The sequence below is a fragment of the Zeaxanthinibacter sp. PT1 genome (assembly GCF_028464225.1).
In the GTDB taxonomy this organism is placed as follows: Bacteria; Bacteroidota; Bacteroidia; order Flavobacteriales; family Flavobacteriaceae; genus Zeaxanthinibacter.
This window is the reverse complement of the sequence record NZ_JAQPCN010000005.1, coordinates 173,015-230,685: the sequence shown is the minus strand read 5'-3', so window position 1 is coordinate 230,685 and position 57,671 is coordinate 173,015. Positions and strand designations below refer to the sequence as shown.

The window sequence follows — 57,671 nt, the reverse complement described above, 5'->3', positions numbered from 1 at the left end:
TTTAAGAATAAAGAGTTGCGAAACCTCATTGGTAAAACCCTCTTGGAGGTCGCAGAAGATCGCAAGACCACCCCCGAGGAAACTATTGTTGATCTCATTGCTGAAGATGACAGCAGGATACAGGTAGTGTACTTCTCCATGAATGAAAATAATATCGAAAAAAAACTGGCACTGCCTTATATGTCTATCTGTTCGGATGCCGGATCTTATACCAATGAAGGAATATTTTTAGAACAAAGTACCCATCCCAGGGCTTATGGTTCATTTGCCAGGCTATTGGGGCACTATGTCAGGGATCGGCAGGTTATTTCCCTGGAAGAAGCTATCCACAGGCTGACCGGTCTCCCAGCTAATAACCTGAAGCTTCGAAAAAGAGGCCTATTAAAAGAAGGCTACTATGCAGACCTGGTTTTGTTTGACCCAGAGGAGATAAAGGACAATGCAACCTTTGAGAAACCGCATCAATATGCCACCGGCGTTCAGTACGTCTTTGTCAATGGTACGGCGGTCCTGGATAAAGGAGAACATACGGGCGCGACCCCGGGCAAAGTGGTACGCGGACCCGGGTATAATAAGGAAGATTAAGAATGAAATGCAAAAAACGCCTTGCCGGCGCCCTACTCATAGTACTGTCGGCCTGCCAACCTTCAGGTCCTGGGCTGATCGCTAACGACGGATCACTGACTTTGGTTTCTGAAGGATATGAATTCACTGAAGGCCCGGCTTCGGACAGCCTGGGAAATGTCTATTTCACAGACCAACCCAACAACCGGATTCTGAAATGGGATTCAGGTACGGGAGAAGTTTCAGTATATATGGAACCTGCCGGAAGAGCGAATGGCTTATATGTGGATCGACAGGGGCACCTGGTCGCCGCTGCGGACGAAGTGTTTCAACTGTGGAAAATTGACAGGAACAAACAGTACGAAGTACTTGCCGGGGAATATAATGGTCAAAAATTCAATGGCCCTAATGACTTATGGATCGACCCGGAGGGTGGTATTTATTTTACGGATCCCTACTATCAAAGACCGTATTGGGAACGTACAGAAAAGGAAATAGAACAGGAAAGAGTGTATTATCTAAGTCCGGATAAGAAGGAAATCAGTATTGCTGCAGAAAACCTGGTACAGCCCAATGGTATTATTGGCACAGCGGATGCGACTACCTTATACGTTGCCGATATAGGCGATAACAAGACATACGCCTATGAAATACTGGGCAATGGTATATTAGGCAAAGCGAGCTTATTTGCAGAAATGGGTTCTGATGGGATGACCATTGATGATCAGGGCAACCTGTACCTCACCGGGGATGGGGTAACCGTCCTTGACCCTGCAGGCGAAAAGATTCTTCATATCCCCGTTCCCGAAGAATGGACCGCTAATGTAACCTTTGGAGGCAAAGATCAGAGAACATTATTCATTACCGCTATGGATGCCTTGTATTCGCTGCCTATGAAGGTGAAAGGCACAAGGTTTTAAGTAAGATGGCATTTTTATATCTTTAGAGGGGCCGTACCGACAAATCCAGGAGAGATATGTGTTATGACATAAAAAGCAGCAAGGAAGCACAATTGAAAAGGGCTAAACGCAGTGGGGACGAAAATGCCGTCAAAGAAATTGAACAGACCATCCTCCCCTTAACAGACTTGCCACTTTTCCACGCTTCGGGATTCCAACATCCTAAACTACTGATCTACACGGAAGAATCTCCCTACCTGCCCATAGTAGCACAGTGGGGCTTGGTACCACACTGGGTAAAGGACAGGCAGCAACAACAGAAATTCTGGAATAACACTCTCAATGCACGGGGAGAGACCATCTTTGAAAAACCGGCCTTCCGTGATGCTGCCAAAGAGCACCGCTGTCTCATCTATGTAGACGGATTCTATGAACATCATCATTATAAAGGAAAGACCTACCCGTATTTTATTTCTTTCAAAAACGGGGAGCCCATGGCTTTTGCCGGGCTTTGGAATACTTGGGCAGATCGTGATTCCGGAGAATACCTGACTACCTTTAGTATAGTGACCACAGTAGGAAATCCACTATTGGCACAAATACACAACAATCCTAAACTCGCCGGGCCGAGGATGCCCTTCATTATTCCGGAAGGAATGGAAGATGACTGGTTGAGCCCAATAAACGACCCGGTTGATCAGAAAGGCCTGTCGGAAATGATCAGGAGTTTCCCTGCGGACTCCCTCCAGGCTCATACTGTACGCAGGCTTAGGGGAAAAGACTATGCGGGAAATATACCTGGAATATCAGAACCATATGAATACCCGGAACTACAGGAGGCATCCTGACCCGGCCACAATATCAATACAACCAACCCAGAACCAAAAAAATGAAAAAACTGACTTTATTCCTGATGAGCTGCCTGCCGCTTTTTATAGCCGCACAGGAGGTTATCGACCTGCCGTTTGAAAAAGCATCTGCCATCAGTTGGTCGGGTAGCGAAAAAGAATACTTCTCCCAGATCTGGGATAACCAGGTGACCACGAATGTGTCCATCCCCCGGATGGAAGTTTTCCGACCCGAAAATCCTAACGGCACCGCAGTCATCATTGCACCCGGCGGTGGTTTGTACGCCCTGAGTATTGAGAGCGAAGGAAGAATGGTGGCCGAGTGGCTCAATGAGAGAGGGATAACCGCATTTGTTCTAAAATATCGACTCGTTCCAACGGGTGAAGATGGTGTTAAAGAGATCACCGTCGCTTCACAATCTAATCCTGCAGAGATCATGGAGAATGTCTCCGCGGTGATCCCGTTTTCGGTAAAAGACGGGTTGAATGCCATCTCCTTTGCCAGGAAATACGCAACTACCTATAGCATTAATCCTGACAAAATCGGGTTTATGGGGTTTTCTGCCGGTGGTGCTGTATTGATGGGAGTCGCCTACTCTTACGACGAATCTAACCGCCCGGATTTCCTGGTCCCGGTGTACCCCTGGACCACAGCGATGCCGGTACAGGACCCTCCGGAAAGCGCACCACCAATGCTGGTCATCTGTGCTTCTGACGACCCTTTACTACTTGCACCGGGAAGTGTAGAGCTATACTCCTCCTGGTTGAATAACAGTCTGCCCGCAGGGCTTCATATGTATTCCAAAGGCGGACACGGTTTTGGGATGAAAAGCCAGGGACTACCTTCCGATGACTGGATATCGAGGGTCTATGACTGGATGCTGGCCGAAGAACTGACCAATAGGATAAATCAATAGTATAAGTATGAATAAATCCCTCTTATTTTCGTGCCTGCTAGTCATTCAGTTTAGCTATGCCCAGCAACAGCATCCTTTCCAAGAGGAAGTTAATACTATCGTAAAACGATATGATTCGATTTGGACACCGGATCTCCCTACTGTTGTATTCACCGGAAGTTCCAGTATTCGGCTTTGGGAGGAATTACCGGAATTATTCCCGCAGTACCAGGTCATCAATTCCGGGTTCGGAGGTTCCATGACTGCTGACCTGTGCCACTTTTCCCAAGACCTTATATCCCGGTATCAACCGAAAAAAGTTATTATTTATGAAGGGGACAACGACCTTAATGACAACATCAAACCTATGGTTATCAGGCGACAAATGAAGGGGCTTATAGAAGTGATCAAAAAAGAGCACGACAGTGTCCAGGTTTTGCTGATCGCAGCAAAACCCAGTCCATCCCGATGGCACCTTAAAAATCGATTTAAGCGCCTGAACAGGAAATTTAAAAGGCTTTGTAAAAAAGATAAGCAATTAACGTATGTCAATATCTGGGATCCTATGATTCTAGATGACAAGCAAGTACGTCCCGACATATTTCTCGAGGACGGTCTTCACATGACGGATGAAGGCTACAAAATCTGGTATAACGTATTAAAGAATCATTTAAATTAATTAAACCAAAATTCCATCAATGAAGAATTTCATCCTTTTCCGATCCCTGATCATATTAGTAGGGCTCTCAATTCATCTCTCCTGTAATTCAGAGGAAGAGAGAGGAATTACTTTCCCGCCGACAGATATTGAACAGGCAGCGCTAATACCGAAACCACTGCACATAGAAGCTACCCATGATGCTTTTGGCCTGGATAAGAACACGGTTCTTTTCATCGACAACGATCCCGTGGAATTCCGGGAAGTCGGGCGCTTTCTTGCTGAAAAGATTGCTGCCGTTACATCGCTGGAGATTCCCCTGAAACCCACCGAACCTTTAATTACCAAGCGTGGAATATTCATAGTGAAGTCTGAAGATACGCTCTATGACAGTCCCGAGGCGTACAAATTGAAAATCAGCCGGGATTCTATCCTGCTCGAGGCACATACCCCGGAAGGAGCCTTCAGGGGCGTACAGACCATAAGGCAACTTCTTCCGAATTTCGCGAACGACACCCTGGCCGAACACCCAATCTGGCCTATACCAACCGGGTTGATCAAGGATAAGCCTTCGCTGGTGTACAGGGGTGCTATGTTAGATGTCGCCCGCCACTTCTTTACGGTGGATGAAGTAAAAAAGTACATAGACGCCCTGGCCTATTATAAGTATAACACCTTTCATATTCACCTTACGGATGACCAGGGTTGGAGAATTGAAATAAAATCCTGGCCAAAACTTACCGAGGTGGGCGGTCAAACTGAGGTAGGTGGTGAGTCCGGTGGTTTTTATACACAGGAAGAATATATGGAGCTCGTGGAATATGCAGCAAAGCATTATATCACGGTAGTGCCGGAAATAGATATGCCGGGGCATACCAATGCCGCCTCTGTCGCCTATCCCGAACTCAATGGTAACGGTAAAAAACCTGAATTATACGAGGGCACCAAGGTGGGGTTCAGCACCTGGGATACCCGAAAGGACTATGTATATAAATTTATAGACGAAGTCATTGGAGAGCTGGTTACTATGACCCCTGGGCCTTATATCCATATCGGGGGAGATGAAAGTCATGCCACCAAAAAGAACGACTATGTTTACTTCATAGAAAAAGTGGAGAAGATCGTTGAAAAACACGGTAAGACCATGATAGGATGGGATGAGATTGCCACGGCTAATGTTAGCAAGAACAGCATTGCTCAATTCTGGGCAAGCGAAGAAAATGCCACTGAGGCGGTTAAAAAAGGATTAAAAGTGATTATGTCCCCGGCCAAAAAAGCCTACCTGGACATGCAGTACGATCCTTCCTCTAAACACGGTCTTCATTGGGCTGCTTACATCCCGGTGGACAGCGCCTACACCTGGAGCCCGGTTACCTACTCTGCAAATATCCCCAGGGAACATATCCTCGGAATAGAAGCACCGCTTTGGTCAGAGACCATCAGTAACAGCGAAGAATTGGAGTACCTCGCATTTCCAAGGGCTATCGGGTACGCAGAACTGGGATGGACACCGGACGAAAATCGCAACTGGGAAGATTACAGCAATCGCCTCGCCAGGCAATTGCCGTATTTACAAAGAATGAATATTGCTTACTACCCCTCTGATAAAGTGGACTGGGAATTAGGAGAACTTGAGTTAACCCCTGAAGCGACAGAAGATGAATAATAAATACACCTTTTTAGCCATTTGTCTTGCCCTGTTATCCTTCTCCCTGCCTGCACAGCAGTCTAAGGACACCATTCCGGAAGCTAAAGTAGCCACCACTATTCAGCAGGTCAATGTGGGCGGAAGCACTATCTTTCTTACCGCAAAAGCGGGTACCTTCAAGGTGAGGGATGAAAACAACAAACCCATTGCCCTGATGGGTTTCACCTATTACGCCAGGGACACCAGGCGTGGGGTAGCCACCAGGAGGAGGCCGGTAGTCTTTGCCTTTAACGGAGGACCCGGATCCTCATCTTTCTGGCTACATATGGGCGTACTTGGCCCTAAACGTATCGTGGTAGAAGACCCGCAACCCACACCGGCCGCTCCTTACCGCGTGGTTAATAACAACCATTCTATATTGGATGTTGCAGACCTCGTCATGATAGACCCTGTGGGAACAGGTTTGAGCATCCCTGTGGGGGACGCTAAGTTTGAGGATTTCTGGGGAGTGGACCAGGATATTCGAAGCCTGTCGCTCTTTATAACGCAGTTCCTGATCGAATACGACAGGATGAATAGTCCTAAGTACCTCCTGGGGGAAAGCTATGGAACTTTTAGGAATGCCGGTCTTATGAATAAACTATTGGGCCAGGGTATTGCTATGAACGGTGTAATTATGGTCTCAGCAGTTTTTGACCTGAGAACCCTTATTTTCCCCCCGGGAGATGACTTGCCCTACATTGTTCACCTGCCCACCTATGCCGCAACGGCCTGGTACCATGATAAGATTCCGGATAAGCAGGAAGACGTATTCACCTTCCTGGATGAAATAAGGGATTTTACGGAACAGGAGTACACCACAGCACTGTTTCAAGGGGATCAGCTTAAGCCGGAAAACAAGCGTGATATAGCGGAAAAACTGGGACGGTATACAGGTACCAGTACAGAATTCTGGTTGAAGGCCGACCTCCGTGTTACCGCCAGCGAATTCTTTGCAGAACTATTGAGGGAAGAGGGAGAGCTGGTAGGCCGACTCGATTCCCGTTTCGTCGGTATTAACCAGGATTTGCTTGCACAAGAAGGAGATCATGACCCTCAGAGCCTTGCTATTTCCCCGGCCTATATCGCCGGATTCCTGGATTACTTTTATGGAGACCTTAAGGTAGATAAGGAATTAAACTATTCGATCACTGCAGGAAGAAGGAAAGGTTTTAAATGGGACTGGAATCACGAAGGTAACTCGCGCTGGGGCACACAGGCTGCTATCAATACCGGGATAGATATGGCACAGGCCATGTCCAGGGATCCGAACATGAAAGTGCTGGTGCTCAATGGTATCTATGACCTTGCGACCGTGTTCTACGGTGTAGAACACAGCATAAACCACCTTGGGCTTAAAGAAGAGATCAAAAATAATATAGAAATGAAGTATTACGAGGCCGGACACATGATGTATACCCACCCACCTTCCCTGGCTAAATTCAAGGAAGACGTAGCCGAATTTATCCGAAACACTTCACCTTAAGTGGAGCCACAAAAAAAGCCTTCAAAATGAAGGCTTTTTTTTATTCTTTTTCTTCTGAAGATTTTTCTTCTTCGGGTTCACTAAAATCTGTGATCCCATTATCGTGGAGTAGGTTATACCATTGTATTACTTTTTTAATATCACTGGCATATACCCTGTCCTCATCGTAGTTAGGGAGGACTTCAAAAAAATATTCCTCAAGTTTTATCTTGTCGTCCTTGTGCTTTACACTTGTTTTTTCGCCATTCTCCTTTTCTTTGATCTTTTGGAACACTGCTCTCAATGGCAATTCTTCTTCCAGGGTATAGATAGCGATCTCTGACAACACACTTACATTGTTAGTCATCCCAACCGTGATCTTCTTTCCGTCTTGCAGCGATTCTGCAACAAAACCTGTCCTGGTCTGGGTCAGTAATTTATATAATCCCGGACGTCCTCCGATCGATAATATCTTTTCTAAACTCATAGGCTTTTTAAAATAGGGGGCAAAGATTAAAATTTTGTGTGGATTATTAAATCCATTATCGCGCTTTTTTCAACTCCGGGAATCGCATGCGATAATCTACATTGACCTTCCCTTTGGAAATATTACTGAGCTTTCCTTTGAGGAGGCGTTTTTTAAGCGACGATAATTTATCGGTAAACAGTATCCCTTCAATATGGTCATATTCGTGTTGGATCACCCTCGCCAGCAGACCGTCAAAAGTTTCCTCGAATTGCTTAAAATTCTCATCCATATACCGGATGGTAATCTGCTCATTACGCTGCACATCTTCGCGAATTTCGGGTATACTCAGGCATCCTTCGTTAAAAGCCCAAGGATTTCCATCCTCTTCCAATATCTCCGCATTGATAAATACCTTCTTAAAACCTTCCAATTGTGCTCTTTCCTCCTCGGACAGTTCATCATCTTCAGCGAAAGGAGATGCATCTACTAAGAATAAGCGGATAGGTAAGCCGATCTGGGGAGCCGCAAGACCCACCCCATTGGCATGGTACATAGTTTCCCACATATTCTCTATTAGTTCTTCCAGTTTTGGATAATCCTGGTCTATCTCTTCCCCTACCTTTCTAAGTACAGGGTCTCCGTATGCGATAATCGGTAAAATCATTCTAAACGCTATTTAAATAACTGCGTCCTTCCTGAACCGGAAAGACCTTTAATTTTAAAATTTGATCGGGAAGTATACCTCCTAATATCGATCCATGTAAGCTTGCAGGATTATCGTAGCACTGATCTCGTCAAGTAATTCTTTTTTCCTGCGATGTTTTTTCTTGGCTCCACTGTCTATCATAGACTGTGCTGCCATTTTAGAGGTGAATCGCTCGTCCTGCCGGTCCACCGGTATTTCGGGTAATTGTTCCTTTAACCGTTTAAGGAATGGCTGTATCAGGACCTCGGATTCAGAAGGGGTATTGTCCATCTGCCTGGGCTCTCCAACCACGATCTGGCTAACTTTTTCTTCTTGAACATACTGCTTCAGAAAATCGAGTAACTCTTTGGTCGGAACAGTGGTTAATCCGGAGGCAATTAACTGCATTTCATCCGTTACAGCTATCCCTGTTCTAACCTTTCCGTAATCTATTGCGAGGATTCTTCCCATATTTTTGGCAAAAATAGCGGTTTAATTGTTACAGCTGTAAAATTAGCCCACGAATTAGGGCTACAGCACCTATATTTGCAGAAATTTTAACAAGTATGCAGGAACTACAGCAACGCATTGAGAAGGCATGGGAAGACCGTGAGTTATTAAAGCAACAGGAAACCCAGGACAGTATACGCGAGGTCATTCGGCTTATTGACGAAGGTACTTTAAGATGTGCAGCCCCTACGGAACAAGGATGGCAGATCAATGAATGGGTAAAAAAAGCTGTAGTTCTGTATTTCCCTATCCAGAAAATGGAGACCCTGAAAGCAGGCATATTTGAATATCATGATAAAATCCCGCTGAAGAAAGGGTATGAAGCTAAAGGAATTCGTGTTGTTCCCAATGCCGTTGCCCGGCATGGCGCTTATATTGCACCGGGAACCATCCTTATGCCTAGCTATGTTAATATAGGTGCGTACGTAGATACCGGTACCATGGTGGACACCTGGGCGACAGTGGGTAGTTGTGCGCAGATCGGCAAAAATGTACACCTGAGTGGTGGTGTAGGTATTGGCGGTGTTTTAGAACCTTTGCAAGCTTCGCCGGTCATTATTGAAGACAATGCCTTTATCGGGAGTCGATGTATTGTCGTCGAAGGTGTACGGGTAGAGACAGAAGCTGTACTGGGTGCCAATGTAGTCCTAACCGGTTCTACCAAGATTATTGATGTGACCGGTAAGGAAGCTAAGGAATACAAAGGTGTTGTACCGGCCAGGTCTGTAGTGATCCCGGGAAGCTATACCAAGGAATTCCCCGCCGGGAATTTCCAGGTACCCTGTGCCCTGATCATTGGTCAGAGAAAGGAAAGTACGAACAAAAAAACTTCCTTGAACGATGCACTAAGGGAGTATAATGTCGCGGTCTGATCCCAGAACTTTTTAAACAAAAAATACTATTTTCTCTTTTAATAAGTTATAGTTTTGTACGTCTTTAAGAAGAGACTACCTACTTATGTGAACTTATGAGTAATAACAAAGAGAAAATTTCAGCCCTCATCATTACGTATAACGAGATGGGCTACATAGAAAAATGCATTGATTCTGTGAGCTTTGCAGATGAGATCATTGTTGTAGACTCGTTCAGTACAGATGGCACATTCGAATACCTTAGCGCTCACCCTAAAGTGAAAGTCATTCAACACCCTTTCACCAATTTCACCCTGCAGAAGTCTTATACCCTTAAACAGGCCTCCCATGACTGGGTCCTTTTCGTGGATGCAGATGAAGTAGTCTCAGAGCCGCTTAAGGAAGAGATAATAGCTACAGTAAATAGTAATACGGACTGTGTGGCATACTGGTTCTATCGAAAATTCATGTTCCAGGATAGTCCTTTGAATTTCAGTGGCTGGCAGACCGATAAGAATTACCGTTTATTCCGCAAGAGCAAAGTAAGTTTCTCCGACAAAAAGATCGTTCACGAAACCCTGGATGTTCGTGGAAAATCGGGTATTTTAAGAGAAAAACTTACCCATTACTGCTACAAGAACTACGAAGATTACAAGGCTAAAATGTTGTCTTACGGCAGGCTGAAGGCCAAAGAGGATTTCTACAAGGAAAGTCCCTACAACGTGTTGTACATGATTTTTAAACCTGCCTGGAAATTCTTTAACCATTACGTTCTTAGGCTGGGAATCTTTGACGGCAAAAAAGGTCTGACGATCTGTTACTTAAACGCCCTTGGAGACCTGGAGCGATACCGCGAACTCAAGAAATTAGAAAAAAAGAACGAGCTTACCTATTACTTGGTAATGCCGTAGTGTGTCCACACTCTTTTTTCCTTTTTTGTTTTTTTCCGAATAGACATATTCTTGTCTATAGACTCCTTGGTCTTATACCCTCTTTTATGATCCAGGTGAACACAAACGGCGCTGTATCTCAGCTGTTTGGATTTGATCCCGAAATTGAAGAGACGTTCCCCCAATTCCCTGTCCTGCCCTCCGTATTGCATACGTTCATCAAACCCGTTCACATTTAAGATATCTTTTTTCCAACCTGAAGCATTGTGCCCGTTCCAACTCGCATTGGTTGGCGTAATTGTATTCAAAACCTTGGAAATAATACCCCTTGAAGAAAGTTTGCTGTTCTTGAATGTTTTAGGGATTCCTTTTTCTTTTAACCAGGGTAGGTGAAAACATTTCTGCTGTTCTATATCCTCCTTGCTGATCAGCTTGGATATATTCATCGGCAACATATAATAGCCCCCCGAGATGAAATACCCTTTTTCCTTATTAATATAGTGTACCTCGACAAAATCTTCACGAGGGATGCAATCACCATCGGTCATGATTATATAGTCTGTGTTGCAAGCTAGAACCGACTTGTTAAGAATCCTCGATTTCTGGAACCCATCGTCTTCCTGCCAGACATGGATAATCGGGTAAAACACCTCCTTCTTCATTCTCTCAAGGAGCTCGCGGGTTTTGGGTCCCGATCCATCATCTGCGATAACAACCTCAAAATTCCTGAAAGTCTGGCAATTAAAACCCCAGAGCACTTTTTCCAGCCATTCTTCTGCATTGTAGGTACTTATGATCACCGAGATGCTTAATCCATCCATTTTAAAGTTGTTAATTCCTGCCAAAAATATGAAAGTCTTATTGTTTATCTTTGCATCCGCTTTGTTTTTAAAACAATACATGCTGAAAAAACTCTTATACGGCCTTCTTAAAAAACTAAAGTTCCTCCCCCAGCATCTTTACGTAAAGATCTATTACGAGTACTACACGGGGAAGAAACTGGACCTCGACGATCCCAAGGAATTCAATGAAAAGGTACAATGGTTAAAAGTGTATTACCGGCCTAAGATCCTCAACCGGCTTGTCAATAAATACGAGGTCAGGGAATATGTTCGCGAAAAAATAGGGCCCGAATATCTCAATGGACTGCTCGCCGTCTACAAGAAAGCGACAGACGTGGACCTGGATGCCCTTCCGGATCGTTTTGTCTTAAAAGCGGCTCACGGTTATGGTTTTAACCTCATCGTCGCCGAGAAATCCAAGCTCAATTATCACAAGTCGCGCTACTTATTTCATAAATGGTTCTTCCGGAATCAATATTACCGGGGAGGAATGGAATGGGCTTACAAGGATAGTACACCCTACATCGTGGCCGAAGAATTCCTGGAAGAACCGGGCAAAAGTGTCTTGAACGATTATAAGATCTATTGCTTTGGCGGTAAGGCTAAGTTTATGCAGGTGGACCAGGACCGAGGAGGAGATCATCACAAGTACTTTTTTGATCGGCAGTGGAGCCTGATGCCATTTTCCAAAGGGGTGGGTAAAGTTTCCAAGGAAGCTATTGAACCACCGCTCAATGTTGAAAAGATGTTTGAACTGGCCGAGAAACTGGCGGGAGACTTCCCATTTGTCAGGGTGGATTTTTATAACCTGTCCGGGCGAATTATTTTTGGTGAAATGACCTTTTATCCAGGGGATGGCAGGCAGGAATTCTACCCGGATATCTATAACAGGATTGTCGGGGACTACCTGAAACTTCCGGACCTGGGAGATCAGGAATACATTAAGAAGTATGGATAAGAAACGGACTGAATACGGGAAAGAGATCAATGAATGTATAGCAGTACTGGAACGAGGAGGCCTCATCCTCTACCCTACCGACACTGTTTGGGGCATTGGCTGTGACGCGACCAATAAAGAAGCCGTAAGCAAAGTTTACGAGCTTAAAAGACGCCCGGATTCGAAGGCTCTCATTTGCCTGGTAGCCAATGATTTTATGCTGGAAAAACATGTTGAGGAAGTCCCGGACCTGGCTTATGACATTATGGACATGTCTTCCAAACCGACCACTATAATATATGACCGCCCTAAGGGAATTGCCCCTAACCTGGTCGCGGCAGACAACACCCTGGCCATCCGGGTAGCCAGCGATGATTTCTGTCGCAAGCTGATCGGTAAGTTCGGTAATCCCATCGTATCTACCTCGGCCAATATCAGCGGTGATCCAACCCCACAATCATTTTCCGAAATAAGCAATGATATTTTAAAAGGAGTGGACTATGCCGTAAATTTGCAGCGTCAAGCAATTAATAACACTCCATCGGCAATCATCCGACTGGGAACAGACGGAACCGTAAAAGTGATTCGTACCTGAACAATGCAGAAGAAATACCCAGAGGCCTTACAAGATCCTATTTTCTCCATCATCTCTTCAGTGGCATCCCGGGAAGGGTTATCCACCTATGTTATAGGGGGCTTCGTCAGGGACTTCCTGCTGGATCGCGGTAAACCCGACGATATCGATGTGGTCGTAGTAGGCAGTGGGATCGACCTTGCTAAGAAAGTAGCAGAGCGCCTGCCCGGTAAACCGGAAGTGACCGTCTTCAAAAATTTTGGTACTGCGATGATCAAATACAAGAAGCTGGAACTGGAATTCGTCGGGGCCCGGAAAGAGAGCTATCACCATGACAGCCGTAAACCTGTCGTAGAGAATGGCACCTTGGAAGATGATCAGAAACGACGGGATTTCACCATCAATGCCCTGGCATTATCGCTGAACGAATCGGATTATGGCGACTTACTGGATCCATTTGACGGGATCGCTGATCTTGAACATAAGCTATTGCGCACTCCCCTGGAACCCGGGATTACTTATTCTGATGATCCACTCCGAATGATGCGCGCCGTTCGTTTTGCCTCTCAATTAGGATTTGAGATCCACCGTGAATCACTGGAAGCCATCTCTGCCAATAAGGAGAGAATTAATATCATTTCTAAAGAAAGGATCGTAGAGGAATTACACAAGATCCTGCTCAGCCCGGAACCATCTATAGGTTTTTCTCTGCTTCACCAAACTGGTTTGCTCAATATCATCCTTCCGGAATTGACGGCATTGCAAGGGATAGAAGAAATTGAAGGGCAGAAACACAAGGACAATTTCTGGCACACTCTTGAAGTTGTGGATAACATCGCAAAGACGACAGACAACCTTTGGCTACGCTGGGCGGCATTACTGCACGATATCGGCAAAGCCCCAACCAAACGCTTTGACAAGAAAATTGGGTGGACCTTCCATGCCCACGAGTTTGTGGGAGCCAAAATGGTATACAAACTCTTTAAACGAATGCGACTCCCGCTGAATGAAAAAATGAAGTTTGTACAAAAGATGGTTCTGATGAGCTCACGCCCCGTAGTATTGTCACAGGAGCACGTGACCGATTCTGCCATCAGGAGGCTGGTGTTTGACGCAGGAGAGCACGTGGACGACCTGATGACCTTGTGTGAAGCGGATATCACCACCAAAAACCCTAAGAAACAAAAGAAGTACAAGAATAATTTTAAACTGGTTCGCCAGAAGATCGAGGAAGTTGAGGAAAGAGATCATATCCGGAACTTTCAACCCCCCGTTAGCGGAGAAGAGATCATGAAAACATTTAACCTGAAACCATCCCGGGAGATCGGGCAGATTAAAGAAGCGATAAAAGAAGCTATCCTTGAAGGGGAGATTCCTAACGAGTACCAAGCCGCGAGGAACTTCATGTTGCGTAAAGGCAAATCTATGGGGCTGAAGGTTCAGGATGATCTGTAACAATCCCTGTATGGCTTACTGGCCTGGTCGGGAATACGAATACTAATGATAATGAACTACAGGAAAATTGCAAAGGTATCACTGCTGCTGGTATACCTGGTGATCATTGCCGGGGCCGTTGTCAGGATGACAGGCAGCGGGATGGGTTGCCCGGACTGGCCAAAATGCTTCGGATATTACATTCCCCCTACAGAGATCGCTGACTTGGAATGGAAACCGGATCACGATTATAAAACGGGGCAGGTAATCATCCGGGAGAATACACTCCGGGTGGCTGCAGGGAATTTTCAGTCAGGCGAAACCTATGATGAAGGGCAATGGAAAGCTTATACCCGTCATGATTATGCAGAGTTTAATGTTTTCCATACCTGGACTGAATTCCTTAACCGCCTCTTGGGTGCCCTGGCCGGAATAGCTACCTTGGTAATGGCTGTCGCTTCTTTTTCCTATTGGAAGCGCGATAAATTTGTAACACTTGGTTCCTGCTTTGTAGTATTGGCAATGGGTTTCCAGGCGTGGCTTGGGGCAACCGTGGTTTATTCCGTGCTTGCCCCGGCCAAGATCACAATACATATGTTGATGGCACTGGCGATTGTCGCTATCCTGCTTCTATTGATTTACCGCACTTCTCGGGCTAAGGATGATCATAAAAAAGATACACTTTTACGCAACCTGCTTATCCTTGCCCTGGGTTTGACCGTGGTCCAGGTGGTTTTGGGAACACAGGTACGACAATTTGTGGACCAGCGTATAGACCTGTTCGGTGAGGAAGCAAAAGCCTTTTGGCTGAAAGATCCCGGTATATCCTTTTACATTCATCGTTCATTCTCAATACTAGTGGTACTGTTGAACAGCTTCCTGGCATACCGGATTTATCAATTAAGGCTTGGTTTCGACAAAATTAAATGGGTGCTGGGGCTAATAATGGTGGAGATCCTGACGGGAATTGCCATGGTATACCTCGATTTTCCCTTTGCATCACAGCCCTTGCACCTGGTCCTGGCCTCCCTCTTATTCGGTCTTCAGTTTTATTTGGTATTGGAGGTAGTATATGCTGGCAGGAACTTTAAAACTTCGTAACTTTGCCCATTCCAAAGTCAGGAGCTAATGATCTATAAAATAAGGATAATTCTGGATGCCCCGGAAGACATTTTCAGGGATATTGAAATTGAATCAGGGGATACTATGGAGGAGTTCCACAACGCCATAACCCAGGCATTCGGGTTCCTGGGCACAGAAATGGCGTCCTTTTATACTTGTGACGAAGAATGGAACCAGGATGAAGAAATAGCCTTATTTGATATGAGCGAAGGGGGCTCTGATGTCCGCCTGATGAACGAGACTACCCTGGATGATGTGATGACTGAAAACAGTCCGAAACTGATCTATGTCTATGACTTCTTAAGCATGTGGACCTTCTTTGTTGAATTGGCCGACATCGTGGAAAAAGAAGACGGGCGTACATACCCCAATGTACTTTTCAGTTTTGGAGAACTCCCGGATGCTCCACCGGAAAAGAATTTTGAATCGGAGTCCGAGGTCGATTTCGATGATTCGTTCGAAGATTACGACGACATGGATTTTGACGAACAGTGGAATTAAGGAAATCCTGCTTCAATATTCTTTCCCTTTTTCAACAACCTTTATCATTACAACCTAAAAACCTACATTTCCCGCAATGATTAACCTATATTCTTCCCAGATCGAAAGCGTATCTCTACACCGTGTAGGGAACATCAGCAAAGCCGAAGGATTATTTTTATCAGAAGATCCTTACCAATTGGATGACGAGACCAACGGCCTTTTGAAGGAATACTTCTTTAAACCATTCCGGGATAAAGAAGAGAACTATTACCACTTTGCCCATGAAGCTGACCTGGAATTCAATCCTGTTTTTATGCAGGCATCGGCGATATTTGAAAATCCGTCCATGGCCCACCAGGGCTCTATGGAAATCGCTAAACACCTGTTTCAGCAATCCAACCACCCGCATATTAAGAGTGGTGAAGTCTACGTAGCCTATATAGAGAACGCGATGATCGATAACCAGAAAACCCAGGCTATCGGGATATTTAAGAGCGAGTTAAAGCACGATTTCCTGCAGTTTGAGGAGAAGGCCGCAAACCTGGATCTTAAGGTATTACAGGGAGTAAACCTGAACAAACTGGATAAAGGCTGCCTGATTTTTAACACCAGTAAAGAAGAAGGTTTTAAAGTACTTTCCGTGGATAGCAACCGCTATGACACCAAATACTGGCTTGAAAATTTCCTGGGAGTCACCGCCCTGGCAGATGAGAACTTCTACACCAAGAATTACCTGAAGTTCTGCCAGAACTTTGCCAAGGACGTTGTATTACCTGCAGAAGACAAACAGCAGGAGGTGCTGTTCATGAACCGTGCGGTAAACCACTTTGCTAAGAATGATAATTTTGAGGAGACCAATTTCCTGAACGAGGTAATGGAAAATCCTGAACTGATCCCGGAATTTAAGCATTACAAGGTAGAAAAAGGTCCTAAATACAGCGTTGAAGACGTTTCAACCTTTGATATTGCCAATAAGGCGGTGTCCGATGCGAGGAAGAAAATGAAGAATGTTATTGAACTGGATACCAATATCCAGATCAGGCTGGATTTCATCAACCCGGAATCTGCGGAAAAATTCGTAGAGAAAGGATGGGATGAGGAAAGGCAGATGTATTACTACCTTGTATACTTCAACAAAGAACAGAAAAGCTAGTTAGGTTGCATCCGGGACTAAGGAAGTTTAATACGCCTTTCCAGGATCTGCTTCATGCTCACGTCCTGGTAGTTTCGCTTAACGAAATCAAGGGTCAGGTGTAAAATCTGGCCCATTGTTTTTGCCCTTTTAAACTTCACATCCAGCGTCATTTCATAGATCTCCTGCCTCAGGCGATCCACATTTTCTGGCAGGGATATATCATCCCCTTTGCAGATGTTGACCAGTTTTTTAATGCGCTTCCCGGAACTGATGATCCGCTTGGCAACGATAGAACGCTCTTCCACCTTGTACTGATCTACTGAATCTACCAACAGCTTTCTCCGGACCAGCTCTACCATCACGTTGTTCTCCTTAAAGAATTGCGGTCGGTAAACCTTGAGCTTACCCTCGAAACACTGCTGGTCAAAATCGATCGCCCGGATACGGTATACCACGTGGTCAAAGTCGTGTACAGGTACTATCACGTAATTATAAGACCGCATATCTCCCAGTAGGCGGATCATACATCGTTCGTTGAACTTCACGAATTCCTTGGCTAGCTGGGACTTCTCCGACTCGGAGCAGGAAGGCAGTATATCCTTAATAAAAACATCTCCCGGGATCCCTGATATATGCTCCTCGATCAGGGTATCCTTGTACACCAGGAAATTCAGGTTGTACGGAGAAAGCATATGTTCTAATTCAAGCCCGTAGATACGGGAGGCATCGGTCTTCTTTACATAAAAATACGTGAAATTGTCATTGAGGATGTTCCTGACACGGATACGGAAAGGTTTAGAATTCCCAAATGTGCAGTAATCCACCGCATCGATGTTTAAGTACTGGAATATACGGTCACTACCATCGGAATGCAATTGGGAATACACCTTTTTAAGGCTGAGATCTATCTCTTGTCTTTCAGAGTCAGAATAATATACCCTTACCCAAAGGGTGTCCTCCCCATCGTTATCATAAACCACTACTGAACCCGCAAATCGGAGCAGGTCTTCGTAGAAAATGGGAATCTCTATTTTGCGATTGTAATTGTCAAGATAGGCATCCAGTTTTTCATTTACCGGGTAGGCCGGCTTCTTCTTAGACATCATTCTTTCCTCTGACATACCCTTGTGGACTTAAGCATTTAAGTAAATGTAACAAAATATCGTTTTCTTCGTCTTGTATAACAGATACAATCAAAAAATTCATCTTTGGAAACCATCCTGAGCGTAAAACACCTGACCAAGAAATTCGGATACCTCACTGCCGTGGAGGACTTATCCTTCGAGATCGAAAAAGGAAATGTCTATGGGATTCTTGGCCCCAACGGTAGCGGTAAGTCAACTACCCTGGGCATTGTACTGAATGTTGTTAATAAAAGCCAGGGATCTTTCTCCTGGTTCAACGGGCAACTTTCTACCCATGACGCCCTTAAAAAAGTTGGCGCCATCATAGAACGGCCTAATTTCTACCCTTATATGACCGCCCTTCAGAACCTGCGACTGGTCTGTAAAATCAAGGAGGTTCCCTATGATAAGATACAGGAAAAACTAGAACTGGTCAATCTCTGGGATCGGAGGAACAGCACCTTTAAAACCTATTCCCTGGGGATGAAACAACGACTTGCGATCGCATCGGCCCTTCTCAACGACCCCGAGATACTGATACTGGATGAACCCACCAACGGTTTAGACCCACAGGGCATTCACCAGATCAGGGAAATCATTAAAAAGGTCGCCAGCATGGGAACTACTATTTTACTGGCTTCGCATCTCCTGGACGAAGTGGAAAAAGTGTGCACCCATGTGGTCATTCTCCGCAAAGGAAAAAAAATATACTCCGGAAAAGTAGACGGCATGCTGGCCAGTTACGGTTATTTTGAACTGAAGAGTACTGCCCAGGGTAAACTGTTGTCTTTTCTGCAGTCTCACCAAAGTTTTGGTAGCATCAAGGAGGATCGTGGACTGCTTACCGTATACCTGGAAGAGGAAATGGATGCCGGCGAATTAAACACCCTGCTCCATCAACAAGGCATTACCCTGTCTCACCTCGTTAAACGAAAAGAGAGCCTGGAAGAACAATTCCTCACCATTACCAAAAACTGAACCCAACCGAATGAAACGACTACTGCAAATAGAATTTATCAAGCTCTGGAACAGCCGTTCCAGCCGTATCCTGATTCTCGCCTATTTTATACTGCTCACCTCTATCGCCCTGGTGGCGGCGATTAAGTTTGATATCGGTCCCATACAGTTCCACCTGGCAGAACAGGGGATCTTTAATTTCCCCTATATCTGGCATTTTAACAGCTTTATCATTGCCTTCTTTAAGCTTTTCCTCGCGATCGTCATCGTGTCTATGATGGCTAATGAATACAGCAACAAAACCATTAAACAGAACCTGATAGACGGGCTCTCTAAAAAAGAATTCGTTCTCTCCAAATTCCTTACTGTACTGACATTCGCTTTAGTATCCACCCTCTTTGTATTTGTGGTTTCCCTCATCCTGGGGCTGATCTATTCGGATTATAACGAAATTTCAATCATATTTTCTGACCTGGAATTCTTGCTGGCTTATTTTGTAAAACTAGTGGGATTCTTCTCCTTCTGCCTGTTCCTGGGAATGTTGGTAAAACGCTCTGCCTTTGCATTAGGTTTCCTCATCCTATGGCAGGTGATCGAAATGCTCAGCTGGGGATTTATTCGCTGGAAGTTCTTTGATGGGCCCACTACAGAAACTATCATGGGATTTTTCCCGCTGAATGCTATGTTCAACCTGATCGAAGAACCCTTCTCCCGGCTCAATGCCGTGCAATCTGTCGCCAAACAGGTGGGTGAGACCTTGGTCCTGGATTACCAGGTGAAGGGATACGAGATCCTCATCGTGTTGGCCTGGACCTTTATTTTCGTATACGGGTCCTATGCCTTGTTGCGTAAACGCGATCTTTAGTACTAATCGATTGCCACTGCACGTAAATTACTGGGTTTGGTCGCTGAATGAAAGGTAAATCCTGGGCTTTTCACTACCTTATTAGGCGCAACACTCCCGTGATGCTTAAAAAATTGCTATTCTATACCGCTCTTCTGCTGGGATATATCGCGAACGGGCAGGAATGTCCCTCCCCGGTATTGATCAATCCCCTGGCCGGCGCTTTGGATGTACCGGTAAATTCGACCATCCGTTGGAACCCGGTAATCGGTGTACCCGGATATATCATCTCTATAGGCACTAGTCCGATGGGAACTGATATCCTGGATAATCAGTCTGTCGGTAGTGCAACCGCCTATACCCCACCTATGGGGCTGCCGGAGAATACCCAGATATATGTAACTATTACCCTATTCTTCTTCGAGGAAGGGGTGGCCGATATTCGCTGTGCCAGCGAAACTTTCCGGACCGAAGATGTACTAACAACTCCTCCTTGTATCGCGCTTGCTTCCCCTTCGGATGGAGCCCAGGATGTGAATGTCGGAACAAACCTGCGCTGGCCTTATTCGCCCTCCGCCACCGGCTACAGTCTGCAATTGGGAACTAGTCCCGGGGCCAACGATATCATCGACCTGGACCTGGGGAATGTCCTTTCTTTTAATCCCCCAGCGGACCTCCCGGAAAACACCCTACTCTTTGCCCGGGTCATAGCCCGCAATGAGAACGGGCAGGCATCCGGCTGTGTGGAAAGCAGTTTTACAACCGGGGCCATTGCACAACTACCCGGCTGTTCCTCCCTCATCAGTCCGCAGAACGGTGAGTCCGGGATTTCACTTACCCCAACCTTGGAATGGCAAGCTGTAGCGGGAGCAGACGGGTACCGCGTCACCATCGGTAATTCGCCTTTTAGCGCGGAGATCCTGGACGGGGTACGCTTTTTTACGAACTCATCGGCAATAATAAACCTGGAAGCGAACCGTACTTTCTTTATAACTATTATCCCGTTTAACGAGGCCGGGGAAGCCATTGGTTGCCAACAGCAGAGCTTCTCTACCATTCTCGGTTGCGGACCTTACTTTGATCCTGCGTCGGGAGAACTCGTCATCCTGAACCCGGAGATCAGTCTTCCGGATACCGTTTCTTTCTGCGAGAATGAAACGCCCCTTATATTGGAAGCCCCGGACGAGGCTGATGGGTACCGTTGGTACCGTGTACGTGCCAATGGGCAGGAACAATTAATTTCAGAATCAGAGCAGGTCTCCCTGTCCGTAACCGGCACCTATCGTTACGAAGCCTACAACCTCAGCGATGACCCGGTAGAACCGGCAAGCTGCCCGACTTCAAAAGAATTTGAAGTAGTATCATCTGAATTGCCGGACATTCGATCGCTGGTAGTGGGAGAAGATGGGCAGAATATCAGTATCCGCGTGGAAGTAAGCGGTATTGGGGATTATGAGTATGCCCTGGATTCCGGGGAAGGTCCCTTCCAGGATAACCCAATTTTCACCGGGGTAGCTCCCGGTCCACATACCATCTACGTCAGGGATAAGAACGGCTGTGGTACGGTTTCAGCCCAGATCAATGAACCGGACCTGGCTGAAGGATTTCCCAAATTCTTTAGTCCTAACCAGGACGGGATCAACGATTATTGGCAATTTAGCCCGGTTCCCGGCCTGGATGCCGCCCCTATGGAATCGATCAGAATCTATGACCGCTACGGTAAATTCCTGGTCCAGATCTTAGTGGGCTCCATCGGCTGGGATGGCACCTACAATGGAAGGCCACTGCCGGGAGGGACCTATTGGTACAAGGCCACCGATGTGGAAAATAAAACAGTAAGTGGCTATTTTAGTCTGAAGCGATAGTAGTTAAAATCTTCGTAAGGAAGAACAGCCTAAAGCCCATGCTTTTGTAATTTTGTCCTATGAAATTCAACGTAGTATCCGATTTTAAGCCCACCGGGGATCAACCAAACGCCATAACTGAACTAACCTCCGGTATAGAATCCGGGGAAAAGTATCAGACCTTGTTAGGAGTAACCGGATCGGGAAAAACATTTACAGTGGCAAACGTGATACAAGAGGTACAGCGCCCTACCCTGGTACTTGCCCACAATAAGACCCTTGCAGCACAGCTATATTCGGAATTCAAGCAGTTCTTCCCCGATAACGCGGTGGAATATTTTGTTTCCTACTACGATTACTACCAGCCGGAAGCTTATATCCCAACCTCAGGACTTTATATTGAAAAAGATCTCTCGATCAACGAAGATATCGAGAAACTGAGGCTTAGTGCTACCTCCTCCCTCCTTTCAGGACGTAGGGATGTATTGGTAGTGGCCTCCGTTTCCTGTCTATATGGTATTGGTAACCCCGTGGAATTCCAGAAGAACGTGATCTCCATAAAACGGGACCAGGTCCTTTCCCGAACTAAGTTTATGCACCAGCTGGTACAGAGTCTTTATTCCAGGACTACAGCCGAATTCAAGAACGGGAATTTCAGGGTTAAGGGTGATGTGGTTGATGTTTTCCCAAGCTACGCGGATCACGCCTTCAGGATACATTTCTTCGGGGATGAGATCGAAGAGATCGAAGCATTTGATCCTTTTAAAAATACCAAGCTCGATTCTTACATCTCCTTAAATATTTACCCTGCGAACATGTTCGTGACATCCCCGGATGTACTTCAGAATGCCATCCACGAGATACAGGATGATCTTGTAGCACAGGTTAATTATTTCCAGGAGGTAGGAAAGCCTATCGAAGCAAAGCGACTGGATGAGCGCACCAACTTTGACTTGGAAATGATCAGGGAATTAGGGTATTGTTCCGGCATTGAGAACTATTCGCGATACCTGGACGGCCGGGAACCGGGAACCCGCCCCTTCTGCCTGCTGGACTACTTCCCGGATGACTACCTGATGGTGGTAGATGAAAGCCATGTGACCATTCCACAGGTACACGCCATGTATGGAGGAGACCGTTCCAGGAAGGAAAACCTGGTGGAATACGGTTTCAGGCTGCCGGCGGCCATGGATAACCGGCCCCTGAAATTTGAAGAATTCGAGGCCCTGCAGAACCAGGTGATCTATGTGAGTGCAACCCCCGCCGATTACGAAATGCAGAAAAGCCAGGGTGTTTACGTAGAACAGGTGATCCGTCCTACCGGTTTGTTAGACCCGGTGATCGAGGTTCGCCCCAGCAAGAACCAGATAGATGACCTGGTGGAAGAGATACAGCAACGCGTGGACAAAGATGAAAGGACCCTGGTGACTACCCTGACCAAAAGGATGGCTGAAGAGCTGGCCAAATACCTGACCAGGATCAACGTCCGTTGCCGTTATATACATAGTGATGTCGATACCCTGGAACGGGTGGAAATCATGCAGGACCTGAGGAAGGGGATTTTTGATGTCCTGATCGGGGTAAACCTGCTCCGGGAAGGATTAGACTTGCCGGAAGTATCCCTGGTCGCTATTGTCGATGCTGATAAGGAAGGGTTCTTACGGAGTAACCGCTCCCTGACCCAGACCGTGGGAAGGGCTGCCAGGCACCTGAACGGGAAAGCGATCATGTATGCGGACAAGATCACGGACAGTATGCAGAAGACCATTGATGAGACCAATTACCGCCGGGATAAGCAGATGGCCTACAATAAAGAGCACAATGTTACTCCTATGGCCCTGAATAAAAGCCTGGACAACGTCTTATCTAAAAATTCGGTCTCCACCTTCCACTTTGAAAAGGAGGAGATGCGTGCCGCTGAGCCGGATATGGAATACCTGACTAAGGAACAGCGGGAGAAACTGATCCGGAACAAACGGAAAATGATGGAGAAGGCGGCAAAGGAGCTGGACTTCATGGAAGCCGCCAAACTAAGGGATGAGATAAAAATGTTGCAGGAACAGGAATAAAACGCTTTTGATATCGATAATAAGAGCGCTGTTAAAATCCTGATTACAAGATATCTATATCGATTAATTTAGCTACATTTAATATTACCTCCGGAAATTTCCCCCGTGTTAACCACTTAAAACAAACACGCCATGAGAAATTTTCTGCTGCTCCTAACTTTTAGTTTTAGCCTTTTTGTTGCCGCCCAAGAGGTGGTTTTACCCGCCGTCCTTCCTGAGAACAACGTAACGGAAACCTACCATGGAATTACGGTACAGGATCCGTATCGCTATGTTGAGAACCTGGAAGATCCACAGGTATTATCCTGGATGCGCGACCATTCCAATTATGCCAGGGTAACCCTGGAAGCCATCCCGGGCAGGAAATCAGTGCTCGATAAATTCTATGAACTCGATAAGCGCGTGAGCTCCAGGGTTGGTAATACAAAGATCACAGAGAACGGAAGGTACTTCTATATCAAGTTCAGGCCTGAGGATGACAATGGTAAATTATACTACCGGGAAGGGTATCAAGGCGAGGAAAAATTACTGTTCGACCCTGAGACATATCGCCCGGAAAGCGAGAGCAATTTTGTGATCTCTAACTTTTTCCCGGACACTTACGGGGATCAGGTAGTGCTCGCCATATCCCCTGACGGTTCTGAGAACGCCGAATTAATCATCCTGAAACGCGATGGGACCCGGCTTCCGGAACTTATAGACCGTGCAAGTACCTGGGGAATTTCATGGCAACCGGGGAATGATTCATTCACCTACACACGTTACAACTCTTCTGACATCTCCGATGTAAATCGGCAAATAAATATGCGGAGCTACCTGCATACTGTAGGCTCTTCCGTTGAAAATGACTTGGAATATTTTTCAACCTATACGCATCCCTCCCTGCAAATAAAACCGGAAGAAATTCCTATTATATGGTATAATAATGTCAACAAAAAAGTATTCGCTCTTCCGGCTACTGTAGAAGACAACCTGCTTCTTTACGTTGGGAATCACGGGGGAAAAGAAGCACCGAAAAGCTTGCAGAAAGTTTTCGGCAGGGAAGATAAGGTGACCAATTTTACCAGCGATAAAAATTTCATTTACATGAAGATTTATGACGGGGCACCAAATTACCGCATCGTTCGCTCACCCCTCAATACTCCGAATATTAAAAATGCTGTTGAAGTAGTACCTGAAACTTCGGACGAGATCATTCAAGATATGACATTGACAACTGATGGGCTGTATTATACCACCTTAAGGAATGGGGTTGAAGCCAATGCCTATTTCAGAGCCAATGACGCTGAGGAGGCACGTAAATTATCCCTCCCTTTTGCAGCGGGCAGTATCGGGCTCGACAATATCGATGCAGGGCAGCCTGAAGTATGGATGACGCTGGAAGGGTGGACCAGACCGGAGAAGCGATACCGTTATAATGCAAAAACTGATCAGTTTTTGTTTGAACCTTTGTCCAGCCAGGCGGAGTATCCCGAATTAGCGGAAGTTGAAGTAACGGAAACTACAGTCCCATCTCACGACGGTGTTATGGTGCCGGTTTCTATTATACACAAAAAAGGCCTTATCAAGAACGGAAAAAATCCGGCCCTGATCTATGGATACGGTTCTTATGGAGCTACTTTTAGCCCGGGGTTCAGCCCGGTTATTCTCAATTACGTCATTCATGATGGTGTCCTAGTGATAGCCCATGTTCGTGGGGGAGGTGAATTGGGAGACGCCTGGTATAAGGCGGGGCAGAAAAAGAATAAACCCAATACCTGGAAAGATGGGATCGCGACAGCTGAATACCTGATTAAAGAAGGGTACAGTTCTAAAGATCGCCTCGGTATCTGGGGTGGCAGTGCCGGAGGAATATTTGTAGGACGTGCCATGACCGAGAGACCGGACTTGTTCGCCTATGCTATTCCAGAAGTTGGTGCTATGAATACGGTCCGCATGGAAGCTTCGCCGAATGGCCCTGTAAATGCACCTGAATTCGGAACGGTCAAAGATCCGGAAGAATTTAAATCGTTGTTAGAAATGGATAGCTATTTACACCTGCAAGATGGGGTGGAATACCCTGCAACACTAGTGACTGCAGGATTTAACGATCCCAGAGTTATAGCCTGGGAACCCGCTAAGTTCGCAGCAAGACTGCAAAAATCACAGAAAGGAAATAAGCCGGTATTATTTTTAACAGATTTTGAAGCGGGGCATGGGATCGGGGATAGCAAAAGTAAAGTATTTGAGAATTTTGCTGATACTTTTGCTTTTGCGCTATGGCAAGGAAAACACCCGGATTTTCAACCTGCAGAAAAGGTAAAAATGAAATAAAAGAAAGGCGCCCTTATTACAGGGCGCCCTTCCTAACTAACCAACTAAACAAACCAACTATTATGAAAGCCCGTTAGGAGGGCTCCATAACATTTTAAAAATTATTTACCCAGCTCGATGAGGCGCTTTGGTTTTGGAAGGGCCTCTTCTTTTTTAGGTAAGGTAAACCTTAGAATACCGTCGCTGTAATCGGCGTTGATCTTATCTTCATCAACCGTCTCCGGAAGCGTAAAGGCACGCTTGAAAGAGCGATAAGAAAACTCCCTGCGTGTATAATTCGCTTCTTTAGTTTCTTCCTCGTTCTTGGTCTCCATGGAGATGGACAACACATTGTTGTCTACCTCAATGTTGAAATCTTCTTTCTTCTGGCCTGGAATAGCGAGTTCCAGTTCAAAATCTTTTTCGTTCTCCTTGATATTCACAGCGGGAAAACTATTGTTCACGGTGTCCATGCCCCCAAACCAATCCGGTTTGAACATTTCATTCATCAGTGATGGAAATAAAAGGCTGTTTCTCTGCATTAAACTCATGATAATATAAATTTGATTGTTGCACTTAAGTTTTGTTCTCGACCTATATAAGGCAAAGGATGTACCAACAATCAAAAGGTGACGATGTGTCACATTTCGAGCTTAATTAAGCGACAATATGTCGTGTAAAAAATAGTTGCACTAATTAAAGTGTGCTTTGAAGATGGAAATGAGCACTTCCGGCGGGACGATTTTGTCCGGGTATTCATGCATTACTTGTAAAACCTGGTCGATGGCCGAAGGAGGTAATCCCATCCCGAGACCTATATTATGCAGCCTGTAGATCTCTGTGGCATGTTGCTCTCGATCGACATTCATTAGCAGTAACAAGCGGTGAAATTGCAGGATTCGCTCTTCATGGGACTTTAAGGTCAGCCGGGGGCCTTCCTTCCTGAATAAAGAATCAAAGGTTTCCCTGTCTATTCCTAATTGGTTACTGACATTGAGGAGGAAATTATATTCCGCAACCCTGATGACATCGTCTGCTTTTGCAAATGCGATCATCTCTGAAATTATTCCTAATTTTTCTTTGTAGGTGCTCATGCTTGTAGGTTTAAGCGATCCGGAGGCTTGGTATTATAACTGAAAATCAAGGCTTTTCGTATATCCGGCGGCCTATTTATCCCTGCCCGGGCCCTTACTAGCGGGAATTATCCTAACTTGCAAAAAAAACGAGCATGACCAATAATGACATACTGAAAAAGCTGAGGGTTGCCCTGAGCCTAAGGGACGACGAGATCGTATCTATTTTAGAACTGGTGGATTTCAGGATCTCTAAGAGTGAGATTGGCGCCTTCTGCCGCAGGGAAGATCATCCCAAATACAAAGAATGTGGTGACCAGGTGTTGCGCAATTTTCTGAACGGACTTGTTCTCTTCCTGAGGGGCCCCAGGGAAAATCCCAAGGATCCTAAAAAAATCCGGGAACAGATCCGGCAGAAAGGTAAAGACACCGCTCCAAAACCTTCCGAAGGTAGCAATAGCGGACAGGCATAAAAAAAGGTGGCAATTCTATTGCCACCTTTTTCATTATCAACTTGAATGGCTATTAAGCCAATACTTCTTTTACTTTATCTGCAGCTTCCTGGAACTGTACCGCTGAGTGTACTGCCAAGCCGGAATTATCAATGATCTCCTTAGCCATTTCCGCATTGGTTCCCTGCAGCCTGACGATGATTGGAACTTTGATGGCGTCTCCCATATTCTTATAAGCATCTACAACCCCTTGGGCGACACGGTCACAACGAACGATACCTCCGAAGATGTTGATCAGGATTGCTTTAACGTTAGTATCCTTAAGGATGATACGGAAAGCTTCCTCTACCCTTTTGGCATCGGCAGTTCCTCCTACATCGAGGAAGTTGGCAGGTTCTCCACCCGCCATTTTGATAAGATCCATGGTCGCCATAGCTAATCCTGCCCCGTTAACCATACAACCGACATTCCCGTCGAGGTCTACATAGTTAAGTCCTACAGCACGAGCTTCTACTTCGATAGGGTTTTCCTCTCGAAGATCTCTCATCTCTGCATATTGCTTTCTTCGGAACAAGGCGTTATCGTCTATGGATACCTTGGCATCTACCGCCATGATCTTATCATCAGATGTTTTTAACACCGGGTTGATCTCGAATAAGCTTGAGTCACTCTGATCGTATGCCCTGTAAAGGGAAGTAACAAATTTTGTCATTTCCTTAAAAGCTGTCCCGGACAGGCCAAGGTTAAAGGCTATCTTACGCGCCTGGAAAGGCATCAATCCGGTAGCAGGATCAATTTCCTCTGTAAAGATCAGGTGCGGTGTATTCTCGGCCACGGTCTCGATATCCATTCCACCTTCGGTAGAATACATGATCATGTTACGGCCGCTTGCCCTGTTTAACAGAACAGACATATAGAACTCGCTGGTTTCACTTTCTCCCGGGTAGTATACATCTTCAGCAACCAATACCTGGTGTACTTTCTTACCTTCGGCAGAGGTCTGCGGAGTCACCAGGTTCATCCCGATGATATTTCCTGCGATCTCTTCAACTTCTTTCAGGTTCTTGGCCAGTTTTACTCCACCGCCCTTACCACGTCCACCTGCATGCACCTGGGCTTTGATCACGTGCCAGTCGGTACCTGTTTCCTGGGTAAGTTGCTTGGCTGCATCTACAGCTTCCTTAGCATTGTGGGCAACGATACCGCGTTGTATGCGGACACCAAAACTTGCCAAAATCTCTTTTCCCTGATACTCGTGAAGATTCATATGATATATTCTATTTGGTTTGCGTACAAAAATAGGAAACCATGCTTATTTACCCTAATATAATAACAGAAGGAAGCTCTAAATTTTAAAATCATCAAAATCAAGAGCGTCGAAGTTCTTAAAATGCCCGTTCATATCGATGATCTTCTTGGTGCGATTGACCTCTTTGAGCACTTTGATGGTATTTGTTAAATGGTCCAGGATAAACTGCAGCCGCTCACTTTCTTTGGGCAATTGTAGTAATTCGTGTTCCTGTTCAAAGGAAAGACCCATTTTATGGGCCAGCATAAAACTATTGAATTTCTCGGGCACTACGTCCTGGAAAGGGACATCCATAAGTTGGTATAAATCCTTTAACCTATACCAGACCTCCTCTTTGGTTTTGGGGTCTGCATCATTGACATTATCCAGGAATTGCACTATGCCCCCCGCGTATAGTTTACCATCCATCTGGTTATCAAAGGTCATGATTTTAAAGACCTGCCGGGCTACACAGGCAACATCCATCTCCCCTCCGTCATAAGTGGTCACCACCTCTACCAATTGCACCTCTGTACCATAAGATATCCTTTCATTGATATATACCGGGATGCCGAAGGTGAGGTTCTCTGAACGGCAATCGTGTATCAACTGTTTGTATCGTTCTTCAAAAATATGAAGGGGCACCGTCTCCCCGGGAAAGAATACAGATTGTAAGGGAAAAAGTGGTAATTTCATATTTCAATTTTTATTAAATCTACAACAGATTTAGATAACAGTCAATTCACATTTATCCCGGTTGTTACAAATATAACTTTTTGTTGAATAATTCATTATTTGGTTGTATTTTTTGGCTTGGATAGCAGAAGTACCCTAGATTTGTCCTAAATATTAGAATTATGAATCATTCAGACCTGCTGCAAGTAGCCAGGGATTTCGGAGACCCGGTTTATGTATACGATGCGGAGAAGATCAGCAGCCAGTTCAATCGCCTTACCAAGGCATTCAGTAGTGTTCCACAATTGCGACTCAATTACGCTGTTAAGGCACTGTCTAACATTTCTATCCTTCGACTGATGCACAGCATGGGCAGTGGCCTGGATACGGTTTCATTGCAGGAGGTACGACTTGGGCTTATGGCCGGCTTTGCTCCTGAAGATATCATTTTTACACCAAACGGGGTATCACTCGAAGAAATTGAAGAAGCTTCTGCATTGGGGGTACAGATCAATATTGACAATCTTTCCATACTAGAACAGTTTGGAAGCAAGCATCCCAAAGTTCCGGTATGTATCAGGATCAACCCCCATGTAATGGCGGGAGGGAATACCAAGATCTCTGTCGGGCATATCGATTCCAAGTTCGGAATAAGTATCCACCAGATCCCACACCTCCTTAGGATAGTAGAGCTGACAAAAATGAATATTAACGGGATCCATATGCATACCGGGAGTGATATCCTGGATATAGAAGTTTTCCTGTATGCTTCGGAGATCCTCTTTGATACCGCCAAGCATTTCCCCGACCTTGAATTCATTGATTTTGGCAGCGGGTTTAAAGTGCCCTACAAAGCAGGCGATATACAGACCAATATAGAAGAGCTGGGAGAGAAGCTCGGGAAGCGGTTTAACGATTTCTGTAAGGAATACGGCAGGGACCTGACCCTCGCTTTTGAACCCGGCAAATTCCTTGTCTCCGAGGCAGGACACTTCCTTGCTAAGGTGAACGTGGTGAAACAGACCACCTCTACGGTATTTGCCAGTGTGGACTCCGGTTTTAACCACCTCATCCGGCCTATGCTCTATGGGGCCACGCATGAGATCATCAATATTTCCAATCCCCAGGGAAAAGAGCGATTCTATTCTGTTGTGGGCTACATCTGTGAAACGGACACCTTTGCGAATAATAAGCGAATTAACGAGATCAGCGAGGGAGATATTCTGTGCTTCAATAATGCCGGCGCCTATTGCTTTACTATGGCCAGCAATTACAATTCGCGTTTCAGGCCACCGGAAGTTCTCTGGTACCAGGGCCGGGCTATCCTGATCCGTGAACGCGAAACTTTCGAGGACCTCACGCGAAACCAGCGTGATGTAAAAGATCTTTTTCTTCAGAAAAAGGAAAAAGTCGAGCTAAAATAACTCGCGATAATCCGCCAGCCCGACTGAAATAAAGCAGCTTTTTTTTCGTTAATTTTGGTATAGTTATTGAACTAATAGCCTAAAAGATATAACATGAAAAAAACTATAACGGGTTTAGTGCTGATTTATATGGCGCTATTGTCTACCGGGCTACAAGCCCAGGACGTGGCTTGGATCAGCTGGGACGAAGCCGTCAAACGCTCACAGACCGACAAGAACCCGAAAAAGATATTCGTAGATGTATATACCGACTGGTGCGGTTGGTGTAAGAAAATGGACAAAGACACCTTCCAAAACCCAGAGGTATCAGCCTATATGGCCCAGAACTTCTACATGGTAAAACTGGACGCGGAAGGCAAAGATCCCATCGAGTTCAAGGGGAAGACTTATAAGTTCATTCCACAGGGTCGTCGTGGCTATCACGAATTAGCCGCTGCATTGTTACAGGGGAGGATGAGCTACCCCACTGTTGTATTCCTGGATGAGCAAATGAATATGTTATCTCCCGTTCCGGGGTATCAGAAGGCAGAACCCTTCCTGAAGATCGCCAAATATTTTGGCAGTGATATTTTTAAAGAAAAAGACTGGGAGACCTATAACGGTCAGACCAAATAAATAAAAACGGCCTTTTTTGAAAAGGCCGTTTTTTTATTATCTGCTGTAGTTCGGTGATTCATTGGTGATGGTCACATCATGCGGGTGACTCTCATTGATACCGCTGGCAGTGATCTTCACAAAGCGACCCTTATTTTTGAGGTCCTCGATATCCTTAGCCCCACAGTAGCCCATCCCGGCTCGCAGGCCACCGACAAATTGGTGAATGCTTTCGTACAGGTCTCCTTTATAAGCGACCCTACCTACAATACCTTCAGGAACCAGTTTCTTGATATCATCCTCTACATCCTGGAAATAGCGATCCTTACTCCCTTCTTTCATAGCCTCTACGGACCCCATACCACGGTAGGATTTAAATTTCCTTCCCTCGTATATGATTGTTTCCCCTGGCGATTCCTTGGTACCTGCCAACAGCGATCCGAGCATTACGCAATCTGCCCCAGCAGCTATGGCCTTAGGAATGTCCCCGGTATACCGAATCCCACCGTCTGCAATTACCGGCACATCAGTGTCTGCTATAGCCGCAGCGACCTCCAATACCGCGGAAAATTGCGGAAATCCAACCCCGGCAACAACACGAGTGGTGCAGATAGATCCGGGTCCTATACCTACCTTAACGGCATCAGCCCCGGCTTCTACCAGGTACCTTGCTGCATCACCAGTGGCAATGTTCCCTACTACCACATCCAGGTCCGGGAAATGTTTCTTTATTTCTTTCAATACATGTACTACACCTTTAGTGTGCCCGTGGGCGGTATCGATCACGATAGCATCAACTCCCGCTTTTACAAGAGCTTCTGCCCGCTTAACGGCATCACCGGTAACCCCGATAGCCGCAGCGACACGTAGACGACCATACTGGTCTTTGTTGGCGATTGGTTTTTGGGTGAGTTTGGTGATGTCACGGAATGTGATCAGCCCCACAAGCTTGTTGTTCTTATCGGTGACCGGAAGTTTTTCAATCTTATTTTTCTGGAGTATTACTTCGGCTTCTTCCAATGAAGTGCCCTCACTTACCGTAACCAGCCTCTGGTGTGTCATCACCTCGGCTATAGGTCGGGTATCATTTTTTTCAAATCGAAGATCCCTGTTGGTAACTATCCCTATCAGGGTATTATTCTCGTCCACGATCGGGATCCCCCCGATGCGGTGCTCCTTCATACTCTCCTTGGCATCCCTGACCACAGCATCCCTGTGCAAGGTTACCGGGTCCATAATCATGCCGCTTTCCGCACGTTTAACCTTTCTTACCTTAAGCGCCTGTTGCTCTATGGTCATATTCTTGTGAAGAACACCGATACCGCCTTCCCTCGCCATGGCAATAGCCATCTTGGATTCGGTAACCGTATCCATAGCAGCGGAAACGATAGGCACGTTTAAACTGATATTCCGGGTGAACCTGGATTGTATACTCACTTCTCTCGGGAGTACGTCTGAAAATGCTGGGACCAAGAGTACGTCGTCGTAAGTGAGACCTTCTCCTAAAATTTTGTGCAGGTGGGCTTCCATGGCAATTAAGGATTAATTGCGTGCAAATATACCACATTATATGCAACCTGCATATAGATTATTGAAATGCTGCATCCTAGATTAAACCGGATAGGGTTAAAATAAATGTAAAACTGGTCAAATATTAAGTGCCCCTGACTAAAATACGGTTTGCATTCGTTATAAAAAGCTTGTAAATTTAAGAGACTCCTTAAATAAATTTCGCGTTATGAGTATCAGATTAGGAAATAGTTGCCAGAATTGCGAGAAATACAGCGAAGGTTTCTGCATGCACCATAAAACCAACGTAGGCACGGCCTACACCTGTGATAGTTTTGAAATGATGGCAGCCTTGAAAGACGACCCGAATTGTGCGACCTGCTCCCGTTACCTCAACCCGGATTGTGCTAATCCACAAAAGGCCGCCCCGGGCATGTTGTGTAACCATTGGGCACCCCGTGCACAGGCGTAACAACCTTCGTAAATAAAAGAACACCACCTGCTTCCTGCGGGAGGTGTTCCTTGTCATTATCTCAAATACCAGTTATTCTGTCAATTAGGCACTGTAAATAATGTGCGCTTGTTTGGTCCTTGAACGGATCAATTCCGCCTCTTCAGGATTGATATCCCCAAGGATCCAGGTGTAGAATGGTAACGGTACTTCTCTTTCCTCTATAGGATTAATCAGCCCAAACGACACCGGCATTAGTCTGGAGCAGCAAGGGGGATTTAATTTTTACTAGGGAATGACATCAATGCTTTTCCAACTATGGCTTCACCTCAGGTTACAGCCATATTTCCTGCTCAAAGGACGCCACACCATGCATCTTTGTTTCTTTTTCTCAGGCCAGATGAAATGCATCGCGCTAAGAACAAATAGAAGTTCAACCAGGGAGCCTTGGGCTATTTTTCTTAGGGTGGTTGAATTAAGGTGATTAAAGTTTGAATTGAATTCCTGTGTAAAATGTTCGCGGTTCTGCAGGGATAATACCCGGTCCGGGATACCCGGTAGCCCTACGGGTAAAATATGTATTATTCATCAAATTATTGATCCCTGCCTCCAGTTTCCATTTACGATAGCTGTATGATAAGGAGAGGTCCATGATGTCATAGGCCGGGATAGCACCTTCTATACCGCGTTGGTTATCATTGATATCCCTGGGCGCATTGGTGGCATCGGTAAATTGTTCGGACAAATAGGAGTATTGCAGACTCCCAAGAAAATTACCATACCCGAATTGTAACCCGGATTTCATGTTGATCTTCGGGATAAATTCTACACGGTTTCCTTCTACCCCGGTTTCTTCCGATTCCAGGTATTCCGAGTCTGTCAATGCCAGGTTCAGGTAAACGTTGGCTCGTAAGCGCTCAGAATCGGGCAGAAATGTTCTTTTTAAATTCCAGTCCAAAAAACTTTCCAGTCCATACATAAAAGCCGTTCCTATATTCCCCCGGAAGCGAACCACCCTGCCGGTCTCCACCACATCGCCATTGGCATTAGTACGGGTCTCATTTTTCAAAATCTCTCCCAAGCGGTTGTCGTAGAGCAGGCTGAAGACACTAAGGTCAAAGGATAGCATTCGTTTATAATTTCCCCGGAATCCTATGTCTGCCGTAAATCCATCTTCATCCCGGATATCTTCAGCGACCTGGTAAGAGGGATTCACTACCCTGATATCACTGAACGTTACCGACCGGTAGTTCTGGGATATATTTGCATAAAGTTCACTGCTTTCTCCCAGTTTGTATGCCGCTCCAAGTCCTAAGAGCAAAAAGTTACGTTCAAAGCTCCGATTATCCGCGACTTCTTCATTCAAAAGAGGATTGCCGGCCAGGTCCAGTACGATATTCCTGTAAGCTCCTTCACTTTCTGTTTTTATGTATTCCCAACGAAAACCAGGTGTGATAGAAAAGCTGCGGCTCAGATCGATGATATTCTCGCCGAATATCGCCAGGTTGGTATTTGGGAGTTCAAAGGAAGATTGCCGCTCGTAGTTAGGAAAATCCTCGGTATAAAAATTAAAATCAGGGTTTGAAGCCGCACTACCGGGCCCCTGTTGCTGGCGATTGTCAGTCTGGTAATATTTTGTACCCAATAAGAGTACAGAATTCTTTGCAGCCAGAGTATACCTTGTCAGGTAGCGGAATTCTGCTCCCCAATTCCGGAAATCATCGAGCAGCAGTTCACGAGGTTCCGATGGATCATCGGGCTGGGATACGCGGTTGGTACGGAAGCCCAGGGCAGAGCGATTGGCCTCCAGGGTGAATAATTGTAAACTGATATCCGAGCGGGCGTTTAAACGGTGGTCCAGTCGCAGGGAAAAAAGCTTCCAGTCTACGGTGAACCAGTTACGTGCCCGGTTACTAAAGATTGGATCCTCCTCAAACTGGGCATCCGTAAGCCCACCTGCCTGTTTAGCCAGGTAATCCAGGATGGTAGCTTCAAATGTAAGCTGGGTGTCCTCACTGAGTTTCAGGTTAAAGGATCCGAAATAATTCCGACTGTTGAATTCAGAGTTCGGGCGGAAACCATCACCTTCTTTATAATTGAAATAGGTATAGTAGCTGAAGTCGTCTACCGTACCACTCAAACTATTGAAACTGGTAAGGAGGTTATACGATCCGACGGTCTGCCTGCTGGTCCATTCAATAGCTTTGTCGGTTACAGGACGTTTAAATTTAAAATTTACTAATCCACCAAACTGGGGGCCATATTGCAGGGAGGCCGCACCGCGTACCACCTGTATTTCACTCAGGGCCTCGGCCGGTGGCGTATAGTAACTCTCCGGGTACCCAAGGGCATCGGCACTGATGTCATATCCATTCTGCCGGGTATTGAAATTAGCAGTCCGATTGGGATCCAATCCCCTGCCCCCTATATTCAGCTGCAGCCCGGCGTCTCCATTTTCGTAAATATTGAGCCCTACCACCTGGCTGTACACCTGCCGTGGGTTATTGGCAGCGACGTTAGCCACCAATTGATCCATAAGCACTACTTCGCTTTTCTTCCCGGCGTAGATGGCTGTACCTTCTACCTTCTTCAAACTTTTTAACGCAAAGACCCGTTGCCTTTCCTGAATCAATACGACTTCTGATAGTGATTCACTCAGCCGTTCAAGTTGTACATTCTGTATCGTTGGTCCATTTACCACAACTTCAATTTCCGAAACCTTATACTCAAAGGCGAAAACTACCATACTGTAAGTACCTTCTGCAAGTGAACTAAAGCTATAATTCCCGCTTTCATCTGCTTCGGATAAGACTTCTGAATTTTTTAAGTACACCTCGGCTCCTGGAACCGGATTCCCGTTCGGCCCGGTGATAACACCTTGCAGGCTGCCCTGGGCAAATCCGAACATACTTAACATAAGCATGTATATAAAACTACAATCCTTTAATCGTATCATGAAAAGGTAATATCCAGGTTTTCGGTTTAAATGAATCCTCGTATTGGGTGAGGTCTGCCTTTGGATCGATAAACGGCCTGCTCAGTCTTCCGTTTAGTGCGACCCTGCTGTCTACGTAGACACCTACGTCTCCCCATCCCAGCTGCCGGTAATGATCTTCCAGGAAATGAGCGAATTCCAGGATAAAATCTGGTTGAAAAGACATCTGCTTTTCCTGGAATGCAGTAAGAAATTCTGAGTTATCTACGTAAACCCATTTCCCACTGTCTTCATCCACCACTTTGAACTGCGCATAACCCGATTTCTCCATCAACATTACCCTCCAAGAAAATCGATAACCTTCCTCCGTCCAGAAAAGCTCCCCGGGATAAAGCAGGTATCGCCATGGGAACAGTATTTGCACTCCAAAAAAAAGTGCGAAGAAAGTCATTTTAAATGTATGAGCATAGCCATAATTGGAGACCAATCTACGACCATTATCAAAACGCTGCTTAATTATTCCTGTCAGACGGGACAGGATCTCCAAAAATCTATGATGTACTGAAGCAGGAAAAAAGATGAGCGCGGATACGATCATGATATAAGGAAACATCCCGATAGGGAAGAGCACCCGGGTCAACACATGGAAAATAACCAGGACAATAAAGGCCGGTATACGCGTTCTTTTAGATAAAAGCAGGAATGGTACTGCCAGGTCAAACAATGCACCCGTCCAGGAGAAAGCATATTGCACCCATTCCTGGCCCAGGAGACCGCCGATGATGGGAATATTAAATTTCGATGGCAACCAGATCTTCAAAGGCATGGCTTCCAGCATCCAATCCGAGTTGAGTTTTGCCAGTCCGGCGTAAAAATATACGATTCCCAGCAGTAGGCGTAAAAATAGAACAGGCCATGAAGGAAGCAGCTGGAATGCCTTGCCTGGTTTTTTCCAGGCATCGACAGAATAGTATGCCTCCAGGGGCAGAAAGATCATAAGCAGGGACAGTACGCTGATAAAATAATAATGATTCAGGTAGGTGGTCTTATCCATGAGTTCTATGTAGGTAAAGCTCAGGAAAAACAGTATGCTGGACCAACGATACTTATAGCCCAAGGCTATCCCTACAGAAGACAGTGCACACAGCAGGAAGATCAGGTAAGTATAAGGCCCAATGGGCTTTACCCATTCAAACCCGTAATACGAAAAATGAAAATCAGGTTCCAGGTAAAGGGATTCTATCCATCCGTGATACCAGAACCGGATAATTGAAAACAGCATCATGAAACCGAACAAAATGCGAAAGACTGCCAGTGGGGCAGCCTCACGCGGTGATTCCAGTTTTGTTCGGATGATTGCCTTCATCGGTTAATCCCCGTCAGCATCTACAAAATCAACACTGATACTCATGGCAGAAACCATATCCACCTTGAATAAGGGAACTACCCTCTGTACTTCATCATATGCCAGCAACATGGCTCGAGGAGGGTCATTATTTTCTATTTCTGTACGAAAATCGCCCAGGGCATTAACCTGTTCCATCGCCAGGTCTAGTTGCTCATTGATGATCTCGTCAAGCGCCGCCCCATCCTTAAGTGAATTTAAATCCTGCAGGTAAGATGCCAGGCTTTTTCCGAAAGCTGATTTCCCGTAGTGTTTCCCGTTAAAGAAATCCTGGACGGCTACCGTGGCAGCAAGGAAGAGTTCTTTACCAACCGCTGTCCTGTAATAAGCTTCCAGAGTCTGCGGTGCCTTGGATCCCGTAAACACACCCAGGGGAATCCCCATTTTTCCTGCACGCAGGTGTTTTTCGTAATAAAAGATAAAATCATTAACCATGCGGTCTGTAGATGCGGTTGCGGAGGCACCGTCATTTGCGACAAATGCATCACGGAATCCTCCCTCCCATCCCTGTATCACCTGGGTGGTGAGCGACTGCATGTCTTGAATTACCGCATCGATATAATCAAAGTGTGCTTGCTGGTCAGCTCCCTGGTATCGGGCTACGATTTGTGAATCTGAGGTAGCAAGGCCATTTATGAGGTAGTCCAGTGCCGGGAATCCCTTAACATCGCGGTTTGCCGGCAGACTGAGGTCATAGGAACCCGTAGCAAGAAATTCTTCCAAGGTAACGGCGTCTGTAGGGTAAGTATTCATAGCCAAGCGATACCCAACGGTTTCGGCCGGGCCGATCTCGAACATGGCTACAGCCTGCCACCCCAAATAAGCATCTAACCAGGCATCGCGTAATTTCTGTAATTGCTCCTCGGAAGGGTTAGATTTAAAATCGATATAAATAGCATTCATCGTATTGAGCCTGGCACTGAAATCCTGGTACGATGGCAGGATTATATTATCAGCCCAGTTTTCCAGCATCTCGCTTCGCTCAAAACTCACCGGTTCCGGTTGCGGTTCTACCTGTGGCTCTCCTGCTGAATCAGACGAACATGCCCAGATGGAAACCAATAAGATTAAACTCGGTATAATTCTTTTCATCGGTCTACGTATCATATTTATTTCGATTTGCAAAGATAGGGAAGGGAACACCCATTTGGAAAATCAAGTGTCCCTTTTCCCATCTTCAACTTAAAAACCTAACTAACTCAAAAACTATCATTTCAGCTACCTGCTTCGGTTACAGAAAAATCAAAGCGTGCAGCTATGTTATCTGCAATATCCTGTAAGGTCTGTGGCTGAACATTCCACAAGCCATTGGCACCGTCATCCATAAGATCGTTGAGCATGGCCTGTACTTCGGTCCTGCTGAAATACGGCTCCATGGTCCCGGGTTTACGTGTAAACTGTAGGCTGTAGATAAAGCCATACGCCTCAGAAAGATCATGGAAAACGGTTCCGTAAGCCGGTTGTGGTTGCTCCAGGATAGCTTTTGCCTGGATTAAGTAATACACCGACCGAATTCCTACGATTTCTGATATTTTTTCACGGATAATTTCGGCCTGGGCATCACGCACCTCGTAATTCCCAGCAACTATAGCTGCTCTTCCTAATTTGAAGGCCTCAAAAATATCTGCAGAAATCCCGGCAAAATCGCTGTCGCCTTCTACTCGCCCCAAGTACTTATTCAGAAAACTATCAGCCCCGAGATCATTATTGGGATTAGCAGGATCTGCATTCAGCCCGAATACATATCCGTACGCCTCATCCCATTTATGCTCCATATTAGTATAATTCTTGCCTTCTGCGGTAATCCCTGCATCATTATCAGCAACGTTTCCTGCCTCGTCCAATACAGTTGCGCTCAGATAATTATTCAGTGCCTGGTCTGTCATCACCGCACCGATCAGTCCTTTTATCACCATCTGGTTATACTCCAGCCCTTGTCCGGAGACATAGCGAGTGGATGACCCATCAGCGATCTGTCCTGCAGTTCCTGGAGCGGCTGCAGCATTCCACCTTGGAAAAACCTCGGAGGCCTGAGCATCTATCCAGCTATCAAAATCTGCACGGACATCAAACTGGTCTGCAGTGTTGGAAGCATAAAAATCAGCCGAAGCTGCAGTTTTGGACTTTAAATTCTTATTGGAAGTATTCAGATCAGGATTTTCAAAATTTTCAACCCCGGCTTCATGGGCGTACATGGCCTGTAGGGACGCAGCAGTTTCAGTAGGATCTGTCAATGCACCGGAAAGCGCCTCCCCCATCAGTAAACGAGTGGTTTGACCGTTAAAATCAACAGTTGATGCACCCTCCCTTTCAAAGGAATAAGTAGCAGGAGCATTAACTTGCTGATCAATTGGATTATTATCATCATCATTGCTGCAAGAGGTCAATAGAATACCGCTTAAAAGTAAGGCTGGAAAAAGATTTCTCTTCATCTATTTATATTTAGATTGATTTTAAATAATGTTCGAGCTGCAAATATATAGCAGGAAAAAAAACCTTCAAACTTTATTTAGAATTAATTTAAATAAAAATATTAGTGGTATTTAGAAAAGAGGTCAGTAGCCTTATTATGAGCCGTTTCAAAGGCCATCCACTTAACACCGGTATCGGCTTTAGCTGTAGTGAAATAGGATAACATCTTCTCTGTCGGCATATTCCCGGTAAGTTCATCCTTAGCCATAGGACAGCCTCCAAAACCTTGTATGGCCCCATCAAACCTCCGGCAGCCTGCTTTATAGGCAGCATCAATTTTCTCATGCCATTTCATAGGATTGGTATGGAGGTGAGCCCCGAATTCGACTCCGGGATATTCCGGGATTAAGTTCGAAAAAAGGTAATCTATATCCGCCGGGCTTGCACTACCCACAGTATCGGAAAGAGATAGGATCTTTACCCCCATTGCAGCAAGTTTCTGTGTCCATTCACCAACGATTTCCACATTCCAGGGATCACCATAGGGATTCCCAAAACCCATGGATATATAAGTCACGACTTCCTTCCCACTTTGGTCGGCAATCTCGAGGATCTGTTGTAACACCTCTATGGACTGGGCAATGGTCTTATGCGTATTCCGCATCTGGAAATTCTCAGATATAGAGAAAGGGTATCCCAGGTAATTGATCTCCGGGTGAACACTGGCATCTTCGGCGCCCCGCACATTAGCGACAATCGCCAGGAGTTTGCTTTGCGTACGTCCCAGGTCCAGCCCGGCCAGAACTTCAGCCGTATCCGCCATCTGCGGAATTGCCTTTGGGGAGACAAAGCTACCGAAATCTATGGTGTCGAATCCGCAATTGAGCAGTGATTGCAGGTAATAAATTTTCTCCGGGGTCGGGATAAATGTCTTTATCCCCTGCATGGCATCCCTCGGGCATTCTATGATCTTTACCTTATCCGGCATATGGCTTTCTTTGCTTTCTCAAAAGTAGTACTAATTCCCTGAAATTAACAGCCACACCCCTATCCCGGTAAAAACCAGTATCTGAAGCCATTTCAGTATAATCCCCGTACCGCGATGAGATCTTAGGTAGCCCGAGATACTACCCGCCAAGAGGGCCAGTGCTCCAAAAATCACGAAGGAAACCGCCATGAATATGAAACCAAGGATATAGAACTGGTATACTAGGTCTATTGATCTGCTGAAAAGGAAACCCGGGAAAAAAGCCAGGAAAAAGATCGTCACTTTGGGGTTGAGTACATTCATGATGAAACCCTGCCTGAAGAGCTGCATTAAGGATTTCTTTGGAACGGCAGCTGCATCGAGCCGGATATCAGCATTTGCCCTGAACACCATCCAGGCCAGGTAGAACAGGTAAAATGCTCCAAATAATTTGATAATGAAATACAGATCCTCGTTTTTCCGGATCACTACGGAGACTCCAAAAGCCAGCAATGTGGTATGTACGAGACAACCGGAAATAAGACCCGCAGTTGTCGCCAGGCCAAACTTCCGACCGTGTGCGATGCTTTGGGTCAGCACATAGATATTATCCGGGCCCGGAGCAATGGCCAGGGCCGCAGTAGCGAACACAAAAGCAGTGAGGATCTCAAAGTTCATGGCCTAGGCTTTTGCCTGTAGGATTGCCTTATTTATCTTTTTCACCAGCGCCGGTCCTTCATAAACAAATCCCGTCCATAGTTGTATCAGGGATGCTCCTGCCTCCAGTTTCTGGAGTGCATCTTCTGCTGAATGAATCCCTCCTACCCCGATGATCGGGAAAGCACCCTTACTCCGGGTATGCAGGAAGCGGATAACTTCTGTACTCCTTTCTCCTAAAGGTGCTCCACTAAGCCCGCCCTTTTCTGATCGCAGCGCTTCGGCCGATTTCAGCTCGCTTCGGTCCAGGGTAGTATTGGTGGCGATTACGCCTTGAATTCCTGTTTCGGAAACAATGTCTATAATGTCCAGTAATTGAGAATCTGTCAGGTCTGGTGCGATCTTAAGGAGTATGGGTTTTTCATCCACTTGCTGAGCAGCGGACAGCTTTGAATTCTCTTGTCGCAAGCCTTTTAACAGGGCTGTTAGCGGGGCCTTATCCTGTAATTCGCGTAATCCAGGGGTATTCGGTGAACTGACATTAACGGCAAAGTAATCCACCTTTGAGAATAGTTCCCGGAAGCAATAGAGATAATCATCCATGGCTTTCTCATTGGGGGTCACCTTATTCTTCCCGATATTCCCCCCGACCAATATCCGCGGATCCTTTCTAAGACGGGCAGCAGCATCCTTTACACCCCCATTATTGAATCCCATGCGATTGATCAGGGCATGGTCGGCTTTCAGGCGGAACAGCCTTTTTTTAGGATTACCGGCTTGTGGTTTAGGTGTCAGTGTCCCGATCTCGACAAAACCGAATCCGAAATTCCCCAGTTCACGGTACAGCAGGGCATCCTTATCAAATCCCGCGGCCAGGCCAACCGGGTTTTTAAAACGCAATCCAAAAACCTCTCTCTGTAATAGCGGATCTTTGACCTCGTACATGGTCCTGAAAAGGGAACCAAATCCAAGTTTAGAAAGCACTTTAATCAATCGGAAGGTAAAATGGTGGATGGATTCCGGGTCAAAAAGAAAGAAGAGGGGCCGGATTATCGATTTATACATGGTGGTTTGTCAGCTTTGAGCAAAAATACAAACTTAGACCTATTCATACTTGCTTCAGCCTCTAAAATGAAACACTGCCGGAAATAAGGCGCTATTCAGCTCGCTGCATCGGCCTACGGGCTACTTCTTCACAGAGCTCTACATATCGCATATATTGACGGTCGTTAAAAATACCCAGTAATTTCTGGTCTATTGCTTTGGAAGCCGTTAGCAGCTCCTCCTTGAGTGAGGTAAATTTTTCTGACATCTTCAACAATTCTGAAGGGGTCTCCTGTGGATGCGTATCGAACAATTCCTTAACCCTGTCCCGGTGATCTTTCTAAATCAACTGGTATTCCCCTGACCATTCCTCCAGTTTTAGCTGCTGCTCCTTGTTTAATTGGAAAACCTGTACGATGAGTGATGTATCCTTCCCACCTATCCCCAGGGTACAATCCTGTTCTTGGCTCATAATAAAATTGGAAACAAGCAGCGTAAGAGCTATGAGTACGGTATGCCTGCAGCGTTGAAGATTTATAGTCATATTAAAAGGCCAATGCTATTTACCAGGGCAAGATACGGAGGATATCTGATTTGCCATATAAAAAAGGCTGCCCCGGGAAGGACAGCCTGTGGCAATCTTATGAGACTTGATTATTTAATCGTATAATTCACCCTGGCAAAGAGAAAACGTCCACCAATTCCGAACTGCTGTGCGCGTCGGGACCAGTCGAACCTACCTGAGCTGCGATTCCCAAAATCAGGGTCTGCCCGGTCCGGGTAGATATCAAATACATTATTCGCTCCAACGGTGAGAGTCAGCATCGGCGTAGCCTTATATCCGACAGATATATCGGTGACCAGTTTAGTGCCGAATACCTGTTGGTTTTCCACTATGGTAGTGGCCTCTGTCACCTCTCCGAAATACACGTTTCTAAGGAAGAAAACAAAAGCATCTGAACTCAGGCTGTTACTGAGGTTGATCTTTGTTCTCGGAACGGCTTCTTCCAGGTAAACACGGCTGTCTTCAGGAAAATAGGTATCGACCAAGCCGGCATTTCTCAATACATCAGAGGCATTGATATCCCCAACTTTTTTGGTCTTAGAGAATGTCCCTGCTAAATCAGAGCGCAGTCGCCATCCATCCCATAATGTCGCATTGTGAGTTAAAACTATATCCAGTCCCTTAGACTCTGTATCGATCGCGTTGGCAAAAAACGAAGCTGCCGTAGCATTGGCCTGCCGTAACAGGTTATCCAGTTCTGTTCCCGTCCCCGGTCCCTGGAATTGCCCGGTATATACCACGCGGTCATTGATACGCACAAAATATCCGTCAACCGTGATTGATAAGTTGGCATCTGGAATGTTGCTGGTCAAACCGAGGCTTACACTCCTGGAGGTTTCTTCCTTCAGTTCCGGAATACCCAGCAGGTTTGCGGCTCGACTGTCATTGGCAAAAGTTCCCACTTCCTGGGGATTCCCCAGGTTATCGAAAATGGTAGAAGTGGAATTAAAGTTGATCTGGTGCAGGGAAGGCGCTCTGAAGCCGGTATTGACCGCACCTCTTATATTAAAATTCTCTGTAACCTTGTAGCGAGACGCAAGTTTAAAATTAATGGTCGAGCCAAAGTCGCTGTAGTTCTCAAACCTGGTAGCAAAGCTCATCAGGAAATCATCTGAAAAGTCGGCTTCAATATCAAAATACCCCGCAATGCTACTTCTTCCCCGGGCTAATTCATTTGTAGGGCTAAAACCGGGGAAAACCTGTGACCCTCCGGGCCTGGAGTTTCCGAAGAAATCCTGTGCCGGCGTTTGCGAAGCGAGTCGCACTACCTGCCCGTTAGCTGTATACTGGGCATATGAGGCTTCTTCGCCTGCTACGATTTCATATTCCTCAAATCGGTATTCCGCTCCAAAAGCGATATTAAGCCCATTCAGCATATCTTCAAAAAACTGGGTAATATCCAGGTTGGTAGTATTCTGTAAAAATGAGAAGCCACCGGCATCAAAAGTGGTGGGCGAAGCGTTCTGCAAGGAGGCATTAAATGTATTCCCAATAGTATATTGGAATTCATTTTTACCATAGGTATTACTGAAATCTACAGCCCAGTCTCCTATATTACCCCGTATACCTGCGGATAGTGATTGGTCCTTAATATTAGAATTTATTTCTGGTAAGAACCCGTTAGGGTAAGCCGGTGTATAGGTCCTGCTCTGGTTGGGTAAACGATAGAACCCGGCAGAATTACCTGTCCGTGAACTGATCCCTCCGAAAGCATAGATGGCTGTGCCTGCATCATCAAGGGGCAATACTAAATTAGTAAAGAGTCGGCCACCTCTTAAAGAAGACTGGCCTACCCTCATATTGTAATCACTGCGAACCTGTCCCCTTGCCGATAATTCGGCCGAGGTATTGTCTGCGGACAGGATAGGCTGGAGTTCGGCCTTGGTCGATGCCCCGTTCAGGTTAATTCCGGCCTGGTTGGCATATTGTATAACATCGTTCACGTCATCGTCAAGGAGCAGGGATGTATCATATCCATCAGCACGGGCAAAACGTTCTACAGTATTGTAAAGGTTAAAGATATCGCCTTCCCATTCTTCCATACGGCTGTAATCGTCCCGAACATCAAAATCTCCTGAGAAGGTTACAAATCCTCCATTATCCCCAAGAGGTAAACCATAACTGGCAGCGATGTTGGTGGTCTCTCCGTCAACACCCCCAGTCTGGTCATTGGCATTCTTGGTAAAGTTTGCTCCCGTAGTGGCTGTTACCTGTAACTCGTTCACTTCTTTATTCAATACAATATTGATAACTCCGGCAATGGCATCAGAACCGTATTGTGCGGCTGCACCGTCTCTTAGCACTTCTATCCGTTGTATAGCTACAGCAGGAATTGCATTAAGGTCTGTACCTACACTACCCCGACCAAATGTTCCGTTTACGTTAATAAGCGAGGAAGTATGCCTTCTTTTCCCGTTGATCAGCACCAGGACCTGGTCCGGGCCGAGTCCCCTCAGCGAGGCCGGGTCAATATGGTCCGTACCATCCGAGATGGTCTGGGTATTAGAGGTAAAAGAGGGTGCCACGTAATTCAGGATCTGGTTCAGGTTTACCTGGGGCGCAACATCGCTCAGCTGTTTAACATCGATAACATCTACCGGCACCGTACTTTCTGTTGCGGTACGGTTAGGGTTTCTTGAGCCCACGATGACCACTTCGGATAGAGCTACCCCGGAGGTCAGCGTGATGGTCATGGTGGTCCCTGTGACCCGGACGCGCTTAGTTTCGTACCCGATATAAGAGACAACGATCGTTTCTCCCACCGCCACTTGGTCTAGCGTAAAATTCCCATCAAAATCCGTGGTAGTCCCAATGGTAGTCCCTTGTTTTACTACCGATGCGCCAGGCAAGGGAGCTCCTTCTTCGTCGACGACTGTACCTGAAACCTGGGCCTGTATAAAGGCACCCATAAGGAAGAGGAATGCCGTCAGGAAAGTAATTTTTGCCTTCATAATAGTTTGTTTTTAAGGTTGTTAGTTATAAGCAAGGTAGTAATTATCAGGATATAGTGGCTCAATTTGTATGAAATTTCCTAAAATATTCCCTGTTTGACCTGCGCTTCCAAATATTTACCTTTACGCAAAAACGAAGCAAATGGAGCATATACTTGAGCGTTTCCTGACTTATGTAAGGATGGATACTGAGAGCGACCCGGAATCGGATACTACTCCCAGTACCGAGAAACAATGGGAACTGGCCAATTACCTGGCCGAGGAACTGCAGCGTATAGGTATGCAGGATGTTACCATTGATGAAAACGCCTATATCATGGCTACGCTGCCGGCCACCACCGATAAAGAGGTACCTGTGATCGGTTTTATATCGCATTTTGATACCAGCCCTGACTTTACTGGCGCAGGGGTAAATCCCCAGGTAATCCGTGATTATGACGGTAAGGATATCGTTCTCAACAAGGAAAAGAATATTATCCTTTCCCCGTCTTATTTCGAGGAAATGCTCCGTTACAAAGGTCAGACCCTCGTGGTAACAGATGGTACCACCTTACTGGGAGCTGACGATAAGGCCGGGATTACCGAGATCGTCTCCGCTATGGAATACATGTTACAACACCCGGAGATCGAACACGGAAAGGTCAGGGTTGGTTTTACCCCCGACGAGGAGATCGGCAGGGGTGCCCATAAATTTGATGTCAAAGCTTTTGGTGCCCAATGGGCCTATACCATGGACGGTAGCACAATTGGAGAATTAGAATACGAGAACTTTAATGCCGCCGGTGTAAAGATTTTTATAAAAGGGAAAAGCGTACACCCGGGCTATGCTAAGGGCAAGATGGTAAATGCCAGCAGGATACTGAACGAATTACTCAGCTGTTTGCCTGAATACGAAGTGCCCGAATTCACCACCGGCAGGGAAGGTTTTTACCACCTGAGCAGTATATCGGGAGATATAGAACAGGCTTCTGCCCAGATGATCATCAGGGACCACGACAGTACCTTGTTTAAAAAACGTAAGAAATTATTAAAAAGGGTCACAGCAGAACTCAACCATAAATACGATAACGCTATCGAGCTGGAGATCAAGGACCAGTATTACAATATGAAAGAAAAGATAGAACCGGTCTTCCATATTGTCGAAACTGCTAAAGAAGCGATGGAATCACTGGGTATCACCCCAATAATAAAACCCATCCGGGGAGGTACAGACGGATCTCAACTCAGCTACATGGGTCTACCCTGCCCGAATATCTTTGCCGGCGGTCACAATTTCCATGGCAAATATGAATATGTGCCCCTGGAAAGCATGCAGAAAGCTGTTGATGTTATCGTCAGAATTTGCGAACTTACTGCTAAGAAATCCTAAGCAATGGAGAAGTCGGGAAAAATTGAAGCTTATTTTGAAAAGGAACAACCTTTTAAGGAAGCCATAGGTATTTTGCGTGAACTTGCCCTTAAAACGGGGGCGGAAGAAACGCTTAAATGGGGGGCGCCGGTATATACCACCAATGGTAAGAACATCTTTGGAATCATGGCTTTTAAAGAGCATTTTGGACTATGGTTCTTTAACGGCGTTTACCTTAAAGATCCTTTAGAAGTATTACAGACTGGGCAGGAAAAGACGAAGGCCATGCGGCACTGGAAGTTTACCGGTGCAGACCAGATCAACGAGGCGGCGGTACTGGGATACATGAAAGAAGCTGTTGAAAACCAGGTTAAAGGATTAGAATGGAAACCGGAACGTTCCCAAAAAACCATTATCCCTGCCCTGCTTAAGGAAGCCCTGGAGCGAGATGCGGAGCTAAAGGCGACTTTTGAAAAGTTGAGCCCCTATAAACAGAGAGAATACTGTGAACACATAGACACGGCCAAGCAGGAAAAGACTAAACTGAACAGGCTGGAAAAAAGTTTACCCATGATCCGGAAAGGAATCGGGCTTCACGATAAGTACAGGCCATAAATAAAAAACACCGCTCAATGGCGGTGTTTTTTAACCTGGCGTACCGGGTCTATTTCTCTTTTTCCTTGGGAGGGTTCAGTTTTTTACTCATCTCCATGGAGATAGCAGAGCGATCGTACTTTAACCTTCCGGCCATGGTCTCGATGATACATGAAAAATCATTATCATTGAGTTCCACGATCTTCCCGTGCATCCCGCTCTTAGTAATTATTTTATCTCCTTTTTTCAATGCTTCCACAAATCTCTTTTCGTCTTTCTGACGTTTCATCTGCGGGCGGATCATAAAGAAATATGCCACCACGAAGATCAAGATCATAGGAAGAAACTGTCCTATATCACCCATTGTCTGTTTTTAATTGGTTTAATTATTCGCGTAATTATTTGATCGGGCCCTGGGCCGCGTTTGCGTCTTTCGGGTTGACGAATGCCTTGATACGCAGCATCTCTGATCCCTGTGCAGTATTGGCCGTAACCGTAATAGTCTTAGTGACCTGGTTCATCCCTGATCCGTTAAACTTCACCAACATTGATCCAGACTCTCCTGGAGCGATCGGCGTATTTTTCGGATATTCAGGTACTGTACATCCACAGCTACTCTTGGCGTCAGTAATGATCAGCGGGGCATTCCCGGTATTAGTAAAGGTGAAGGTAGTCTCTTGAGGAGTCCCCATTTCGATAGCACCAAAATCGTGTTCCTGCTTATCAAAGCTCATCACCGGAAGGTTTTTCCCGGCTTCGTCCCTTTGGGCAGCAACTTCGGCCTTATCAGAATTTACTTTACTGGAGGCATCCTCTTTACAGGAAACCATGACCATTACAGAAGCTATGGCCAAGCTTAGAAATACTTTTTTCATCACAACTCGATTTAAATTTAGCGCCAAAATTACACAATATTTTTACAACAACCCACGTCCTATTTTCTTAAGTTTCCCCTCGCTTTTGTATTCTTTCACCAATTTATCCAGTATACCGTTAATGAAAATACTGCTTTTGGGGGTTGAATACTCCTTTGCAATCTCCAGGTATTCATTGATGGTAACACGTTCCGGTATAGATGGGAAATTCAGTAATTCGGATATTGCCATTTTCAGCAATACCGCGTCAATTTCCGCGATCCGGTCCTTATCCCAATTAGGGGTTTTACCTTCAATTTCCTTGACCAGGGAGGCGTTGTTAAGCAGCGTCTTGACCAATAATTTTTTAGCAAAATCCATGTCTTCCTGGTCCTTCATCAGCTTGGGCAGGAAATAGGAATCAAAATGGTCCGGTTTAGCCTTTTTCAGCAACTTTAATAAAGATGTGTTTACCAGGGGCAGATCATCGACCCAGGTTAGCTGGTCATCCTCGAAATACTCGTAGATCTGGTCGTTGGGAGCGATCACTTCCTTGAACAGTTCGGCCACCAGCTCTTTGTCCGACTCAAAGTCGCTCGAAGCAGCAGACATATATTCCTTATAAAAAGGACTCTCCTCTATTTTCTTCAGCAAAATGCGGACGTATTCTTCGTGGTAGTACCAGTTCTTGAGTTTGCGTTTTTTCAGTTCCTCTTCCAATGCTTCATTATTGGCGATTCGGAGCAACAACCTGTTCTTTACAAACTTTTCCCTATCGGGTACATTTTCTGCTTCGTCCTGCAAGTATTTATTAGAAGAACGCTCTACCTTCTCAGCAGCCATGGTGTGAAGCTCCTTGAGCAGGCTTAGCATAAGGAGGTATAGGGTATAAGTATTCTTAATACTCAGGGCTAAAAATTTTTCCTGTTTGTCCAGGGATTCTTCCTTGGACTGGGTAAGGGCATAAATGCATTGCATAACCTTTACCCGAATGTGCCTCCTTGTTAACATTTAAAAGAACTTTAGCCTGTGAATTACATTTTATTGAGGGGCAAAAATAAGAATATAGCGGGAATAATTGACCATGAAACGGAGTATCTTATTAGTTTTATAACATTGGGTTTGATCCCGAAGACATATCTTTGCGAACGTGCCGTAATACAACCTATCCACTAGCTAAAAGCTTACATGAAGGAGCTCAAACATTTAAATAAATATTTCAGGAAATACTGGTTTAAACTTTTAATGGGGGTGATCATCACCATTATTGCACGTGTCTTCCAGCTGGTAATGCCATCCTACGTGAATAAGTCTATCCAGGTGGTAGAAGGTTACGTCGCCAATGAATTGAATGAGGAGGCGGCCAGGTCCATGCTGTTAGAATACATCCTGATCATTGTTGGAGCGGCACTTCTTTCAGGTTTTTTTACATTCCTGATGCGGCAGACTATCATCAATGTGTCGCGATATATTGAATACGATCTTAAGAACGAGGTTTTTGATCATTACCAGTTACTGAGTCTCAATTTTTATAAAAAGAACCGCACCGGTGACCTGATGAACCGCATCAGCGAGGATGTGGGACAGGTGCGGCAATACGCCGGCCCGGCTATTATGTACGGGATACAGACCCTGACCCTGTTTGTCTGTCTTATCCCCCTTATGTTTATCAAAGCGCCAACCATCGCTTTCTACGCCCTGGTTCCCTTGCCCGTATTATCGGTATTGATCTACTGGATCAGCAGGATCATTCATTTACGCAGCACCAAGGTTCAGCAATTCCTGTCTACCCTGTCTACTTTTGCACAAGAATCCTTTTCCGGTGTTGCGGTTATAAAAGCATATAGCCTGGAATCCCAGGTAAACCAGGAAGCTACCCTGTTGGCTGAAGACGGTAAAAATAAAAGTATGGACCTCGCCAAGGTACAGGCCTGGTTCTTCCCGCTGATGATCCTCCTGATAGGTATCAGTAACATCTTTGTGATTTATGTTGGGGGGATGCAGTACATTAACGGTGAGATAGAATCTGTAGGTACCATTGCCGAATTCATCCTTTACGTTAACATGCTCACCTGGCCGGTGGCTATAGTAGGTTGGCTCACCTCTATCGTTCAGCGGGCGGAAGCCTCCCAGAAACGTATCAATGAATTTTTACACGAGCAGCCCAGCATACAGAATCATTCGCATGAAGAGGATGAGATCCATGGGAAGATCACTTTTGACAAGGTGAGCTTTACCTACGAAGACACTAATATCACCGCCCTCAAAGATATATCCTTCAGCGTGAATCCAGGTGAGACCGTAGCCATACTGGGGAAAACGGGATCGGGAAAATCGACCATACTAGACCTTGTTGCCCGCTTATACGATGTGAGTTCCGGGGAGATCCGCCTGGACGACAGGCCAATCACTTCCCTGAACCTTGAAGCCCTTCGCTCTTCCCTGGGAGCCGTTCCACAGGACGCTTTCCTTTTTTCTGACAGCATCCGGAATAATATTATGTTCGGGAAAGAAGACGCCACTGAAGAGGAGATCGTGGAAGTGGCAAAAATGGCCGTCGTTCATGACAATATCATGGGCTTTACCAACGGATATGACACAGTATTAGGAGAAAGGGGTATTACCCTAAGTGGTGGACAGAAACAACGGGTATCTATCGCCAGGGCCTTGCTGAAAAGTCCCAGGATCTATCTTTTTGACGATTGTCTTTCCGCGGTTGACACGGAGACCGAAGAAGAAATATTAAACAATCTTAAAAGAGCTTCCCAGGACAGAACTACACTGATCGTCAGTCACCGGGTTTCCTCGGCTAAGAATGCCGATAAGATTATAGTACTGGAAGAAGGGCGTATCATACAGGAAGGGAAACACCACGGATTGTTGGCTGTAGACGGTTATTACAAGGAGCTTTATAACAGCCAGCTGTCGGAGAAAGAAAACTAGAATTTAGTTGCTGAATTAGCTTTTTTTTCACATTTTTGGGAATCCCCTTTATAGCAAATACTAACTAGATACCGATGTAATGAGCGAAAAAGAATTAATGGAACAGGAAGAAATTTATTCTAAAGTTTTAAGAGCAGGAAGGCGCACTTATTTTTTCGATGTACGCAGCACAAAGGCAGGAGATTATTACCTCACGATCACCGAAAGCAAGAAATTTACCCACGACGACGGATCGTTTCACTACAAGAAACACAAAATCTATCTTTACAAAGAAGACTTTGCTTCTTTCCGTGAGATCATGGAAGAGATGATGGATTACATCATCGATGAAAAAGGAACCGAGGTGATCTCTGAAAGACACCAGAAGGATTTCAAAAAAGAAGAACTGGATGAAAAGGAAGAGGCTAAAACCACTGAAAATTTCACCGATATCGATTTTGACGACATTTAATTCAGACTTAAAAAATACACAACGGCCCTTTTCCACGGGGTCGTTTTTGTTTAACCCCCTTAGTAATCAGAATACCCATGCTTAAGAAATCATTTTTATGGATCGCCCTTGCTGCGATAACCCTGGTCCAGGGTCAAGAGGACCTCAGCCTTTCTTACTATCTACCCGAAGGCACTAGTTACAATTCCGAGATTCCTACCCCTAAGGAAGTCATTGGGCACGAAGTAGGCGAATGGCATGTTACACATGATAAACTGGTACAGTACTACCAGGCTTTAGCTAAAAGTAGCGACCGCATAACGCTTGAAAGCCGGGGATCTACTTACGAGGGTAGGCCCATTTTACTACTTACCGTAAGTTCGCCTGCAAACCTGGCGAGAATTGAAGAGATCAGGGAGGAGCACCTGGCCGCTACAGAAGAAAATAGTTCAGGAAGCGCGGCAGACCGCCCAATAGTAGTATACCAAGGATTCTCTGTACACGGTAACGAACCCAGTGGTGCCAATGCAGCCCTGGCCTATGCTTACCACCTGGCTGCTGCTGAAGGCCAGGATATAGAAGATAAATTGAAGAATATGGTCATTCTCCTGGATCCATCATTTAACCCTGACGGCTTGCAACGATTTGCCTATTGGGCCAATACGAACAGGAGTATGAACCTTAACCCTGACAATAATGAACGTGAGTACCACGAAGTATGGCCCGGCGGGCGTACGAACCACTACTGGTTTGACCTGAACAGGGACTGGCTACCGGTACAACTACCGGAGAGTAAAGCAAGGCTTGCCACTTTCCATAAATGGCTTCCGAATATCCTGACCGATCACCACGAAATGGGGACCAATTCTACGTTCTTCTTCCAACCCGGCGAACCGGACAGGGTACACCCCCTGACCCCGGAAATCAACCAGGAACTCACCGCAGAGATTGGTACATACCACGCCAAGGCCTTAGATGGAATAGGCTCACTTTATTATACCGAAGAAAATTATGACGATTATTACTACGGCAAGGGATCTACTTTTCCCGACGTAAACGGGAGTATAGGTATCCTTTTTGAACAAGGCAGCTCTAGGGGACATATACAGGAGAGTGAAAACGGTATTCTGACTTTTCCTTTTACCATCAAGAACCAGTTCACCACGGCGCTTTCTACGATTGAGGCCGCAGAGAACATGAGGGAAAAGATCCTTAAATATCAACAGGACTTTTACAAGGATGTTCGCAGTGAAGCCGGTAAGGACCGAGTGAAAGGATTTGTTTTTGGCAGTCCTGAGAACAGGGCAGCTTCCTGGGAACTCGCCAGGATCCTGGAGCAACATAAGATAAAAGTTCATCCCCTTGAAAAAGATCTCAAGGCCGGTGGCGAAACCTTCAGCCCGGGAACGGCTTACATCGCCCCTTCCGATCAAAAGAATTACAGGCTTCTCAAAGCGATGTTCGAAAAAAGGACGACGTTTAAAGACAGCCTGTTCTACGATATTTCTGCATGGACTTTCCCATTGGCCTTTAACGTGGATTACGCGCCTGTAGGATCTCTGGACGGTGCCGGACAAGCTATCGAGAAATTGGAACCCCTGAGTGGTAAAGTGGATAAGAAAAGTAATTATGCATACCTGTTTGAATGGCATGAGTACTTTACACCCAAAGCGCTTAACCGCATTGTGAATAAGGGACTGCGCGCAAAAGTTGCCAAAGGTCCCTTTACTCTGGAGGGCAAAAAATACGACTACGGTACCATTATGGTCCCGGTGGCCAACCAGGATATGGATGCCCAGGCCATTCACGATTTCCTGACCGAGATTGCCCAGGACAGTTATCTTCAGATCCACGGTGTGAGCACCGGTTACACCCGCGGAATTGACCTGGGTAGCAATGAATTTGATCCGGTGAAAAAGCAGAAAGTAGCGCTTATTGTCGGTAGCGGTATCCGATCTTACGATGCCGGGGAGATCTGGCACTTATTTGATACCCGGTATGACATGCAGATCACCAAGATCGGCACTGAATACCTGAAACAAGTAGACCTGAGTGATTACACAGATATAATTATTCCAAGTGTGTACAGCACATCAGCACTGGATTCTGCGGCAGCAAAGAAACTGGACCAGTGGGCAAGGTCGGGAGGAACCCTGATCGGGTACAGCAATACCGCTAACTGGTTTAAGAAGCATAAAATGATGAAGCTTGAAATGAAAAAGGACACCCTGGTTGCCAAGAATATTCCCTTTGACCAAAGAAATGATTTCAGGGGAGCGCAGGAGACCAGCGGCACCATCTTCGAGGCGAGATTGGATCGTTCGCACCCTATCAACTTTGGCTATGCAGATGAATTGTTACCGGTATTCAGAAATACCAATATATACCTGGAACCCAACAAAGACAGCTATGACAATCCTATTACCTATACAGAAAACCCACTATTGAGCGGATACGTTTCGGAAGAGAACCTGGAACTATTAAAGAACAGTGTTCCTTTCAAGGTAGAGCGGAAAGGCAAAGGACGTATTATGGTATTTACCGATAATACGAATTTCAGGGCATTCTGGTACGGGACCAATAAATTACTGATGAACGCCATCTTTTTTGGGCCAAGCATGTAAGCTTGCTCAGCGGAATTTAACGTACAACAGGTTAAATAAGAAATGCAGCAATACTGCAATGATTATAGAACCCGCGAGGGGTAAGAACAGTAAGAGTACGAGGTAAATTATTGGATAGATAAGTAAGGCAAATAAAAACCGGGTAGTACTCAGGAATTCAGGTTCTGATACCCGTGGCTTTATAACAATTTTCCAAAGCAGTACAACCGGCAGATTGAGGAGAACGAAAATTCCGTCCCACAATCTGCCGGTTATTTTGTTGCGCTTTTCCTTTTTCGTGACCTGGGCTTTTCCTTCAGCTATCTCTGATATTAAACGGTTCACAGTTACCGGGTCTGTATAGTCCACTCCCCTGTCCTCCAAAACTGATTGTATTTCTGTATAGATTTCTTCCGGGATATGGGTGGTTAAACGGCGAAGGCGTGTCGCAACCTCATCCCTGATGGCAATGACCGATGTACGTTCGTTCTCCGGGTCATAATAAGACCGGGTTGGAACAGGACGATCAAAATAAAATGCTACGCGGTCCGGGAATCCTGCCGCACGGACAAAATTGATCCCAACGGGAACTACGTAGATCTCCTGCCCTGCATTCTCCTGTAGTGCCCCGAACAGTATCCTCGTAAACCCCTTACTCAGCGGTCTCACCCTGCGTTCCAGGTTGTGATTGGCTTCAGGGAACATCACGATACTCTTACCGGACCTGAGCAAGCGGGTACATTGTTCAAATACCGCTTCATTCCTGCCCAGGGAGTCTCTCCCGTCCCTAAGCCGATAGATAGGGATCATATGTAAAAAACGAAAGAACGACTCGAGCAGCCCCCCTGAGAAGACATCGGCCCTGGTAAGGAAAAACGGGCTTTCTTTGGCGAAGGCAGCGATAAGGAGTGGATCGATCAGGGCATTCTGGTGGTTGGGTAAAATCAGCATCGGCTTATCTGTAGGCAGATCCTTTAAACCATGCATCCTGACCTCCTGGTAATAGCAGAAGAACCCAAAGCGGATCAGTTTCTTAAGCAGCGCATACGAGAATTCTCTCATCCCGGAATTTTTTTGGTTAGCGGACGGGAACTCCAATACCCGGAAAGGGCTAATCCCGAAACCAGGTGCCAAATTCCCCATGCTGCGGTGAGCAGGGCCATAGTCCCCAGCTGGTCAAAGAAAGTAAAGATGAGCAAAAGTCCCAAACCGGAATTCTGTATACCGGTCTCTATAGCCAGGGTCCTCCTGTCTTGTCGGTCTAGTTGCATCAGGCTGGCCAGGCCATACCCGGCCACTAATGCAATCGCGTTGTGCAGTAACACCATCCAGAAAACATCTTGCAGGTGAGACTGCAATACCTCGCTGTTATCATATAACGCCAATACGATCAGTATGAGGAAAAAGATCAGGCTTGTCCACTTCAGTTTCCGGGCAAGGCTAAGTGCTATAGCCGGGAAATAGCTACGAGTAAGCATCCCCAGTAAAAGAGGAATGGCCAGTAAGAGAAGTACCAGTTTTACCATTTCCCCGGGAGCCAGGGCAACTTTCTCCAGGATCTCCCGGGTGGGAAAGTATAAACTGCCCCAGAACTGTAAGTTTAATGGGGTCATAACTACGGCCAGTAAGGTGGCCAGGGCAGTAAGGCTAACGGAAAGCGCATTATTCCCCCCTGAGAGATAAGTCATAAAATTGGAGACATTACCGCCGGGACAGGCAGCCACCATAAACATCCCGAGGGCGATCCCGGGTTCTGGTTTAAAAAACAGCACCAGGAAAAACGTCAACGCAGGAAGTAAGATGAATTGTGATAGCAGACCCGTAAAAACCGGTCTGGGGGCTTTCCAAAGCCGCTTAAAATCAGCTGTGCTGATCTCCAGGGCAATACCGTACATCACAAATGCCAAAGCAATATTCAGTATCCATAAATTATCGGGGCTGAAATTGATCTGTAAGGTGTCTGGCTGTTGTTCCAAAAAGTGAGGCTCAAATTTATGATTAGACCCAGGGCAAGATAAGTGAAAATATAAGGTGTGACTAAAAATTCGCTACCTTCTAATAGTCGATTTTTAATTTGTCTACCATCCCCTTGGGCATTTGCCCCGAATAGGCTCCATAGGCATCGACTAACAATCCTTTTTCCCCGGACTTTGTTTCAATGACGTAGAGTACCGTATTATCAGCCGGGTTTGACATCCCTTCAAAGCGGTAATGCTTCACCACATCCAGCTCATCTGCAGGATGCACAGTTTTGCGTTTCTTGTTCTCCAGGCCATCGTCTGAGAGGTTAAAATCTTCTGTATAGCCTTCTTCCTGTAATGCCGAAATAGCGACTGAAAGCGAGGTGTATGTTTTGTCCATAATCTTCTTTTTCTATTGAGATTTAAAATACTCATTGTTTGCCCAAAAAGCAAATCA

Annotated in this window: 56 protein-coding genes (1 of these 56 cut by a window edge); 29 read left to right on the top strand and 27 right to left on the bottom strand. The window is 45.8% G+C overall.

What is annotated here, in order from left to right:
• The 7 genes in view from PP178_RS13400 to PP178_RS13370 are tightly spaced (at most 56 nt apart) and all read left to right on the top strand, a layout consistent with a single transcriptional unit that may run on beyond the window.
• A protein-coding gene (locus tag PP178_RS13400; RefSeq protein WP_272594870.1) for an N-acyl-D-amino-acid deacylase family protein crosses the window boundary here: on the top strand, nt 1-585 show its final stretch. The gene continues 1,071 nt to the left of window position 1, outside the view; the window shows 585 of its 1,656 coding nt (coding positions 1,072-1,656); the start codon falls outside the window, past its left edge; its stop codon occupies nt 583-585.
• A gap of 2 nt (nt 586-587) precedes the next feature.
• A complete protein-coding gene (locus PP178_RS13395) occupies nt 588-1,484 on the top strand; it encodes an SMP-30/gluconolactonase/LRE family protein (protein ID WP_272594869.1) in 897 nt (298 codons plus the stop codon).
• A 56-nt stretch (nt 1,485-1,540) separates the two neighbouring features.
• Complete coding sequence (locus PP178_RS13390; protein WP_272594868.1) at nt 1,541-2,311, top strand: SOS response-associated peptidase; 771 nt, start codon at nt 1,541-1,543, stop codon at nt 2,309-2,311.
• Between the two features lie 41 nt (nt 2,312-2,352).
• Entirely contained in the window at nt 2,353-3,228 is an 876-nt protein-coding gene (locus PP178_RS13385; protein WP_272594867.1) for an alpha/beta hydrolase, read from the top strand.
• Between the two features lie 7 nt (nt 3,229-3,235).
• On the top strand, nt 3,236-3,886 hold the full coding sequence (locus PP178_RS13380) for a GDSL-type esterase/lipase family protein (protein WP_272594866.1): 651 nt from the start codon (nt 3,236-3,238) through the stop codon (nt 3,884-3,886).
• A gap of 19 nt (nt 3,887-3,905) precedes the next feature.
• Complete coding sequence (locus PP178_RS13375; RefSeq protein WP_272594865.1) at nt 3,906-5,531, top strand: beta-N-acetylhexosaminidase; 1,626 nt, start codon at nt 3,906-3,908, stop codon at nt 5,529-5,531.
• The gene (locus PP178_RS13370) at nt 5,524-7,038 is read left to right on the top strand and encodes a S10 family peptidase (protein WP_272594864.1); all 1,515 of its coding nucleotides are present in this window, start codon (nt 5,524-5,526) and stop codon (nt 7,036-7,038) included. Before PP178_RS13375 ends, PP178_RS13370 begins: the two co-directional genes overlap by 8 nt.
• A gap of 40 nt (nt 7,039-7,078) precedes the next feature.
• On the opposite strand, the gene PP178_RS13365 is transcribed toward PP178_RS13370, so the two are convergent.
• From PP178_RS13365 to ruvX, 3 genes are all read right to left on the bottom strand, one after another.
• Nucleotides 7,079-7,504 (bottom strand): DUF5606 family protein, encoded by a 426-nt coding sequence (locus PP178_RS13365; RefSeq protein WP_272594863.1) that lies wholly within the window; start codon nt 7,502-7,504, stop codon nt 7,079-7,081.
• A gap of 55 nt (nt 7,505-7,559) precedes the next feature.
• Nucleotides 7,560-8,150: a peptide deformylase gene (gene def / locus PP178_RS13360; protein WP_272594862.1), complete on the bottom strand. Its 591-nt coding sequence runs from the start codon at nt 8,148-8,150 to the stop codon at nt 7,560-7,562.
• Between the two features lie 81 nt (nt 8,151-8,231).
• On the bottom strand, nt 8,232-8,642 hold the full coding sequence (ruvX, locus tag PP178_RS13355; protein ID WP_272594861.1) for a Holliday junction resolvase RuvX: 411 nt from the start codon (nt 8,640-8,642) through the stop codon (nt 8,232-8,234).
• Nucleotides 8,643-8,737: 95 nt separating this feature from the next.
• Between ruvX and PP178_RS13350 the strand changes: the two genes are divergently transcribed.
• Complete coding sequence (locus PP178_RS13350) at nt 8,738-9,553, top strand: 2,3,4,5-tetrahydropyridine-2,6-dicarboxylate N-succinyltransferase (protein WP_272594860.1); 816 nt, start codon at nt 8,738-8,740, stop codon at nt 9,551-9,553.
• Nucleotides 9,554-9,648: 95 nt separating this feature from the next.
• Complete coding sequence (locus tag PP178_RS13345) at nt 9,649-10,443, top strand: glycosyltransferase family 2 protein (protein ID WP_272594858.1); 795 nt, start codon at nt 9,649-9,651, stop codon at nt 10,441-10,443.
• On the opposite strand, the gene PP178_RS13340 is transcribed toward PP178_RS13345, so the two are convergent.
• On the bottom strand, nt 10,425-11,243 hold the full coding sequence (locus tag PP178_RS13340; protein ID WP_272594857.1) for a glycosyltransferase family 2 protein: 819 nt from the start codon (nt 11,241-11,243) through the stop codon (nt 10,425-10,427). The genes PP178_RS13345 and PP178_RS13340 overlap by 19 nt on opposite strands.
• Nucleotides 11,244-11,322: 79 nt before the next feature.
• On the opposite strand from PP178_RS13340, the gene PP178_RS13335 reads away from it, so the two are divergent.
• From PP178_RS13335 to PP178_RS13310, 6 genes are all read left to right on the top strand, one after another.
• Entirely contained in the window at nt 11,323-12,222 is a 900-nt protein-coding gene (locus tag PP178_RS13335; protein ID WP_272594856.1) for an ATP-grasp fold amidoligase family protein, read from the top strand.
• Nucleotides 12,215-12,796: an L-threonylcarbamoyladenylate synthase gene (locus PP178_RS13330; RefSeq protein WP_272594855.1), complete on the top strand. Its 582-nt coding sequence runs from the start codon at nt 12,215-12,217 to the stop codon at nt 12,794-12,796. Before PP178_RS13335 ends, PP178_RS13330 begins: the two co-directional genes overlap by 8 nt.
• Nucleotides 12,797-12,799: 3 nt before the next feature.
• Nucleotides 12,800-14,230 carry a CCA tRNA nucleotidyltransferase gene (locus tag PP178_RS13325; protein WP_272594854.1) on the top strand — a complete coding sequence of 477 codons (1,431 nt, stop codon included), beginning with the start codon at nt 12,800-12,802 and terminating at the stop codon, nt 14,228-14,230.
• A gap of 51 nt (nt 14,231-14,281) precedes the next feature.
• On the top strand, nt 14,282-15,310 hold the full coding sequence (locus PP178_RS13320) for a COX15/CtaA family protein (protein WP_336298546.1): 1,029 nt from the start codon (nt 14,282-14,284) through the stop codon (nt 15,308-15,310).
• 27 nt (nt 15,311-15,337) lie between these two features.
• Nucleotides 15,338-15,832 carry an IS1096 element passenger TnpR family protein gene (locus PP178_RS13315; RefSeq protein ID WP_272594852.1) on the top strand — a complete coding sequence of 165 codons (495 nt, stop codon included), beginning with the start codon at nt 15,338-15,340 and terminating at the stop codon, nt 15,830-15,832.
• Between the two features lie 76 nt (nt 15,833-15,908).
• Entirely contained in the window at nt 15,909-16,967 is a 1,059-nt protein-coding gene (locus PP178_RS13310; protein WP_272594851.1) for a nucleoid-associated protein, read from the top strand.
• A 17-nt stretch (nt 16,968-16,984) separates the two neighbouring features.
• Here the strand turns inward: PP178_RS13310 and PP178_RS13305 are convergent, their stop codons facing one another.
• Nucleotides 16,985-18,070, bottom strand: a complete 1,086-nt coding sequence (locus tag PP178_RS13305; RefSeq protein ID WP_272594850.1) for a hypothetical protein — start codon at nt 18,068-18,070, stop codon at nt 16,985-16,987.
• Nucleotides 18,071-18,157: 87 nt separating this feature from the next.
• Between PP178_RS13305 and PP178_RS13300 the strand changes: the two genes are divergently transcribed.
• The 5 genes from PP178_RS13300 to PP178_RS13280 all read left to right on the top strand — a co-directional run bounded on the left by PP178_RS13300 (nt 18,158) and on the right by PP178_RS13280 (nt 26,100).
• Entirely contained in the window at nt 18,158-19,051 is an 894-nt protein-coding gene (locus tag PP178_RS13300; protein ID WP_272594849.1) for an ABC transporter ATP-binding protein, read from the top strand.
• A gap of 10 nt (nt 19,052-19,061) precedes the next feature.
• Entirely contained in the window at nt 19,062-19,895 is an 834-nt protein-coding gene (locus tag PP178_RS13295) for an ABC transporter permease (RefSeq protein WP_272594848.1), read from the top strand.
• Nucleotides 19,896-19,996: 101 nt separating this feature from the next.
• The gene (locus tag PP178_RS13290; RefSeq protein WP_272594847.1) at nt 19,997-21,739 is read left to right on the top strand and encodes a T9SS type B sorting domain-containing protein; all 1,743 of its coding nucleotides are present in this window, start codon (nt 19,997-19,999) and stop codon (nt 21,737-21,739) included.
• Between the two features lie 59 nt (nt 21,740-21,798).
• Nucleotides 21,799-23,787 carry an excinuclease ABC subunit UvrB gene (gene uvrB, locus PP178_RS13285; RefSeq protein WP_272594846.1) on the top strand — a complete coding sequence of 663 codons (1,989 nt, stop codon included), beginning with the start codon at nt 21,799-21,801 and terminating at the stop codon, nt 23,785-23,787.
• A gap of 132 nt (nt 23,788-23,919) precedes the next feature.
• Nucleotides 23,920-26,100: a prolyl oligopeptidase family serine peptidase gene (locus tag PP178_RS13280; RefSeq protein WP_272594845.1), complete on the top strand. Its 2,181-nt coding sequence runs from the start codon at nt 23,920-23,922 to the stop codon at nt 26,098-26,100.
• Between the two features lie 101 nt (nt 26,101-26,201).
• Here the strand turns inward: PP178_RS13280 and PP178_RS13275 are convergent, their stop codons facing one another.
• Both PP178_RS13275 and PP178_RS13270 read right to left on the bottom strand, forming a co-directional pair.
• On the bottom strand, nt 26,202-26,630 hold the full coding sequence (locus tag PP178_RS13275; protein WP_272594844.1) for an Hsp20/alpha crystallin family protein: 429 nt from the start codon (nt 26,628-26,630) through the stop codon (nt 26,202-26,204).
• 141 nt (nt 26,631-26,771) lie between these two features.
• Complete coding sequence (locus PP178_RS13270) at nt 26,772-27,173, bottom strand: TerB family tellurite resistance protein (protein WP_272594843.1); 402 nt, start codon at nt 27,171-27,173, stop codon at nt 26,772-26,774.
• Nucleotides 27,174-27,307: 134 nt separating this feature from the next.
• On the opposite strand from PP178_RS13270, the gene PP178_RS13265 reads away from it, so the two are divergent.
• Nucleotides 27,308-27,625, top strand: a complete 318-nt coding sequence (locus PP178_RS13265; protein ID WP_272594842.1) for a DUF1456 family protein — start codon at nt 27,308-27,310, stop codon at nt 27,623-27,625.
• Nucleotides 27,626-27,677: 52 nt separating this feature from the next.
• Here PP178_RS13265 and sucC read toward each other — a convergent pair whose 3' ends face one another.
• Complete coding sequence (sucC, locus tag PP178_RS13260; RefSeq protein ID WP_272594841.1) at nt 27,678-28,871, bottom strand: ADP-forming succinate--CoA ligase subunit beta; 1,194 nt, start codon at nt 28,869-28,871, stop codon at nt 27,678-27,680.
• Nucleotides 28,872-28,949: 78 nt separating this feature from the next.
• On the bottom strand, nt 28,950-29,588 hold the full coding sequence (locus tag PP178_RS13255; protein WP_272594840.1) for an LON peptidase substrate-binding domain-containing protein: 639 nt from the start codon (nt 29,586-29,588) through the stop codon (nt 28,950-28,952).
• 161 nt (nt 29,589-29,749) lie between these two features.
• Here PP178_RS13255 and lysA point away from each other — a divergent pair, with 161 nt between their 5' ends.
• Entirely contained in the window at nt 29,750-30,991 is a 1,242-nt protein-coding gene (gene lysA, locus PP178_RS13250) for a diaminopimelate decarboxylase (RefSeq protein WP_272594839.1), read from the top strand.
• 93 nt (nt 30,992-31,084) lie between these two features.
• On the top strand, nt 31,085-31,606 hold the full coding sequence (locus PP178_RS13245; RefSeq protein WP_272594838.1) for a thioredoxin family protein: 522 nt from the start codon (nt 31,085-31,087) through the stop codon (nt 31,604-31,606).
• 36 nt (nt 31,607-31,642) lie between these two features.
• Here the strand turns inward: PP178_RS13245 and guaB are convergent, their stop codons facing one another.
• A complete protein-coding gene (gene guaB / locus PP178_RS13240; RefSeq protein WP_272594837.1) occupies nt 31,643-33,115 on the bottom strand; it encodes an IMP dehydrogenase in 1,473 nt (490 codons plus the stop codon).
• A gap of 208 nt (nt 33,116-33,323) precedes the next feature.
• Between guaB and PP178_RS13235 the strand changes: the two genes are divergently transcribed.
• Nucleotides 33,324-33,566 carry a hypothetical protein gene (locus tag PP178_RS13235; protein ID WP_272594836.1) on the top strand — a complete coding sequence of 81 codons (243 nt, stop codon included), beginning with the start codon at nt 33,324-33,326 and terminating at the stop codon, nt 33,564-33,566.
• 84 nt (nt 33,567-33,650) lie between these two features.
• On the opposite strand, the gene PP178_RS13230 is transcribed toward PP178_RS13235, so the two are convergent.
• The 11 genes from PP178_RS13230 to PP178_RS13180 all read right to left on the bottom strand — a co-directional run bounded on the left by PP178_RS13230 (nt 33,651) and on the right by PP178_RS13180 (nt 46,481).
• Nucleotides 33,651-33,800 carry a hypothetical protein gene (locus PP178_RS13230; RefSeq protein WP_272594835.1) on the bottom strand — a complete coding sequence of 50 codons (150 nt, stop codon included), beginning with the start codon at nt 33,798-33,800 and terminating at the stop codon, nt 33,651-33,653.
• A 229-nt stretch (nt 33,801-34,029) separates the two neighbouring features.
• Nucleotides 34,030-36,501: a TonB-dependent receptor gene (locus PP178_RS13225; protein WP_272594834.1), complete on the bottom strand. Its 2,472-nt coding sequence runs from the start codon at nt 36,499-36,501 to the stop codon at nt 34,030-34,032.
• Entirely contained in the window at nt 36,479-37,846 is a 1,368-nt protein-coding gene (locus PP178_RS13220) for an HTTM domain-containing protein (protein ID WP_272594833.1), read from the bottom strand. The genes PP178_RS13225 and PP178_RS13220 overlap by 23 nt, the downstream gene beginning before the upstream one ends.
• Nucleotides 37,847-37,849: 3 nt before the next feature.
• A complete protein-coding gene (locus tag PP178_RS13215; protein ID WP_272594832.1) occupies nt 37,850-38,977 on the bottom strand; it encodes an imelysin family protein in 1,128 nt (375 codons plus the stop codon).
• 122 nt (nt 38,978-39,099) lie between these two features.
• Nucleotides 39,100-40,317 carry a DUF4856 domain-containing protein gene (locus PP178_RS13210; RefSeq protein WP_272594831.1) on the bottom strand — a complete coding sequence of 406 codons (1,218 nt, stop codon included), beginning with the start codon at nt 40,315-40,317 and terminating at the stop codon, nt 39,100-39,102.
• A gap of 101 nt (nt 40,318-40,418) precedes the next feature.
• Entirely contained in the window at nt 40,419-41,285 is an 867-nt protein-coding gene (locus PP178_RS13205) for a hydroxymethylglutaryl-CoA lyase (protein ID WP_272594830.1), read from the bottom strand.
• Between the two features lie 30 nt (nt 41,286-41,315).
• Nucleotides 41,316-41,942 carry a LysE family translocator gene (locus tag PP178_RS13200; RefSeq protein ID WP_272594829.1) on the bottom strand — a complete coding sequence of 209 codons (627 nt, stop codon included), beginning with the start codon at nt 41,940-41,942 and terminating at the stop codon, nt 41,316-41,318.
• A 3-nt stretch (nt 41,943-41,945) separates the two neighbouring features.
• Nucleotides 41,946-42,986 (bottom strand): quinone-dependent dihydroorotate dehydrogenase, encoded by a 1,041-nt coding sequence (locus tag PP178_RS13195; protein WP_272594828.1) that lies wholly within the window; start codon nt 42,984-42,986, stop codon nt 41,946-41,948.
• A 91-nt stretch (nt 42,987-43,077) separates the two neighbouring features.
• Nucleotides 43,078-43,233 carry a hypothetical protein gene (locus PP178_RS13190; RefSeq protein WP_272594827.1) on the bottom strand — a complete coding sequence of 52 codons (156 nt, stop codon included), beginning with the start codon at nt 43,231-43,233 and terminating at the stop codon, nt 43,078-43,080.
• Between the two features lie 72 nt (nt 43,234-43,305).
• Complete coding sequence (locus PP178_RS13185) at nt 43,306-43,437, bottom strand: hypothetical protein (RefSeq protein ID WP_272594826.1); 132 nt, start codon at nt 43,435-43,437, stop codon at nt 43,306-43,308.
• 182 nt (nt 43,438-43,619) lie between these two features.
• Nucleotides 43,620-46,481, bottom strand: a complete 2,862-nt coding sequence (locus PP178_RS13180; RefSeq protein WP_272594825.1) for a TonB-dependent receptor — start codon at nt 46,479-46,481, stop codon at nt 43,620-43,622.
• 142 nt (nt 46,482-46,623) lie between these two features.
• Here PP178_RS13180 and pepT point away from each other — a divergent pair, with 142 nt between their 5' ends.
• Both pepT and PP178_RS13170 read left to right on the top strand, forming a co-directional pair.
• The gene (gene pepT / locus PP178_RS13175) at nt 46,624-47,850 is read left to right on the top strand and encodes a peptidase T (RefSeq protein ID WP_272594824.1); all 1,227 of its coding nucleotides are present in this window, start codon (nt 46,624-46,626) and stop codon (nt 47,848-47,850) included.
• Between the two features lie 3 nt (nt 47,851-47,853).
• Nucleotides 47,854-48,444, top strand: coding sequence for a YdeI/OmpD-associated family protein (locus PP178_RS13170; RefSeq protein ID WP_272594823.1), 591 nt, complete (start codon nt 47,854-47,856; stop codon nt 48,442-48,444).
• A gap of 49 nt (nt 48,445-48,493) precedes the next feature.
• Here the strand turns inward: PP178_RS13170 and yajC are convergent, their stop codons facing one another.
• Genes yajC through nusB form a run of 3 tightly spaced genes read right to left on the bottom strand, consistent with a single transcriptional unit; the run spans nt 48,494 to nt 50,255 of the window.
• Nucleotides 48,494-48,787, bottom strand: a complete 294-nt coding sequence (yajC, locus tag PP178_RS13165; protein WP_272594822.1) for a preprotein translocase subunit YajC — start codon at nt 48,785-48,787, stop codon at nt 48,494-48,496.
• A gap of 34 nt (nt 48,788-48,821) precedes the next feature.
• Nucleotides 48,822-49,298, bottom strand: a complete 477-nt coding sequence (locus tag PP178_RS13160) for a DUF1573 domain-containing protein (RefSeq protein WP_272594821.1) — start codon at nt 49,296-49,298, stop codon at nt 48,822-48,824.
• A gap of 42 nt (nt 49,299-49,340) precedes the next feature.
• The gene (gene nusB / locus PP178_RS13155; RefSeq protein WP_272594820.1) at nt 49,341-50,255 is read right to left on the bottom strand and encodes a transcription antitermination factor NusB; all 915 of its coding nucleotides are present in this window, start codon (nt 50,253-50,255) and stop codon (nt 49,341-49,343) included.
• A gap of 210 nt (nt 50,256-50,465) precedes the next feature.
• Between nusB and PP178_RS13150 the strand changes: the two genes are divergently transcribed.
• From PP178_RS13150 to PP178_RS13140, 3 genes are all read left to right on the top strand, one after another.
• Nucleotides 50,466-52,220 carry an ABC transporter ATP-binding protein gene (locus tag PP178_RS13150; protein ID WP_272594819.1) on the top strand — a complete coding sequence of 585 codons (1,755 nt, stop codon included), beginning with the start codon at nt 50,466-50,468 and terminating at the stop codon, nt 52,218-52,220.
• Nucleotides 52,221-52,299: 79 nt separating this feature from the next.
• Entirely contained in the window at nt 52,300-52,671 is a 372-nt protein-coding gene (locus tag PP178_RS13145; protein WP_272594818.1) for a PUR family DNA/RNA-binding protein, read from the top strand.
• A gap of 77 nt (nt 52,672-52,748) precedes the next feature.
• Nucleotides 52,749-55,274, top strand: a complete 2,526-nt coding sequence (locus tag PP178_RS13140) for a M14 family metallopeptidase (RefSeq protein ID WP_272594817.1) — start codon at nt 52,749-52,751, stop codon at nt 55,272-55,274.
• A 6-nt stretch (nt 55,275-55,280) separates the two neighbouring features.
• Here the strand turns inward: PP178_RS13140 and PP178_RS13135 are convergent, their stop codons facing one another.
• The 3 genes from PP178_RS13135 to PP178_RS13125 all read right to left on the bottom strand — a co-directional run bounded on the left by PP178_RS13135 (nt 55,281) and on the right by PP178_RS13125 (nt 57,614).
• Nucleotides 55,281-56,315, bottom strand: a complete 1,035-nt coding sequence (locus PP178_RS13135; protein ID WP_272594816.1) for a 1-acyl-sn-glycerol-3-phosphate acyltransferase — start codon at nt 56,313-56,315, stop codon at nt 55,281-55,283.
• On the bottom strand, nt 56,312-57,229 hold the full coding sequence (locus PP178_RS13130) for a bile acid:sodium symporter family protein (RefSeq protein WP_272594815.1): 918 nt from the start codon (nt 57,227-57,229) through the stop codon (nt 56,312-56,314). Before PP178_RS13130 ends, PP178_RS13135 begins: the two co-directional genes overlap by 4 nt.
• Before the next feature lie 79 nt (nt 57,230-57,308).
• Entirely contained in the window at nt 57,309-57,614 is a 306-nt protein-coding gene (locus tag PP178_RS13125) for a phosphoribosylpyrophosphate synthetase (protein ID WP_272594814.1), read from the bottom strand.
• Nucleotides 57,615-57,671 lie beyond the last annotated feature (57 nt).

Excerpts from the sequence above, each read along its gene's own strand:
- PP178_RS13395 (WP_272594869.1), top strand. The coding sequence starts at position 588 with ATGAAATGCAAAAAACGCCTTGCCGGCGCCCTACTCATAGTACTGTCG.
- PP178_RS13390 (WP_272594868.1), top strand. The coding sequence starts at position 1,541 with ATGTGTTATGACATAAAAAGCAGCAAGGAAGCACAATTGAAAAGGGCT.
- PP178_RS13385 (WP_272594867.1), top strand. The coding sequence starts at position 2,353 with ATGAAAAAACTGACTTTATTCCTGATGAGCTGCCTGCCGCTTTTTATA.
- PP178_RS13380 (WP_272594866.1), top strand. The coding sequence starts at position 3,236 with ATGAATAAATCCCTCTTATTTTCGTGCCTGCTAGTCATTCAGTTTAGC.
- PP178_RS13375 (WP_272594865.1), top strand. The coding sequence starts at position 3,906 with ATGAAGAATTTCATCCTTTTCCGATCCCTGATCATATTAGTAGGGCTC.
- PP178_RS13370 (WP_272594864.1), top strand. The coding sequence starts at position 5,524 with ATGAATAATAAATACACCTTTTTAGCCATTTGTCTTGCCCTGTTATCC.
- PP178_RS13365 (WP_272594863.1), bottom strand. The coding sequence starts at position 7,504 with ATGAGTTTAGAAAAGATATTATCGATCGGAGGACGTCCGGGATTATAT.
- def (WP_272594862.1), bottom strand. The coding sequence starts at position 8,150 with ATGATTTTACCGATTATCGCATACGGAGACCCTGTACTTAGAAAGGTA.
- ruvX (WP_272594861.1), bottom strand. The coding sequence starts at position 8,642 with ATGGGAAGAATCCTCGCAATAGATTACGGAAAGGTTAGAACAGGGATA.
- PP178_RS13350 (WP_272594860.1), top strand. The coding sequence starts at position 8,738 with ATGCAGGAACTACAGCAACGCATTGAGAAGGCATGGGAAGACCGTGAG.
- PP178_RS13345 (WP_272594858.1), top strand. The coding sequence starts at position 9,649 with ATGAGTAATAACAAAGAGAAAATTTCAGCCCTCATCATTACGTATAAC.
- PP178_RS13340 (WP_272594857.1), bottom strand. The coding sequence starts at position 11,243 with ATGGATGGATTAAGCATCTCGGTGATCATAAGTACCTACAATGCAGAA.
- PP178_RS13335 (WP_272594856.1), top strand. The coding sequence starts at position 11,323 with ATGCTGAAAAAACTCTTATACGGCCTTCTTAAAAAACTAAAGTTCCTC.
- PP178_RS13330 (WP_272594855.1), top strand. The coding sequence starts at position 12,215 with ATGGATAAGAAACGGACTGAATACGGGAAAGAGATCAATGAATGTATA.
- PP178_RS13325 (WP_272594854.1), top strand. The coding sequence starts at position 12,800 with ATGCAGAAGAAATACCCAGAGGCCTTACAAGATCCTATTTTCTCCATC.
- PP178_RS13320 (WP_336298546.1), top strand. The coding sequence starts at position 14,282 with ATGAACTACAGGAAAATTGCAAAGGTATCACTGCTGCTGGTATACCTG.
- PP178_RS13315 (WP_272594852.1), top strand. The coding sequence starts at position 15,338 with ATGATCTATAAAATAAGGATAATTCTGGATGCCCCGGAAGACATTTTC.
- PP178_RS13310 (WP_272594851.1), top strand. The coding sequence starts at position 15,909 with ATGATTAACCTATATTCTTCCCAGATCGAAAGCGTATCTCTACACCGT.
- PP178_RS13305 (WP_272594850.1), bottom strand. The coding sequence starts at position 18,070 with ATGTCAGAGGAAAGAATGATGTCTAAGAAGAAGCCGGCCTACCCGGTA.
- PP178_RS13295 (WP_272594848.1), top strand. The coding sequence starts at position 19,062 with ATGAAACGACTACTGCAAATAGAATTTATCAAGCTCTGGAACAGCCGT.
- PP178_RS13290 (WP_272594847.1), top strand. The coding sequence starts at position 19,997 with ATGCTTAAAAAATTGCTATTCTATACCGCTCTTCTGCTGGGATATATC.
- uvrB (WP_272594846.1), top strand. The coding sequence starts at position 21,799 with ATGAAATTCAACGTAGTATCCGATTTTAAGCCCACCGGGGATCAACCA.
- PP178_RS13280 (WP_272594845.1), top strand. The coding sequence starts at position 23,920 with ATGAGAAATTTTCTGCTGCTCCTAACTTTTAGTTTTAGCCTTTTTGTT.
- PP178_RS13275 (WP_272594844.1), bottom strand. The coding sequence starts at position 26,630 with ATGAGTTTAATGCAGAGAAACAGCCTTTTATTTCCATCACTGATGAAT.
- PP178_RS13270 (WP_272594843.1), bottom strand. The coding sequence starts at position 27,173 with ATGAGCACCTACAAAGAAAAATTAGGAATAATTTCAGAGATGATCGCA.
- PP178_RS13265 (WP_272594842.1), top strand. The coding sequence starts at position 27,308 with ATGACCAATAATGACATACTGAAAAAGCTGAGGGTTGCCCTGAGCCTA.
- sucC (WP_272594841.1), bottom strand. The coding sequence starts at position 28,871 with ATGAATCTTCACGAGTATCAGGGAAAAGAGATTTTGGCAAGTTTTGGT.
- PP178_RS13255 (WP_272594840.1), bottom strand. The coding sequence starts at position 29,588 with ATGAAATTACCACTTTTTCCCTTACAATCTGTATTCTTTCCCGGGGAG.
- lysA (WP_272594839.1), top strand. The coding sequence starts at position 29,750 with ATGAATCATTCAGACCTGCTGCAAGTAGCCAGGGATTTCGGAGACCCG.
- PP178_RS13245 (WP_272594838.1), top strand. The coding sequence starts at position 31,085 with ATGAAAAAAACTATAACGGGTTTAGTGCTGATTTATATGGCGCTATTG.
- guaB (WP_272594837.1), bottom strand. The coding sequence starts at position 33,115 with ATGGAAGCCCACCTGCACAAAATTTTAGGAGAAGGTCTCACTTACGAC.
- PP178_RS13235 (WP_272594836.1), top strand. The coding sequence starts at position 33,324 with ATGAGTATCAGATTAGGAAATAGTTGCCAGAATTGCGAGAAATACAGC.
- PP178_RS13230 (WP_272594835.1), bottom strand. The coding sequence starts at position 33,800 with ATGCCGGTGTCGTTTGGGCTGATTAATCCTATAGAGGAAAGAGAAGTA.
- PP178_RS13225 (WP_272594834.1), bottom strand. The coding sequence starts at position 36,501 with ATGATACGATTAAAGGATTGTAGTTTTATATACATGCTTATGTTAAGT.
- PP178_RS13220 (WP_272594833.1), bottom strand. The coding sequence starts at position 37,846 with ATGAAGGCAATCATCCGAACAAAACTGGAATCACCGCGTGAGGCTGCC.
- PP178_RS13215 (WP_272594832.1), bottom strand. The coding sequence starts at position 38,977 with ATGAAAAGAATTATACCGAGTTTAATCTTATTGGTTTCCATCTGGGCA.
- PP178_RS13210 (WP_272594831.1), bottom strand. The coding sequence starts at position 40,317 with ATGAAGAGAAATCTTTTTCCAGCCTTACTTTTAAGCGGTATTCTATTG.
- PP178_RS13205 (WP_272594830.1), bottom strand. The coding sequence starts at position 41,285 with ATGCCGGATAAGGTAAAGATCATAGAATGCCCGAGGGATGCCATGCAG.
- PP178_RS13200 (WP_272594829.1), bottom strand. The coding sequence starts at position 41,942 with ATGAACTTTGAGATCCTCACTGCTTTTGTGTTCGCTACTGCGGCCCTG.
- PP178_RS13195 (WP_272594828.1), bottom strand. The coding sequence starts at position 42,986 with ATGTATAAATCGATAATCCGGCCCCTCTTCTTTCTTTTTGACCCGGAA.
- PP178_RS13190 (WP_272594827.1), bottom strand. The coding sequence starts at position 43,233 with ATGTCAGAAAAATTTACCTCACTCAAGGAGGAGCTGCTAACGGCTTCC.
- PP178_RS13185 (WP_272594826.1), bottom strand. The coding sequence starts at position 43,437 with ATGAGCCAAGAACAGGATTGTACCCTGGGGATAGGTGGGAAGGATACA.
- PP178_RS13180 (WP_272594825.1), bottom strand. The coding sequence starts at position 46,481 with ATGAAGGCAAAAATTACTTTCCTGACGGCATTCCTCTTCCTTATGGGT.
- pepT (WP_272594824.1), top strand. The coding sequence starts at position 46,624 with ATGGAGCATATACTTGAGCGTTTCCTGACTTATGTAAGGATGGATACT.
- PP178_RS13170 (WP_272594823.1), top strand. The coding sequence starts at position 47,854 with ATGGAGAAGTCGGGAAAAATTGAAGCTTATTTTGAAAAGGAACAACCT.
- yajC (WP_272594822.1), bottom strand. The coding sequence starts at position 48,787 with ATGGGTGATATAGGACAGTTTCTTCCTATGATCTTGATCTTCGTGGTG.
- PP178_RS13160 (WP_272594821.1), bottom strand. The coding sequence starts at position 49,298 with ATGAAAAAAGTATTTCTAAGCTTGGCCATAGCTTCTGTAATGGTCATG.
- nusB (WP_272594820.1), bottom strand. The coding sequence starts at position 50,255 with ATGCAATGCATTTATGCCCTTACCCAGTCCAAGGAAGAATCCCTGGAC.
- PP178_RS13150 (WP_272594819.1), top strand. The coding sequence starts at position 50,466 with ATGAAGGAGCTCAAACATTTAAATAAATATTTCAGGAAATACTGGTTT.
- PP178_RS13145 (WP_272594818.1), top strand. The coding sequence starts at position 52,300 with ATGAGCGAAAAAGAATTAATGGAACAGGAAGAAATTTATTCTAAAGTT.
- PP178_RS13140 (WP_272594817.1), top strand. The coding sequence starts at position 52,749 with ATGCTTAAGAAATCATTTTTATGGATCGCCCTTGCTGCGATAACCCTG.
- PP178_RS13135 (WP_272594816.1), bottom strand. The coding sequence starts at position 56,315 with ATGAGAGAATTCTCGTATGCGCTGCTTAAGAAACTGATCCGCTTTGGG.
- PP178_RS13125 (WP_272594814.1), bottom strand. The coding sequence starts at position 57,614 with ATGGACAAAACATACACCTCGCTTTCAGTCGCTATTTCGGCATTACAG.